This is a genomic window from Kangiella marina, from assembly GCF_039541235.1.
GTDB lineage: Bacteria > Pseudomonadota > Gammaproteobacteria > Enterobacterales > Kangiellaceae > Kangiella > Kangiella marina.
In genome coordinates this window covers 1-57,470 of the sequence record NZ_BAABFV010000002.1, presented here as the reverse complement: position 1 = coordinate 57,470, position 57,470 = coordinate 1, and the positions used below count along the sequence as shown (strand labels likewise).

Annotated in this window: 63 protein-coding genes, 5 tRNA genes and 1 rRNA gene (1 of these 69 running past the window's edge); 6 read left to right on the top strand and 63 right to left on the bottom strand. The window is 45.2% G+C overall.

The window, feature by feature from the left end; all coding sequences use genetic code 11:
- The 5 genes from ABD943_RS08370 to ABD943_RS08350 all read right to left on the bottom strand — a co-directional run.
- Positions 1-386, bottom strand: partial view of a riboflavin synthase gene (locus ABD943_RS08370; RefSeq protein WP_345292742.1) — the 5' portion only. The gene continues 217 nt to the left of window position 1, outside the view; 386 of the gene's 603 nt are visible here — the first part of the coding sequence; it begins with the start codon at positions 384-386; its stop codon lies off the left edge, out of view.
- Between the two features lie 3 nt (positions 387-389).
- Complete coding sequence (gene ribD, locus ABD943_RS08365; protein ID WP_345292741.1) at positions 390-1,508, bottom strand: bifunctional diaminohydroxyphosphoribosylaminopyrimidine deaminase/5-amino-6-(5-phosphoribosylamino)uracil reductase RibD; 1,119 nt, start codon at positions 1,506-1,508, stop codon at positions 390-392.
- Positions 1,509-1,560: 52 nt separating this feature from the next.
- Complete coding sequence (nrdR, locus tag ABD943_RS08360) at positions 1,561-2,031, bottom strand: transcriptional regulator NrdR (RefSeq protein WP_345292740.1); 471 nt, start codon at positions 2,029-2,031, stop codon at positions 1,561-1,563.
- A 24-nt stretch (positions 2,032-2,055) separates the two neighbouring features.
- Entirely contained in the window at positions 2,056-3,306 is a 1,251-nt protein-coding gene (gene glyA, locus ABD943_RS08355; protein ID WP_345292739.1) for a serine hydroxymethyltransferase, read from the bottom strand.
- Between the two features lie 143 nt (positions 3,307-3,449).
- Complete coding sequence (locus tag ABD943_RS08350; RefSeq protein WP_345293361.1) at positions 3,450-4,049, bottom strand: transglycosylase SLT domain-containing protein; 600 nt, start codon at positions 4,047-4,049, stop codon at positions 3,450-3,452.
- Positions 4,050-4,240: 191 nt separating this feature from the next.
- Here ABD943_RS08350 and ABD943_RS08345 point away from each other — a divergent pair, with 191 nt between their 5' ends.
- The gene (locus ABD943_RS08345; protein WP_345292738.1) at positions 4,241-4,807 is read left to right on the top strand and encodes a response regulator; all 567 of its coding nucleotides are present in this window, start codon (positions 4,241-4,243) and stop codon (positions 4,805-4,807) included.
- Between the two features lie 22 nt (positions 4,808-4,829).
- Here ABD943_RS08345 and ABD943_RS08340 read toward each other — a convergent pair whose 3' ends face one another.
- Positions 4,830-5,768: a cation diffusion facilitator family transporter gene (locus ABD943_RS08340; protein ID WP_345292737.1), complete on the bottom strand. Its 939-nt coding sequence runs from the start codon at positions 5,766-5,768 to the stop codon at positions 4,830-4,832.
- Positions 5,769-5,857: 89 nt separating this feature from the next.
- Between ABD943_RS08340 and ABD943_RS08335 the strand changes: the two genes are divergently transcribed.
- A complete protein-coding gene (locus tag ABD943_RS08335) occupies positions 5,858-6,226 on the top strand; it encodes a YkvA family protein (protein ID WP_345292736.1) in 369 nt (122 codons plus the stop codon).
- A 34-nt stretch (positions 6,227-6,260) separates the two neighbouring features.
- Positions 6,261-6,908, top strand: a complete 648-nt coding sequence (locus tag ABD943_RS08330) for a class I SAM-dependent methyltransferase (protein WP_345292735.1) — start codon at positions 6,261-6,263, stop codon at positions 6,906-6,908.
- Between the two features lie 37 nt (positions 6,909-6,945).
- On the opposite strand, the gene rplQ is transcribed toward ABD943_RS08330, so the two are convergent.
- From rplQ to rpsJ, 28 genes are all read right to left on the bottom strand, one after another.
- Complete coding sequence (gene rplQ, locus ABD943_RS08325; RefSeq protein ID WP_345292734.1) at positions 6,946-7,350, bottom strand: 50S ribosomal protein L17; 405 nt, start codon at positions 7,348-7,350, stop codon at positions 6,946-6,948.
- Positions 7,351-7,544: 194 nt separating this feature from the next.
- Positions 7,545-8,525 carry a DNA-directed RNA polymerase subunit alpha gene (locus ABD943_RS08320; protein ID WP_345292733.1) on the bottom strand — a complete coding sequence of 327 codons (981 nt, stop codon included), beginning with the start codon at positions 8,523-8,525 and terminating at the stop codon, positions 7,545-7,547.
- Between the two features lie 24 nt (positions 8,526-8,549).
- The gene (rpsD, locus tag ABD943_RS08315; RefSeq protein WP_345292732.1) at positions 8,550-9,170 is read right to left on the bottom strand and encodes a 30S ribosomal protein S4; all 621 of its coding nucleotides are present in this window, start codon (positions 9,168-9,170) and stop codon (positions 8,550-8,552) included.
- 18 nt (positions 9,171-9,188) lie between these two features.
- Positions 9,189-9,581, bottom strand: a complete 393-nt coding sequence (gene rpsK / locus ABD943_RS08310) for a 30S ribosomal protein S11 (RefSeq protein WP_046561860.1) — start codon at positions 9,579-9,581, stop codon at positions 9,189-9,191.
- A gap of 14 nt (positions 9,582-9,595) precedes the next feature.
- Positions 9,596-9,952 carry a 30S ribosomal protein S13 gene (gene rpsM, locus ABD943_RS08305; RefSeq protein ID WP_046561861.1) on the bottom strand — a complete coding sequence of 119 codons (357 nt, stop codon included), beginning with the start codon at positions 9,950-9,952 and terminating at the stop codon, positions 9,596-9,598.
- An 87-nt stretch (positions 9,953-10,039) separates the two neighbouring features.
- Positions 10,040-10,153: a 50S ribosomal protein L36 gene (gene rpmJ, locus ABD943_RS08300; RefSeq protein WP_046561862.1), complete on the bottom strand. Its 114-nt coding sequence runs from the start codon at positions 10,151-10,153 to the stop codon at positions 10,040-10,042.
- Between the two features lie 17 nt (positions 10,154-10,170).
- Positions 10,171-11,502 (bottom strand): preprotein translocase subunit SecY, encoded by a 1,332-nt coding sequence (gene secY, locus ABD943_RS08295; RefSeq protein ID WP_345292731.1) that lies wholly within the window; start codon positions 11,500-11,502, stop codon positions 10,171-10,173.
- On the bottom strand, positions 11,502-11,939 hold the full coding sequence (gene rplO, locus ABD943_RS08290; RefSeq protein ID WP_345292730.1) for a 50S ribosomal protein L15: 438 nt from the start codon (positions 11,937-11,939) through the stop codon (positions 11,502-11,504). The genes secY and rplO overlap by 1 nt, the downstream gene beginning before the upstream one ends.
- Positions 11,940-11,943: 4 nt before the next feature.
- Positions 11,944-12,126 carry a 50S ribosomal protein L30 gene (gene rpmD / locus ABD943_RS08285; RefSeq protein ID WP_046561865.1) on the bottom strand — a complete coding sequence of 61 codons (183 nt, stop codon included), beginning with the start codon at positions 12,124-12,126 and terminating at the stop codon, positions 11,944-11,946.
- Positions 12,127-12,130: 4 nt separating this feature from the next.
- A complete protein-coding gene (gene rpsE, locus ABD943_RS08280; RefSeq protein WP_046561866.1) occupies positions 12,131-12,634 on the bottom strand; it encodes a 30S ribosomal protein S5 in 504 nt (167 codons plus the stop codon).
- Between the two features lie 10 nt (positions 12,635-12,644).
- On the bottom strand, positions 12,645-12,998 hold the full coding sequence (gene rplR / locus ABD943_RS08275; RefSeq protein ID WP_345292729.1) for a 50S ribosomal protein L18: 354 nt from the start codon (positions 12,996-12,998) through the stop codon (positions 12,645-12,647).
- 12 nt (positions 12,999-13,010) lie between these two features.
- Positions 13,011-13,541, bottom strand: a complete 531-nt coding sequence (gene rplF, locus ABD943_RS08270; protein WP_345292728.1) for a 50S ribosomal protein L6 — start codon at positions 13,539-13,541, stop codon at positions 13,011-13,013.
- Positions 13,542-13,554: 13 nt separating this feature from the next.
- A complete protein-coding gene (gene rpsH, locus ABD943_RS08265; protein ID WP_345292727.1) occupies positions 13,555-13,947 on the bottom strand; it encodes a 30S ribosomal protein S8 in 393 nt (130 codons plus the stop codon).
- A gap of 18 nt (positions 13,948-13,965) precedes the next feature.
- Entirely contained in the window at positions 13,966-14,271 is a 306-nt protein-coding gene (gene rpsN, locus ABD943_RS08260; protein ID WP_046561870.1) for a 30S ribosomal protein S14, read from the bottom strand.
- 10 nt (positions 14,272-14,281) lie between these two features.
- Positions 14,282-14,821 carry a 50S ribosomal protein L5 gene (rplE, locus tag ABD943_RS08255; protein WP_345293360.1) on the bottom strand — a complete coding sequence of 180 codons (540 nt, stop codon included), beginning with the start codon at positions 14,819-14,821 and terminating at the stop codon, positions 14,282-14,284.
- Positions 14,822-14,845: 24 nt separating this feature from the next.
- Positions 14,846-15,163 (bottom strand): 50S ribosomal protein L24, encoded by a 318-nt coding sequence (gene rplX, locus ABD943_RS08250; RefSeq protein ID WP_345292726.1) that lies wholly within the window; start codon positions 15,161-15,163, stop codon positions 14,846-14,848.
- 14 nt (positions 15,164-15,177) lie between these two features.
- Complete coding sequence (rplN, locus tag ABD943_RS08245; RefSeq protein WP_046561873.1) at positions 15,178-15,546, bottom strand: 50S ribosomal protein L14; 369 nt, start codon at positions 15,544-15,546, stop codon at positions 15,178-15,180.
- Positions 15,547-15,656: 110 nt separating this feature from the next.
- Entirely contained in the window at positions 15,657-15,914 is a 258-nt protein-coding gene (gene rpsQ / locus ABD943_RS08240; protein ID WP_345292725.1) for a 30S ribosomal protein S17, read from the bottom strand.
- On the bottom strand, positions 15,914-16,105 hold the full coding sequence (gene rpmC / locus ABD943_RS08235; protein ID WP_046561875.1) for a 50S ribosomal protein L29: 192 nt from the start codon (positions 16,103-16,105) through the stop codon (positions 15,914-15,916). The genes rpsQ and rpmC overlap by 1 nt, the downstream gene beginning before the upstream one ends.
- Entirely contained in the window at positions 16,105-16,512 is a 408-nt protein-coding gene (gene rplP, locus ABD943_RS08230; RefSeq protein WP_345292724.1) for a 50S ribosomal protein L16, read from the bottom strand. The genes rpmC and rplP overlap by 1 nt, the downstream gene beginning before the upstream one ends.
- Positions 16,513-16,523: 11 nt before the next feature.
- Entirely contained in the window at positions 16,524-17,225 is a 702-nt protein-coding gene (gene rpsC / locus ABD943_RS08225; protein WP_345292723.1) for a 30S ribosomal protein S3, read from the bottom strand.
- A gap of 9 nt (positions 17,226-17,234) precedes the next feature.
- Positions 17,235-17,567, bottom strand: a complete 333-nt coding sequence (gene rplV, locus ABD943_RS08220) for a 50S ribosomal protein L22 (RefSeq protein WP_046561878.1) — start codon at positions 17,565-17,567, stop codon at positions 17,235-17,237.
- A 15-nt stretch (positions 17,568-17,582) separates the two neighbouring features.
- A complete protein-coding gene (gene rpsS, locus ABD943_RS08215; RefSeq protein WP_345292722.1) occupies positions 17,583-17,861 on the bottom strand; it encodes a 30S ribosomal protein S19 in 279 nt (92 codons plus the stop codon).
- Positions 17,862-17,872: 11 nt separating this feature from the next.
- Positions 17,873-18,700 carry a 50S ribosomal protein L2 gene (gene rplB / locus ABD943_RS08210; protein WP_345292721.1) on the bottom strand — a complete coding sequence of 276 codons (828 nt, stop codon included), beginning with the start codon at positions 18,698-18,700 and terminating at the stop codon, positions 17,873-17,875.
- A gap of 14 nt (positions 18,701-18,714) precedes the next feature.
- A complete protein-coding gene (rplW, locus tag ABD943_RS08205) occupies positions 18,715-19,011 on the bottom strand; it encodes a 50S ribosomal protein L23 (protein WP_046561881.1) in 297 nt (98 codons plus the stop codon).
- A complete protein-coding gene (gene rplD, locus ABD943_RS08200; RefSeq protein WP_345292720.1) occupies positions 19,008-19,610 on the bottom strand; it encodes a 50S ribosomal protein L4 in 603 nt (200 codons plus the stop codon). Before rplD ends, rplW begins: the two co-directional genes overlap by 4 nt.
- 17 nt (positions 19,611-19,627) lie before the next feature.
- Positions 19,628-20,260: a 50S ribosomal protein L3 gene (gene rplC / locus ABD943_RS08195; protein ID WP_345292719.1), complete on the bottom strand. Its 633-nt coding sequence runs from the start codon at positions 20,258-20,260 to the stop codon at positions 19,628-19,630.
- A 52-nt stretch (positions 20,261-20,312) separates the two neighbouring features.
- A complete protein-coding gene (gene rpsJ, locus ABD943_RS08190; RefSeq protein WP_046561884.1) occupies positions 20,313-20,624 on the bottom strand; it encodes a 30S ribosomal protein S10 in 312 nt (103 codons plus the stop codon).
- Between the two features lie 385 nt (positions 20,625-21,009).
- On the opposite strand from rpsJ, the gene ABD943_RS08185 reads away from it, so the two are divergent.
- Positions 21,010-21,510 (top strand): peptide-methionine (S)-S-oxide reductase, encoded by a 501-nt coding sequence (locus tag ABD943_RS08185; protein WP_345292718.1) that lies wholly within the window; start codon positions 21,010-21,012, stop codon positions 21,508-21,510.
- Here the strand turns inward: ABD943_RS08185 and ABD943_RS08180 are convergent.
- The 28 genes from ABD943_RS08180 to murB all read right to left on the bottom strand — a co-directional run bounded on the left by ABD943_RS08180 (position 21,507) and on the right by murB (position 53,294).
- Positions 21,507-21,788, bottom strand: coding sequence for a GNAT family N-acetyltransferase (locus ABD943_RS08180; protein ID WP_425559469.1), 282 nt, complete (start codon positions 21,786-21,788; stop codon positions 21,507-21,509). The two genes, ABD943_RS08185 and ABD943_RS08180, sit on opposite strands and share 4 nt — an antisense overlap.
- A gap of 27 nt (positions 21,789-21,815) precedes the next feature.
- Positions 21,816-22,097, bottom strand: a complete 282-nt coding sequence (locus ABD943_RS08175) for a DUF427 domain-containing protein (protein WP_345292717.1) — start codon at positions 22,095-22,097, stop codon at positions 21,816-21,818.
- A gap of 56 nt (positions 22,098-22,153) precedes the next feature.
- The gene (msrA, locus tag ABD943_RS08170; RefSeq protein WP_345292716.1) at positions 22,154-22,684 is read right to left on the bottom strand and encodes a peptide-methionine (S)-S-oxide reductase MsrA; all 531 of its coding nucleotides are present in this window, start codon (positions 22,682-22,684) and stop codon (positions 22,154-22,156) included.
- Positions 22,674-23,132 carry a peptide-methionine (R)-S-oxide reductase MsrB gene (gene msrB, locus ABD943_RS08165; protein WP_345292715.1) on the bottom strand — a complete coding sequence of 153 codons (459 nt, stop codon included), beginning with the start codon at positions 23,130-23,132 and terminating at the stop codon, positions 22,674-22,676. The genes msrA and msrB overlap by 11 nt, the downstream gene beginning before the upstream one ends.
- A gap of 170 nt (positions 23,133-23,302) precedes the next feature.
- A complete protein-coding gene (locus ABD943_RS08160) occupies positions 23,303-24,640 on the bottom strand; it encodes a DUF1501 domain-containing protein (protein WP_345292714.1) in 1,338 nt (445 codons plus the stop codon).
- A gap of 10 nt (positions 24,641-24,650) precedes the next feature.
- A complete protein-coding gene (locus tag ABD943_RS08155; protein WP_345292713.1) occupies positions 24,651-26,327 on the bottom strand; it encodes a DUF1800 domain-containing protein in 1,677 nt (558 codons plus the stop codon).
- Positions 26,328-26,493: 166 nt separating this feature from the next.
- Positions 26,494-30,327, bottom strand: a complete 3,834-nt coding sequence (locus ABD943_RS08150; protein ID WP_345292712.1) for a thrombospondin type 3 repeat-containing protein — start codon at positions 30,325-30,327, stop codon at positions 26,494-26,496.
- Positions 30,328-31,033: 706 nt separating this feature from the next.
- Positions 31,034-32,224 (bottom strand): elongation factor Tu, encoded by a 1,191-nt coding sequence (gene tuf / locus ABD943_RS08145; protein WP_345292705.1) that lies wholly within the window; start codon positions 32,222-32,224, stop codon positions 31,034-31,036.
- Between the two features lie 40 nt (positions 32,225-32,264).
- Complete coding sequence (gene fusA / locus ABD943_RS08140; protein WP_345292711.1) at positions 32,265-34,364, bottom strand: elongation factor G; 2,100 nt, start codon at positions 34,362-34,364, stop codon at positions 32,265-32,267.
- 15 nt (positions 34,365-34,379) lie between these two features.
- Complete coding sequence (gene rpsG, locus ABD943_RS08135) at positions 34,380-34,853, bottom strand: 30S ribosomal protein S7 (RefSeq protein ID WP_046561891.1); 474 nt, start codon at positions 34,851-34,853, stop codon at positions 34,380-34,382.
- A 278-nt stretch (positions 34,854-35,131) separates the two neighbouring features.
- On the bottom strand, positions 35,132-35,506 hold the full coding sequence (gene rpsL, locus ABD943_RS08130) for a 30S ribosomal protein S12 (RefSeq protein WP_046561892.1): 375 nt from the start codon (positions 35,504-35,506) through the stop codon (positions 35,132-35,134).
- 141 nt (positions 35,507-35,647) lie between these two features.
- Entirely contained in the window at positions 35,648-39,874 is a 4,227-nt protein-coding gene (rpoC, locus tag ABD943_RS08125) for a DNA-directed RNA polymerase subunit beta' (RefSeq protein ID WP_345292710.1), read from the bottom strand.
- Between the two features lie 101 nt (positions 39,875-39,975).
- A complete protein-coding gene (gene rpoB, locus ABD943_RS08120; RefSeq protein WP_345292709.1) occupies positions 39,976-44,043 on the bottom strand; it encodes a DNA-directed RNA polymerase subunit beta in 4,068 nt (1,355 codons plus the stop codon).
- A gap of 169 nt (positions 44,044-44,212) precedes the next feature.
- Positions 44,213-44,587, bottom strand: a complete 375-nt coding sequence (gene rplL, locus ABD943_RS08115; RefSeq protein ID WP_046561895.1) for a 50S ribosomal protein L7/L12 — start codon at positions 44,585-44,587, stop codon at positions 44,213-44,215.
- Positions 44,588-44,666: 79 nt separating this feature from the next.
- Entirely contained in the window at positions 44,667-45,197 is a 531-nt protein-coding gene (rplJ, locus tag ABD943_RS08110; RefSeq protein WP_046562447.1) for a 50S ribosomal protein L10, read from the bottom strand.
- 430 nt (positions 45,198-45,627) lie between these two features.
- Positions 45,628-46,323, bottom strand: coding sequence for a 50S ribosomal protein L1 (gene rplA, locus ABD943_RS08105; RefSeq protein ID WP_345292708.1), 696 nt, complete (start codon positions 46,321-46,323; stop codon positions 45,628-45,630).
- Positions 46,324-46,327: 4 nt separating this feature from the next.
- A complete protein-coding gene (gene rplK / locus ABD943_RS08100; RefSeq protein WP_223671322.1) occupies positions 46,328-46,756 on the bottom strand; it encodes a 50S ribosomal protein L11 in 429 nt (142 codons plus the stop codon).
- A 130-nt stretch (positions 46,757-46,886) separates the two neighbouring features.
- On the bottom strand, positions 46,887-47,420 hold the full coding sequence (nusG, locus tag ABD943_RS08095) for a transcription termination/antitermination protein NusG (RefSeq protein ID WP_345292707.1): 534 nt from the start codon (positions 47,418-47,420) through the stop codon (positions 46,887-46,889).
- A gap of 10 nt (positions 47,421-47,430) precedes the next feature.
- The gene (gene secE / locus ABD943_RS08090; RefSeq protein WP_345292706.1) at positions 47,431-47,802 is read right to left on the bottom strand and encodes a preprotein translocase subunit SecE; all 372 of its coding nucleotides are present in this window, start codon (positions 47,800-47,802) and stop codon (positions 47,431-47,433) included.
- 77 nt (positions 47,803-47,879) lie between these two features.
- Positions 47,880-47,955, bottom strand: a tRNA-Trp gene (locus tag ABD943_RS08085).
- A 389-nt stretch (positions 47,956-48,344) separates the two neighbouring features.
- A complete protein-coding gene (gene tuf / locus ABD943_RS08080; RefSeq protein ID WP_345292705.1) occupies positions 48,345-49,535 on the bottom strand; it encodes an elongation factor Tu in 1,191 nt (396 codons plus the stop codon).
- Between the two features lie 160 nt (positions 49,536-49,695).
- A tRNA-Thr gene (locus ABD943_RS08075) sits at positions 49,696-49,771 on the bottom strand.
- Positions 49,772-49,775: 4 nt separating this feature from the next.
- A tRNA-Gly gene (locus ABD943_RS08070) sits at positions 49,776-49,849 on the bottom strand.
- 166 nt (positions 49,850-50,015) lie between these two features.
- Positions 50,016-50,099: transfer RNA gene (locus tag ABD943_RS08065), tRNA-Tyr, on the bottom strand.
- A 159-nt stretch (positions 50,100-50,258) separates the two neighbouring features.
- Positions 50,259-50,334 (bottom strand) — tRNA-Thr (locus ABD943_RS08060).
- Between the two features lie 145 nt (positions 50,335-50,479).
- Positions 50,480-51,292: a type III pantothenate kinase gene (locus tag ABD943_RS08055; RefSeq protein ID WP_345292704.1), complete on the bottom strand. Its 813-nt coding sequence runs from the start codon at positions 51,290-51,292 to the stop codon at positions 50,480-50,482.
- Positions 51,292-52,263 carry a bifunctional biotin--[acetyl-CoA-carboxylase] ligase/biotin operon repressor BirA gene (birA, locus tag ABD943_RS08050; RefSeq protein ID WP_345292703.1) on the bottom strand — a complete coding sequence of 324 codons (972 nt, stop codon included), beginning with the start codon at positions 52,261-52,263 and terminating at the stop codon, positions 51,292-51,294. Before birA ends, ABD943_RS08055 begins: the two co-directional genes overlap by 1 nt.
- 17 nt (positions 52,264-52,280) lie before the next feature.
- Positions 52,281-53,294, bottom strand: coding sequence for a UDP-N-acetylmuramate dehydrogenase (gene murB / locus ABD943_RS08045; protein WP_345292702.1), 1,014 nt, complete (start codon positions 53,292-53,294; stop codon positions 52,281-52,283).
- A gap of 171 nt (positions 53,295-53,465) precedes the next feature.
- Between murB and ABD943_RS08040 the strand changes: the two genes are divergently transcribed.
- Positions 53,466-54,764, top strand: coding sequence for a metal-dependent hydrolase family protein (locus ABD943_RS08040; RefSeq protein WP_345292701.1), 1,299 nt, complete (start codon positions 53,466-53,468; stop codon positions 54,762-54,764).
- A gap of 256 nt (positions 54,765-55,020) precedes the next feature.
- Complete coding sequence (locus ABD943_RS08035; RefSeq protein WP_345292700.1) at positions 55,021-56,811, top strand: DEAD/DEAH box helicase; 1,791 nt, start codon at positions 55,021-55,023, stop codon at positions 56,809-56,811.
- Between the two features lie 537 nt (positions 56,812-57,348).
- Here the strand turns inward: ABD943_RS08035 and rrf are convergent.
- A 5S ribosomal RNA gene (rrf, locus tag ABD943_RS08030) occupies positions 57,349-57,464 on the bottom strand.
- Positions 57,465-57,470 lie beyond the last annotated feature (6 nt).

The following is a 57,470-nucleotide window of genomic DNA, read 5'->3' as shown; positions in this document are numbered from 1 at the left end:
ACCTCTTTCGGTGCTTTTATCTTGTATTGGATCGAGCGTGCGGCTTCTTCAATTGACACCACCTCGCCAATCGCATCAACGTGACCACTGACCATGTGGCCGCCAAAACGAGTCGTTGGCAGCATCGCTTTTTCAAAGTTGACCGGATCCTTTTGCTGATAATTTTTCATACAGGTCACGTCAATCGTTTCCACCGAAACATCAGCTGCAAAGCCCTGAGATAACTTTTCAATTACCGTTAAACAAACCCCATTACAGGCAATACTGTCGCCAAGCTCAACATCCGTCAAATCAAGCTTGCCAGTATTAAATACATAACGCGCGTCGCCACCTTTTGCTTCAATACTTTCGATAAAGCCAGTCGCTTCAATAATTCCAGTAAACACAGTCTAGTCCACTCGGTTGTAAGTTAATTGTAAATCCTGCCCAATCTGTCGAACGTCCTTCAACTCTAACTCTATCGCCTGACTCATCTGCTCAAACGGTAAGTGAGCCATCGCTCGCGCGGCACTGCCTAGTAGTTTTGGTGCCATGAAAACCTGTAGCTCATCGACCAAGCCTTTTGCTAAAAAAGCGCCCAGTAATTCGCTTCCTGCTTCAATCAAAACGTCATTAACACCAGATTCAGCCAACTGTCGCAAGAGCGCCTCAAGATCCGCATAACCTGCATCATTGGCTTTTACCTGCTGCACTAGGACCTTGTTGTTAAAAGTGTCATCACGCTTAGATGCTGAAACCAACCAACACTGTCCCTGACCTTGGAAAATTTTAGCGTTAGGCGTCACTTGATGCTTTGAGTCCACCACGACTCGTATTGGCTGCTCGAAATAAGGATCACCTAACATGGTCGTATCACGAACATTCATCGAGGGGTTATCATATAATACTGTGCCAGAACCCGTTATCACGGCACCACTTTGTGCGCGTAACCGCTGCACCTGAGCGCGAGCTTCCGGCCCCGTGATCCACTGACTTTCACCACTCGCCATGGCGGTTCTACCATCAACACTCACGGCAATCTTAGCTGTCACTCTGGGTAAGCCCGCGTTCATGCGCTTCACAAACCCCGGATTTAATGCCAGCGCCTCCGATTCCATCAAGCCGCACTCAACCGTCACTCCAGACTCCCGTAACATCTCAATGCCTCTACCTGAGACTTGTGGGTTAGGATCGGTCATGGCGCAAATCACTTTGCTTACGCCAGCCTCAATCAGTCCCTGCGCACATGGCGGCGTTTTGCCGACATGCGAGCACGGCTCTAAAGTGACGTAAGCAGTCGCCCCTTGAGGATCATGCCCATTTGTTTTGGCGTTTTGAATGGCATTGACTTCAGCGTGAGCGAGACCCGGCTTTTGATGCCAACCTTCGCCAATAACTTGAGTGTGACCGTTAACCGTCTTCACCAGCACACACCCTACTCGCGGGTTTGAACGCGTCGTATACCAACCATGCCGAGCCAGTTTAATGGCTAGTGACATAAAGTTGGAATCTTGTGCTGAAAAAGACATATCAGGTATGGAGTACCCTTTGAAAAATGTGAATAGTGGTTAGCGAGCCGCGTTAAGTCGACGACTCATTGCTATCACTTTGTAGCTTATCAATTTCCTCGCGAAACGCCTGAACATCCTGAAAGCGGCGATATACCGAAGCAAAGCGCACATAAGCCACATCGTCTAACGCGCGCAATGCTTTCATGATTTCTTCTCCGACAACGCTTGCTGAAACTTCACGCTCACCCAGCGCTCGAAGATTGGAAAGGATTTTATTAATAGCGGCTTCTAAGTCCTCAACACTTACCGGACGCTTTTCCACAGCTTTGGCCAAACCTGTACGCATTTTCAGCTCATCAAAAGGCTCGCGAGTGCCATCCGACTTAATGATTTTTGGCATCACCAATTCTGCGCTTTCAAAAGTTGTGTAGCGTTCGCCACACGATAAACATTCGCGGCGGCGGCGAACCTGACTGCCGTCAGCAACTAATCGTGAATCAATCACTTTGGTGTCTGGGTTAGCACAGAATGGGCAATACATGGCCGTTAATCCTTCCTAATGTTATTACTTATAAACCGGGAATCGCTTGGTTAATTCCTGCACTTTGGCTTTAACGTCGCTGATAACCTGCTCATTATTGATATCGTCAAGAATATCACAAATCCAACTCGCGAGCTCAGTCACCTCGGCTTCTTTGAAACCGCGAGTAGTGACTGCTGGAGTACCTAGACGAAGTCCACTGGTGACAAATGGCGAGCGCGGCTCGTTCGGCACCGTATTTTTATTGACCGTGATGTTGGCTTTACCTAAAGCAGCTTCAGCGTCTTTACCGGTAATGTCTTTGCTGATGAGGTCAACAAGGAATAAGTGGTTTTCCGTACCGCCAGACACAATATCGACTCCACGCTCAACAAACACTTTCGTCATTGCTTGTGCATTGGCTTTAACCTGCTTTTGCATCGCTTTGAATTCATCACTTAATGCTTCCTTGAAAGCAACCGCTTTCGCTGCGATCACGTGCATTAACGGACCACCCTGGCCTCCCGGGAATACCGCAGAATTCAACTTCTTCTCTAGCTCTGGGTTAGCCTGCGCTAAGATCACGCCACCACGTGGGCCAGCTAACGTTTTGTGCGTTGTCGAGGTCACGACATGCGCGTGTGGCACTGGGTTTGGGTATTCGCCAGCAGCAATCAAGCCCGCAACGTGCGCCATATCGACAAATAAGTAAGCACCTACTTTGTCTGCGATTGCGCGGAACTTTGACCAGTCCACCGTACGCGAGTAAGCAGAAAATCCAGCAACGAGCATTTTCGGCTGGTGCTCGACGGCTAAACGCTCAACTTCGTCGTAATCAATGTAACCGTTTTCATCAACACCGTACTCAACTGAGTTATATATTTTGCCAGAGAAGCTCACTTTAGAACCGTGCGTTAAGTGACCACCGTCTGATAGACTCATGCCTAAAATGGTATCGCCGGGCTTAATGAGCGCCATGTAAACAGCAGCGTTTGCTTGCGAACCTGAGTGTGGCTGGACATTGGCATAATCAGCACCGAACAATGCTTTAACACGCTCAATCGCCAACTTTTCGGCAACATCAACATACTCACAGCCACCGTAATAACGCTTATCTGGGTAACCTTCGGCATACTTATTCGTTAATACCGAACCTTGCGCTTCCATCACACGTTTGCTGGTATAGTTTTCGGATGCAATAAGCTCAATATGCTCTTCCTGACGCTTTTCTTCGGCATCAATCGAAGCCATCAATTCTGGGTCAAAATCTCTTAGAGACGTCGTGTTACCCAACATACCTAAATTCCTCTGAAGTTCGTTTCAAAAATTGGGCTCATTCTAACCGATTCTAGGGTGAAATGCGCCATAAATAGTAGCAATATCTAGCCACTTCACACCCCTGATATAACCGAAAACAATAAGTAGCTGTTACAAGTAAGCTAGAACCAACCGCGAATACTGTCATCGAGCTGTGGACGGCATTGCTTGTACTGTCGAGCATACTCAAGCGAACGACGTTTGACCTTATCAGCAACCCTAACTAACCAAGCTTTATTGCGATAAGTTCCGCGCTTATAGCCTCCCCAACCATCATGGTAAGCCAAATATTGCGCTTTAGCATCCCACTTTGAAATACCGAGTTTTTTATGAGAATTAAAGGTATACCAACCAATAAAATGAATGGCATCATCAAATTCATCACGCTTGGCATTCCAGTTGCCGGTCGAGCGGATGTAAGTTTCCCAAGTGCTCTCCAGCGCCTGAGCATAACCATAGGCATCAGAAGGCCTACCCACAGGAATAAACCCTAAGAACCACTCCATATCTGGGCGAATCGTGCGATTAAACTTTGACTCTTGATGCATAATAGCCAACTGAACATGGATCGGAGTCCCCCACTCTTCTTGTGAGTCCAGTGCAGCCTGATACCAGTCTTCATCTCCGAGCACACTACACAAATCGTTGACATTACTTGGCCTGTGAGTCGCACAAGCACTCAACAAGACTACAGTTGTCAGTATTATTAACACTTTCTTTATCAAAACCGTATCCTTTCACAATTTATCATCAGTTTTTGACGAGAAATGAATTTATCATCGCTCAATCAATGCTAAAATGCCCGAAAATTAGCGCTTTATCCTATGCTTTTTAATGCCAATTGGAAATGAGCCTCTCGACACTTGACTATTTTTTACGACAACCACAAGGTTGCAATTTTTACAGTTAATTTATGAGCACAATTTTATTAGTCGACGATAAAACTACTATCTTAGCCGGTACTGCAGAAATCCTTGAGCAGGCGGGCTATAAATATGATTACGTGACAGACTACAAAACAGCGCTTAACTTCCTTCGTCTGTCGCGACCGACGATTCAAATTGTCGTTGTCACACTCAATAATTCACTAGGCTACCCAATGATGCGCAAACTGCAAGCGTTAATGTCAGATCGTGCAGCCATCATGGTTTATTCCGAAGACAAAGACAACGCTATTTCTGCTTGGGTAAAAAAGCACAACTTTCCGTTTTTTTACAAACACCCGACCGAAGAGCCACAACTGTTTAATCGAATTAAGCGGACGCTATTCAGTAAAGGCCAATTTTTTACTCATCAACAATTGGTAAAACTTGTCGAAGTATTAAGCCAATATACAAGCGAAGCCGAAGATCTCGTCAAATCAACAGCTCCTCAGTCAAAAAGTCTTCAGGAACTACAGCATAAATTAGCACGAAAACTTGAAGGCATAGAAAATCAGAAGCAATTTTTAGCGGCTGTGCAACGAAAACACTCTGCTTAACTTCTAATAAACTTCACATATTCTATTTAATTGCAGTATCAACACAAGCCACTGCCTCTGTATTTTCGACGCAGTTACTGCGCTCGATCTGGATAGTAGCGTGGATTAAGCCGTGTTTAACTCTTAACACCTCTAACATGACGTCAATCATATCATCGCCCTTAAAGTCCTCTTGAATCAGAGCATGGAAGGTCATTAAAGGTTCCTGTTCGCTGATACTCCATAAGTGCATGTGGTGAATATCCAAAACCCCTTCAATTTGCAACAAATCGTGACGAATTTGTTGGTTATCCAGTTCTTGAGGTTTTCCTTCCAGCAAAATATGCGAAGAATCCTTGATGACATGGTAAGCACTTCTCAGAATCAATACGGACACAAAAATCGAGAGCAACGGATCGACCCACAGTATGCCCCATTGCCAGATAATCAGCGCTGCAATGATAGCTCCCACTGAGCCGAGCAAATCACCTAGCACATGCAGCAAAGCGCTTCTGACATTGATATTCGAGTCGCTAGCGCTATGCAAAATCTTGAAAACGACGAGATTAACCAAAAGACCAAGCACAGCCACGATCAGCATGGTTGTACTTTGGATAGGGTTTGGTTGATAAAACCTCTGAATACTTTCCCACACAATCCATGCCGTTAGCAGTATCAGGAAAATACCGTTAGTATAAGCCGCCAATACCTGTAAACGACCATAACCAAAGGTGCGCTTGCTGTCCGCGGGTTTAGCACTCAGCGTCATGGCATAGAAAGCCAACAATAAAGCCGCAGCATCTGTAAGCATATGTCCAGCATCAGCCAGTAATGCCAATGATCCCGAAACAAGTCCGCCAATGACCTCGACCAACATAAAACTGGCCGTTAAGATGACCGCCCAAAGCATGCGCTTGCGGCTCGTTACTGGATGCTCGTGCTTCTCATCATCATTGGCGTGAGAATGACCGTGATGGTGCATAGAACTCCTCGCTGAAAAATAAGTCTTAACTATATCAGTCAAACACTTACCATGTAAAAAGTCAGTGTATCAACCCCAAAGGTTAGATTATGCCAACATCGTCTTTTACTACAGACAATGCCAAACAAGATGCTAAAGTCTACTATTCTGAAGATAGCTTTTGGAGAAAATTAAAGCGCTCAGCTAAACAGATAGGGACAGACGCGCTGGAAAAGTTACTAACGCTTTATTATTGCTTTCGTGATCCAGCGACACCAGCCAAGGAAAAAGCCATCATCCTTGGCGCCTTGGGCTACTTTATCATGCCGTTTGACGCTATCCCTGACTTATTACCCATGGGCTGGACTGATGATATCGCTGTGATAGCACTCGCATTCTCCAAGGTTGTTAAGGCGATTAATGATTCGCATATCGAAAAAGCCAAGCTGCAACTTAACAAATTGTTCAACAAAGCCTAAACTGTAGTGCAAATCGTTAATCAACTGTACCCGCATGCCATTACTTCAAGAGTTACCTGAAAAACATATTTTCCAGGCCTACGGCATTTTGCTCCTAGAAAATAATCACCGCTTTGTAAAAAAACTCAAGCAGCATTACACGCCTTCTATCCACGGCCACAAAACTTGGAATAGCAGTTTTTTATTGATGGATTACTTTCTCCATAACGAAACACTCGAGTATGAACAGACCATCATGGAGCTGGGTTGCGGTTGGGGGCCGGCCAGTATTTTCTGTGCACAGCATGCTACAGCCAAGGTTACCGGCGTGGATCGTGACGATGAAGTGTTTCCCTTTCTTGAAGTCCAGTCGGCGTTAAATGAGGTCGAGGTAAAAACCCAAAAAGCGAGTTTTGAAAAGTTAACCAAAAAGGACTTAGCTGATTACGACATGTTAATAGGCGCGGATATTTGCTTTTGGGATAAGCTGACCAAAATCCACTTTAACTTGATCAAAAGGGCATTTCAGGCGGGAGTACGAGAAGTCGTGATTGCCGATCCAGGCCGTGAGCCCTTCTACGAGTTGGCCGAACTTTGCTTAGACTACTTTGACGATTGCGAGCTCATCGACTGGTATTCTACGGAACCTGAACACTTCGAGGGTGACATTCTACATATCACAAATACAAAAAAGCCTGCTTAAAGCAGGCTTTTTTGACTTTTAATATCTAAACTAAAGACTACTCTTCAGTTTCTTCGATATCTAAATCGTCTTCTTCTTCAACGATTGGGCGATCAACCAATTCAACGTATGCCATAGGAGCATTATCGCCAGGACGGTTGCCACACTTCAAGATGCGCAGGTAACCACCTGGACGCTCTTGGTAACGAACACCTAGCTCGCTGAATAGTTTTGCTACGGCTTCGTTGCTACGAATACGTGCAAATGCTAAACGACGGTTAGCTACTGTGTCATTTTTCGCTAAAGTAATTAAAGGCTCAGCGACACGACGTAGTTCTTTTGCTTTTGGCAAAGTCGTACGAATAAGTTCATGCTCGATCAATGACGCAGTCATGTTACGGAACATAGCCTTACGGTGTGAGCTGTTACGGTTTAATTTACGACCTGATTTTTGATGACGCATATTGAGTTCCTCACTCTATTTAATTCCAGCCTGCTGTAGTACTGGAAAAACGATAAATTTAAATCAGCTTCTTATTCAAAATTTTGGATTAAGTCAAAACTTTCAACAATGACTAACTTAGTAAAAAAGCGCAAGGAACATCCTTGCGCTTAATTTTTTACAGAAAACTTAGCTTCTTAAAGTTTCCTTAGTGATTACTCACCAAGAATGCTTGATGGAGGCCAGTTTTCTAGACGCATACCTAATGACAAACCACGTGAAGCAAGAACGTCTTTGATTTCAGTCAATGACTTCTTACCAAGGTTTGGAGTTTTAAGTAACTCAACTTCGGTACGCTGGACCAAGTCACCAATATAATGGATATTCTCAGTTTTCAAACAGTTAGCAGAACGTACTGTTAGTTCCAAATCATCAACCGGACGCAATAGAATCGGATCAATTTCTGGCTCTTCTTTCTCAGGCTCAGCTTGTTTTTCATCTTTCAAGTCAACAAACGCTGCCAATTGCTGTTGAAGAATCGTCGCACTGCGGCGAATCGCTTCTTCTGGGTCAATCGTACCGTTCGTTTCAAGATCAAGAACTAGCTTGTCTAAGTTTGTACGCTGCTCTACACGCGCAGATTCTACGGTGTAAGATACTTTCTTCATTGGGCTGAAAGAAGAATCGACTTGTAAAACACCAATCGGCTTATCTTCGCCTTCTGGTAATTTACGCGTGTTTGATGCTTCATAACCACGACCAAGTAAAATCTTGATACGCATGGTTAAAGCGCCACCTTTATTCAAGGTAGCGATGTAGTGATCTTTGTTCACTACTTCAGCACCAGATACTTCTTCAATGTCAGCAGCAGTCACGACGCCTTCGCCTTTCTTCTGTAAAGTAAGAGTCACCTCTTCTTTATCTTCCAGGCGAACTGCCAACCCTTTTAAGTTCAAAAGGATATCGATTACGTCTTCTTGAACACCCTCAATTGCTGAGTATTCGTGAAGCACGCCGTCGATTTCTACTTCTGTCACTGCGGCACCCGGCATTGAAGACAATAAGATGCGACGCAATGAGTTACCCAAAGGGTGTCCAAAACCACGCTCAAAAGGTTCCAAGATAACTCGAGCTTTAGTGCCCTCGTCTGATTCGACCTTAATTTGACGCGGAGTCAGAAATTCAGTTGCTGACATACTATCCCTCTCAAGGATTAAAAATTACTTAGAGTAAAGCTCTACAATTAGGTTTTCGTTGATGCTAGCGTCCAATTCAGTACGCTCAGGAAGACGCTTATACGTACCTTCCATTTTAGTTGCATCGACTTCAATCCACTCAGGCTTATCACGCTGTGCTGCTAGCTCAAGAGCTGCAACGATACGCGCTTGCTTCTGTGATTTTTCACGAACAGAAATCACGTCTTCTGCTTTAACTGAGTAAGAAGGAATGTTCACCGACTCACCGTTAACCATGATTGCTTTGTGGCTAACAAGTTGACGAGCTTCGCCACGAGTAGAAGCGTAACCCATACGATAAACTACGTTGTCTAAGCGTGACTCTAGTAATTGCAACAAGTTAGAACCAGTCGCGCCTTTAAGACGGTCAGCTTCTTTGTAGTAATTACGGAATTGACGCTCAAGAACACCGTAGATACGACGAACTTTTTGCTTTTCACGAAGCTGCAAACCATAGTCAGAAAGACGGCTACGACGCGCGCCATGCTGTCCTGGAACAACTTCAATTTTACATTTGGTCTCAATTGCACGAACGCCTGATTTGTGTCCAAGATCGACACCTTCACGACGTGACAATTTAAGTTTAGGACCTAGATATCTAGCCATTTTAAACTCCCGTTATTGTTACACACGACGCTTTTTAGGCGGGCGACAACCATTGTGTGGAATCGGTGTCACGTCAGTAATGTTGGTGACTTTAAAGCCAGCAGCGTTAAGTGCGCGAACCGCTGATTCACGACCTGGTCCAGGACCCTTAACAAATACTTCAACATTCTTCATGCCCATCTCTTTTACTACTTGAGCAGCGCGATCAGCAGCTACCTGTGCAGCGAAAGGAGTAGACTTACGTGAACCACGGAAGCCAGAACCACCAGATGTTGCCCATGCAAGAGCATTACCTTGACGGTCTGTGATCGTAATGATGGTGTTGTTAAACGACGCATGGATATGCGCCATACCATCAACTACGGTCTTTTTAACTTTTTTCTTACTACTAGTACGAGGTGTTTTAGCCATTATGTTCCACCAAACTATTTCTTAATCGGTTTGCGAGGACCTTTACGGGTGCGAGCATTTGTCTTCGTACGTTGACCACGCAATGGTAGGTTACGACGATGACGAATACCTCGGAAACAACCCAAGTCCATCAAACGTTTAATATTCATGTTGATTTCGCGACGCAAATCACCTTCAACGGTAAACTTGCTCACCTCGTTTCGTAGATTCTCAATTTGGTCTTCGTTCAAATCTTTGATCTTTGCAGTAGGTTCAACCCCTGCATCAGCACAGATAATCTGTGCACGAGGACGACCGATACCATAGATAGCGGTCAATGCGACATCAGCATGCTTATGTACCGGAATGTTAATACCAGCTATACGAGCCATTTAACAATATCTCCTAAATTAAATAAGCAGGCGTGAAAGGGCGGCTATTTTAGCCACATCACGCCTAAAAATCAAACAATTATCGAATTAACCTTGACGCTGTTTATGGCGTGGGTCAACACAGATAACGCGAACACTGCCGTGACGACGAATCACTTTGCAGTTACGGCACATTTTCTTAACAGAAGCACGAACTTTCATTTGTTACTCCAACATGCTTAGCGACGAACACGACCGGATGGGCCATGCTTTTTAAGATTTGCCTTTTTCAATACCGAGTCATATTGCTGCGACATTAAGTGCGCTTGTACTTGAGACATGAAGTCCATAGCAACAACTACAATAATCAATAATGACGTACCACCGAAGTAGAACGGATATTCAAATAGCAAAATCAAGAACTCTGGTAACAAACATACAGCGGTCATGTAAAGCGCACCCCAGAACGTAAGTCTGGTCGTAACTTTATCAAGGTAGCTAGCCGTTTGTTGGCCAGGACGAATACCTGGAATAAATGCTCCGGACTTCTTCAGGTTATCAGCAGTATCGCGAGGATTCTGCGTTAACGCTGTATAGAAGAAAGCGAAGAAGATAATACCCGTTGCATATAGCAACATATATACAGGGTTACCAGGCTGTAAATTCTGAGCTAAAGTGCTTAACCAACTCACTTCACCGGCATTACCAAACCAAGACAACAAAGTGCCTGGGAATAGAACGATGCTCGATGCGAAAATCGCAGGAATTACACCCGCCATATTCAACTTCATTGGTAGGAAGCTGCTTTGAGCTGCAAAAACTTTATTACCTTGTTGGCGTTTCGCGTAGTTAATCGTGATACGACGTTGAGCCGTTTCAAACCATACGATGAAGTAAATCACTGCCAATGCGAACACGGCGAAAACTAGGATACCTAGCACATCACGCTGACCGTCATAAGCTTGTGAGAACACTTGCTTAATCGCTTGTGGGAAACCAGCAACGATACCCACCAAGATAATAATTGAGATACCGTTACCGATACCTCGTTCCGTAATTTGCTCACCTAACCACATCAGGAACATAGTACCTGTTACCAATGTAGCGATAGCGACAAAGTAGAACGAAAAGTTAGGATTCTCAACCAGATTCGGAATCATCGTTGGTAATTGAGTAGCCATACCAAACGCTTGAACAGTCGCTAATGCCACTGTTAAATAACGAGTGTACTGATTGATTTTGCGGCGACCACTCTCGCCTTCCTTCTTGATCTCTTTTAATCGAGGATCAACATAACTCAAGATCTGCATAATGATCGATGCCGAGATATACGGCATGATACCTAAAGCTAGAACCGAAGCACGCTCCATCGCACCGCCAGAGAAGACATTGAACAAAGAAAAAATCGTATCTGAATTCAAAAAGTCTTTTAGTGCGTCTGGATCTACACCTGGTACAGGTATAAACGAACCAAGACGGAAGACTACAATAGCAATGAGCACAAACAACAAACGTTGTTTGAGCTCATTCAAACCACCGCTTTTAGCTAATTGCTGTGGTGATAATGCCATTATGCTTCAACCTTACCGCCGGCTGCTTCGATAGCTTTTTGCGCACCTTTAGTGACGCGAACGCCACCAGTAACAGTGACTGCATGCTCGATTTCGCCTGACAAGATAATTTTAGCGCTTTCGATGCTGTTACCGATAATGCCTGCTTTTTTCAAAGTCAGCATATCAACAACTTCACCGTCTACTTTTGAAAGTTCATTTAAACGAACTTCAGCAGATACCAAAGCTTTACGCGAGTTAAAGCCGAATTTTGGTAAACGCTGTTTCAAAGGCATCTGACCACCTTCGAAACCAATCTTGTTGAAACCGCCTGAACGTGACTTCTGACCTTTATGACCACGACCTGCAGTCTTGCCGTCAGTAGAACCGATACCACGGCCTACACGTTTGCGATCCTTTTTACTACCAGGAGCTGGCATCAATGTATTTAAACGCATGATTTTACTCCTCAACACTAACCATGTAGTAAACTTTGTTTACCATACCGCGAGTTGATGCTGTATCTTCAACTTCAACAGTATGACCAATGCGACGCAAACCTAGACCGCGCAAACAAGCCTTGTGAGCTTCTAAGCGGCTAATGCTAGAACGCGTCTGCGTTACTTTCATCATTTTCTTTGCCATCGTCTTAGTCCAAAATCTCTTCTACTGATTTACCACGCTTGGCAGCCATAGCTTCTGGCGAAGTCATTTGGGTCAAACCATTAATCGTTGCACGAACGATGTTAATTGGGTTTGTAGAACCAACACTTTTTGCCAATACGTTTTGGATACCTAGCACCTCAAAAACAGCACGCATCGCACCACCGGCAATGATACCAGTACCTTCTGATGCTGGCTGCATGTACACTTTTGATGCGCCATGACGGGCATTTAATGCATGTTGTAAAGTGTGTCCGTCTTTTAGTTCGACTTGGATCATGTTACGACGAGCTTGTTCCATAGCCTTTTGAATTGCTACTGGAACCTCTTTCGATTTACCACGACCGAAACCCACTTTACCCTTACCGTCGCCGACAACAGTTAAAGCTGTGAAACCGAAAATACGACCACCTTTAACTACTTTAGCAACGCGGTTTACGTTGACTAACTTTTCAACTAAACCTTCTTGGTTATTCATATCTTTTGCCATGCTTCACACCTTAGAACTGTAAGCCTTTTTCACGAGCGGCGTCAGCTAATGCTGCCACGCGTCCGTGATATTTGAATCCACTGCGGTCGAAAGCAACTTGCTTTACACCCGCCTCGATAGCGCGCTCAGCAACTAGCGTACCTACGTGCTTAGCAGCATCTAGGTTACCCGTGTACTTTACGTCACCACGAACGGCCTTTTCCACAGTCGAAGCACTTGCGATTACATTACCGTTCTCACCGCTGATTACTTGCGCGTAAATGTGGCGAGGGGTTCTATTCACAACTAGGCGCGTTACACCCAGCTCCTGCATTTTTGAGCGACTTTTAGTCGCACGACGCAAACGTTGAATTTTCTTTTTCATGACCCTGCCCTACTATTTCTTCTTGGCTTCTTTGCGAACAATGTACTCGTCAACATAACGAACACCTTTGCCTTTGTATGGCTCTGGTGGACGATAGCTACGGATGTTTGCCGCAACCTGACCGACGACCTGCTTGCTAGCACCCTTAACGATAAGATCCGTTTGTGAAGGAGCTTCAATTGTTACGCCTTCAGGGATCTCAAACTCGATTGGGTGAGAAAAACCCAGGGTTAAGTTAAGCGTCTTACCTTGTACCTGTGCACGATAACCAACACCGATAAGTTTCAATTTCTTTTCGAAACCATCAGTAACACCCGTTACCATGTTGTTAACTAGTGCGCGGTAAGTACCTGCCATTGCCCAGCTTTTTGAAACGCCTGTTGGGGCGAATGAAACTGCACCGTCTTCGATCGTAATTTCTACGTCGTCGTGCATTCTTTCTTCAAGCTGACCTTTTGAACCTTTTACACTGATCACGCCATCTTTGATGTTCACTTCAACACCTGAAGGGATAGATACAGTGGCTTTTGCTACACGTGACATCTTTAACTCTCCCTTACGATACAGTGCAGATGATCTCGCCACCATGACCCGCTTTACGCGCGGCACGGTCAGTCATCACACCTTTTGAAGTTGAAATAACTGCGATACCTAATCCGCCGATGACTTTAGGAAGTTCATCAACTTTTTTATAGATACGCAAACCTGGGCGGCTAACACGCTTCAACTCATCAATTACCGGACGACCTTGGTAGTATTTCAACTCAACCGTCATTGATGGGATAGCGCCTTCATCAACGCTGTAGCTACTGATGAAACCTTCATCAACTAATACTTCAGCGATTGCTTTCTTAATTTTAGAAGCAGGAATTTTGACATTTTTCTTCGCAGCAGTCTGGCCGTTACGAATACGAGTCAACATATCTGCTATAGGATCTTGCATACTCATAAGTGATTCTCCAACAGCTTACCAGCTAGCTTTAACTAAACCAGGCACGTCACCTTTCATCGCATGTTCACGCAACTTGTTGCGGCACATACCGAATTTACGAAGGTATCCGTGTGGACGTCCAGTAACACGACAACGATTGCGTTGACGTACAGGATTTGCATTACGTGGTAGCTTTTGCAGTTTCACCTGAGCTTCCCAAACTTCTTCTTCAGAAGACTCTGGGTTGTTGATGATTGCTTTAAGCTCTGCGCGTTTTGCAGCGTACTTTTCTACAGTTTTTGCACGCTTTAACTCACGCTCTATCATAGATTTCTTAGCCATAGCGTGCCTCTTATGATTTCAATGGGAAGTTGAACGCACTTAATAATGCGCGGCCTTCTTCATTGCTGTTTGCCGTAGTGGTAATAGTAATATCCATACCACGAACCTTATCGACCTTGTCATAATCAATTTCAGGGAAAATGATTTGCTCTTTGATACCTACAGAGTAGTTACCACGGCCGTCGAAAGATTTAGGATTCAAACCACGGAAATCACGAATACGTGGAACCGCAATTGAGATAAATCTTTCTAAGAATTCCCACATACGCTCGCCACGAAGAGTCACTTTACAGCCAATTGGGTAGCCATCACGAATTTTAAAGCCCGCAACTGATTTACGTGCTTTAGTGATGATAGGCTTTTGGCCTGAGATTGCAGTCATATCACTTACTGCGTGCTCAAGGATCTTCTTATCCGCAAGAGCTTCACCCAGACCCATGTTTAATGTGATCTTGGTAATGCGTGGGACTTGCATAACTGATTTGTACTCAAACTTCTCTTGAAGCTCCTGTACAACAGTATCTTTGTAAAAGTTGTGCAGTTTCGCCATCATTTATTACCTAAATGTTAACTGTTAAATCGCTTCGCCAGTTTTCTTGAAGAAGCGCGTTTTCTTACCATCTTCAACTTTAAAGCCAACACGGTCAGCTTTACCTGTCGAAGCATTGTAGATTGCTATATTAGAAACTTCTAAAGCTGCTTCTTTCTCGATGATTCCACCTTCATTGATAGAACCGTCAGGATTTTGGCTAGGCTTAGTGTGCTTCTTAATAATGTTTACGCCACTCACAATCACGCGACCATCAGTAAGAACGCGGTCAACATTACCACGCTTACCTTTGTCTTTGCCCGCGATTACGATGACTTCGTCGCCGCTCTTAATCTTTTGCATGATTATCGTCTCTCTTAAAGTACTTCTGGTGCCAAAGACACGATCTTCATGAACTTGTCACCACGTAATTCACGTGTCACAGGTCCAAAGATACGAGTACCAATCGGCTGTAGGTTACTGTTCAGAATAACTGCTGCGTTGCCGTCAAACTTGATCAAAGATCCGTCTGGGCGACGTACACCTTTACGGGTACGAACTACAACTGCGTTTAGAACGTCACCTTTCTTTACCTTACCGCGTGGGATCGCTTCTTTTACGCTCACCTTGATGATGTCACCAATATTGGCGTAACGACGATGCGAACCACCCAGTACCTTAATACACATTACACGACGCGCACCTGAATTATCGGCTACGTCTAGTACTGATTGCATCTGGATCATGGTTTTCTCCGCTTAATCCCGCGCTAAAAGGCGCAGGAGTATACCATTAAATTAGTAAAAATCCTAACCCCGAGGTGAAATTAATCACTTCAGGGTTAACTATGGTTCAATTAGCGAGCGCTCTCGACTATCTCAACTAGCTTAAAAGACTTAGTTTTTGATAGAGGACGACACTCAGCAATTCTCACCACATCACCTAATTTGCACTCGTTAGCTTCGTCATGAGCGTGAATCTTCGTTGAACGCTTGATGAACTTCCCATATAAAGGATGCTTCACGTGACGCTCAACCAAAACTGTAATGGACTTATCCATTTTATCGCTTACGACTTTGCCCTGTAATGTGCGTTGAATTGTATCAGTGCTCATTATGAACCTGCCTTTTGGTTGATAATGGTTTTAACACGGGCGATGTCACGACGAACTTCACGCAACTTGTGTGTTTCTGTCACTTGGCCCGTAGCCTTTTCCATACGTAACTTGAATTGATCTTGCAAAAGCTCGTTCAAAGTTACGTTGAGCTCTTCAACGCTCTTATCTTTCAATTCTGTCGCTTTCATTAGATCACCGTCCGCTTAACAAAGGTCGTTTTGAAAGGTAGTTTTGCTGCCGCTAAAGCAAACGCTTCACGCGCTAAATCTTCAGAGATACCTTCTACTTCATATAACATACGACCTGGTTGAACCTGAGCAACCCAATATTCAACACTACCTTTACCTTTACCCATACGTACTTCTAAAGGCTTTTTAGTGATTGGTTTGTCAGGGAATACACGAATGTAAACTTTACCCGCACGCTTCATGTGACGAGTCATTGCACGACGAGCTGCCTCAATTTGACGCGCAGTCATACGACCACGACCCGTCGCTTTTAAACCGTACTCACCAAAGCTCACGTTATGAGCTTGTGAACCACGGTTACGCAGTTTGTGCTGCTTACGATATTTCGTTCTTTTTGGCAATAACATAATACTTACCCCTACTTCTTCGCTTTAGGAGCAGGTTTTCTACGGCGAGGTTTCTTCTCTTCTTTCGGCTCTTCAATCTCTTGACCTGGAAGAACTTCACCTTTGAAAATCCATACTTTAATGCCGATGATACCGTAAGTAGTATTCGCTTCAGATGTTGCGTAATCGATGTTCGCACGTAGCGTATGCAAAGGCACACGACCTTCACGGTACCACTCTGTACGAGCAATCTCAGCACCACCTAAACGACCACTTACTTCAATCTTGATACCTTGAGCACCAAGACGCATAGCATTTTGAACGGCACGCTTCATCGCACGACGGAACATCACACGACGCTCGAGTTGTTGTGCAACATTGTCACCAACCAATTGAGCATCTAGCTCTGGCTTGCGAACTTGCTCAACAGAAACTTGCGCAGATACGCCTGCCATAGCAGCGATCTTGCCACGCAATTTCTCAATATCTTCACCTTTTTTACCGATAACGATACCAGGACGCGCAGTGTGAATAGTCACACGAATCGCTTTTGCTGGACGCTCGATCTCGATGCGAGATACTGAAGCATGCTTCAATTCTTTTAACAACCAGTTACGGATGTTGATATCACTTTCCAAGTTATCCGCAAAATCGCCGCGCTCAGCATACCAAGTTGCAGTATGCTTTTTTACGATACCTAAGCGGATACCGGTAGGATGAACTTTTTGACCCATTACCTTCTCCTAGTTATCCGATACTTTAACGGTGACGTGACTATTACGCTTTAAAATGCGGTCGCCACGACCTTTCGCGCGCGGACGCATACGCTTTGCAGTCGCCGCTTCATCAACGAAGATAGTTGAAACTTTCAACTCGTCGATATCAGCGCCTTCATTATGCTCAGCATTTGCAATCGCAGACTCAAGAACCTTCTTGATTAGACGAGCCGCTTTCTTTGGGCTGAATTCAAGAGTGTTCAACGCTTTTTCTACTGGTAAGCCACGAATCTGATCGGCAACAAGACGCATTTTTTGTGCCGAGATGGCGGCGTTACGCAATTTAGCTGCTACTTCCATCTTCCACTCCTCGCCTTATCGCTTCTTGGCTTTCTTATCAACATCATGACCATGATAGGTACGAGTTAATACAAACTCACCTAACTTGTGGCCAACCATGTCTTCAGAGATGAAGACTGGGACGTGTTGACGACCATTGTGAACGGCAATCGTCAATCCAACCATTTCAGGGAATACGGTTGAGCGACGAGACCATGTTTTAATTGGTTTCTTAGAACCAGAGGCCGCAGCTTCTTCAACCTTCTTCAATAAGTGAAGGTCAATGAATGGGCCTTTCTTTAACGAACGTGCCACTGTGCTATCCTCTATCGTTTATTACGGCGACGGACAATTAGCTTGTCTGTGCGCTTGTTGCTACGAGTTTTCTTACCTTTAGTAGGCGTACCCCATGGAGACACAGGATGACGACCACCAGAGGTACGTCCTTCACCACCACCATGTGGGTGGTCAACTGGGTTCATAGCGACACCACGAACCGTTGGGCGAACACCGCGCCAGCGTGTGGCACCAGCTTTACCCAAGCTACGTAGCATGTGCTCTGAGTTACCTACTTGACCGATAGTCGCGCGACCTTCAGACAACACTTTACGTGTTTCGCCTGAACGTAAACGCAAGGTCACATAGTTGCCTTCACGTGCAACGATCTGAGCATAAGCACCCGCACTACGAGCTATTTGCGCACCCTTGCCAGGCTTAAGTTCGATGTTATGAACCGTCGTACCCACAGGGATGTTACGCATTGGCAAGGCATTACCGACACGAATCGGAGCGCGCTCGCCTGAAACGATAGAATCACCAGCATTTAAGTTACGTGGAGCGATGATGTAACGACGCTCACCGTCTGCATAGCAGATAAGTGCAATGTGTGCACTACGGTTTGGATCGTACTCAAGGCGCTCAACTTTACCAGCGATGTCGTCTTTATTACGTTTGAAGTCAATAACACGGTAATGTTGCTTATGACCGCCACCAACGTGACGAGTCGTAATGCGACCGTTGTTATTACGACCACCATTTCTTGATTTCTTCTCTAATAAAGCTGCATGAGGTTTACCCTTATGCAGGTCAGAATTCACCACTTTAACAACAAAGCGGCGTCCTGGAGAAGTTGGTTTAGCTTTTACAATTGCCATTACTAATCTCCTTGTTACTCGCCGCCAACGAAGTCAAGGTCTTGACCTGGCTTCAATGAGACGTAAGCTTTTTTCCAGTTTGGACGACGGCCTTCTTGTAGACCAAAACGCTTACGTTTACCTTTCATGTTCAAAGTACGAACTGAATCGACTTCAACTTCAAACAAAGTTTCTACAGCTTTTTTGATTTCACGCTTGTTAGCGTCTTTAGCTACTTTGAAAACGAATTGGTTATCGTTTTCAGCCAAAATCGTCGCTTTTTCAGAAACGTGAGGCGCTAGAAGAACTTTTAAGAGTCTCTCTTGGTTCATCCCAACATCTCCTCTACTTTCTTAACAGCCGCGACAGTCATCACAACCTTGTCAAAACCGATTAGGCTGACAGGGTCGATAGCTTGAACGTCACGAACGTCAACTTTGTGTAAGTTACGAGACGCTAAGAATAGGTTTTCGTTAACTTCTTCAGTCACGATCAACGCTTCTTTAGCATCCAGTTCTTTCAACTTGCTCACCAACTCTTTAGTTTTTGGAGCTGAAACAGCAAATTCTTCCACTACAATCAAACGCTCTTGACGAACCAATTCACTAAGAATGCTTTGGATCGCACCGCGGTACATCTTACGGTTAACTTTTTGAGTGTAGTCTTGTGGTTGCGCAGCGAAAGTTACACCACCTTTGCGCCATAATGGGCTACGGATAGTACCTGCACGGGCACGACCTGTACCTTTTTGACGCCATGGCTTTTTACCACCACCGCTTACAGCGCTACGGTTCTTCTGTGCTCGAGTTCCGGCACGAGCAGCTGCCATATAAGCAACTACTACTTGGTGAACTAATGACTCGTTAAATTCACGGCCAAAAGCTACTTCAGAAACCTTTATTGCGCCGCCAGATGTCAAACTAAGTTCCATAGTCAACTCCTCTTGGCCTAGGCTTTCTCAGCAGGATGTACAATCACATCACCGCCAGTAGCGCCTGGGACGGCACCTTTGATTAATAACAAATTGCGCTCAACGTCAACACGTACAACTTCTAGAGTTTGTACAGTTACACGCTCAGCACCCATGTGGCCAGACATTTTCTTGCCTTTAAATACGCGACCTGGAGTTTGGTTTTGACCAATAGAACCAGGAGCACGGTGCGCTAATGAGTTACCGTGCGTAGTATCTTGACCACGGAAGTTCCAACGCTTAATTACGCCAGCGTAACCTTTACCTTTAGAGGTACCTGTTACGTCGACTTTTTGACCTTCTTCGAAAACTTCAACTTTGACTTCACCGCCAATTTCAAAACCTTCTAAAGAGTCCACACGGAACTCCCACAAACCACGACCAGCTTCAACTTTAGCTTTCTTAAAATGTCCAGCTTCTGCTTTACTGATACGGTTTGCCTTACGGCTTCCTGTAGTCACTTGAACCGCTTCATAACCGTCAACATCAGCTGTTTTAAGCTGAGTGATGCGATTTGGGTCGGCTTCTACTACGGTAACCGGGATAGACACGCCGTCTTCAGTGAAGACACGAGTCATTCCTCGTTTTATACCTACTATTCCGATAGCCATGTTTTAAACCTCAACCGAAATGGTTATAACCTTGCTACTGATGTCACTAGTCTTAAGTAAGACTAATTTGAACATCAACACCAGCTGCCAAATCCAACTTCATCAAAGCATCAACTGTTTTTTCTGTTGGCTCGATGATGTCCACTAAACGCTTGTGCGTACGAATTTCATACTGATCACGCGCATCTTTATTCACATGTGGTGAAGTCAAGATGGTGAAGCGCTCTTTACGCGTTGGTAAAGGAATCGGACCTTTAACCTGTGCACCAGTACGCTTAGCGGTGTTTACGATCTCTGAAGTCGAAATATCAATCAACTTGTGATCAAACGCTTTCAATCTGATTCGAATACGTTGCTTTGCCATTGCAAAGAACTCCACTATATTAATTAAAAGAACATAAAAAACCGCTCCACCCTACTACTCGTGAGGGGTGCGGTTACCAAACTTGTTTCAGACTCAAATCGAGCCTGTTGTTAGCAAAATCAATCACTTACTTTACATAAAAGTCTGAAATTGCTTCGCAAGAACAACCCTAATAGTGGCCGTTACGCCTACAAAGGGACGCGAATTATAGGGGATCGGAAAAGGTATTGCAAGCCACAATCCCAATTAATTTAAGGTGTTATTGGGTGCCCGCTATGGTCACAGCTTGCTGCATCGAATTGTCACCCAGTGTAATATTTTTCGAAGCCTAGACTCTATTGTACTATGCATTACTTAACCCTAACCCCTTAGAACAGGCATTTGAATGGATACTGAATTGACTCAAATCGGTTTTGGCGGTGGTTGCCATTGGTGCACCGAAGCGGTTTTTGACGTTTTAGAAGGTGTTGATAAGGTTCAACAGGGTTGGATTGCAGCCGAGGGTACGAACTCCAGTTACTCAGAAGCGGTGCTGGTTCGTTTTGATCCAACACGTATTCCACTTAAAGACTTGATCCACATCCACTTACTGACTCACAGCAGTAGCTCCATGCACCGCTTTCGAAAGAAATACCGTAGCGCCATTTATACTTTTAGCGATCACCAAGCTTTTGAAGCCAAACGGTGCTTAGTCCAGCTGTCCAAAGATAATAACGCCCACTATGTCACTCAGGTGCTCCCTTTTCGGTCGTTTAAGCTCAATCAAGAAAAGTACCAGCAATACTATCTAAAGCATGCCGATAAACCTTTCTGCAAAACTTACATCAACCCAAAGCTTGCCAAGCTGCGTCAACAATATGCACGCTACCTTAAGAGTTCTGCTTAACTTGCTTTTAAGTGCGCCCAGTCTTTATGGGTTTCCATATAATGCTTGATGTATGAACACTCTGGCACCACTTTAAAGCCTTCTTGTTCAATCGCGTGTAACACCGCTTCCATCATAATACCGCCATAACCTTTACCGCGTAAGGCTTCAGGCACTTCCGAATAATCAAGGTGTAAGACCATGCCTTTTTGGGTATAGGTCACTTTGGCTTCATAGCCTTGATCCAACACCACGGTAAACACCTTTTCCATCGGATGGTGAATTGCTTGATAGGTCACTAACGCCTCCTCAGTTTTCGATTGCTTTTAGTCCTCTACCTCTACCCCTCGCCAAAAAGCCACATAACCTTTTATTGGTTCCGCTTTTTTTAACGGCTCAGGATAGTACCAGGCAGCTTCATGATTCGTCTGCCCAGCTACCGTTATATCATAATAATGCGCTTCGCCCTTCCACGAACACTGACTCTTATGATCCGCTGGCGAAAAGTACTCGGACTTTAACGCTTCGGGCGGGAAGTAGTGATTATTCTCGACAATCACAGTATCACTCGACTCAGCAATAACAACGTTGTTCCAAATGGCTTTCATGGATACTCCTTATCTAGTGTTACAGGCCATGCCACAATACCTTGGCGGTGACCTATTTATGACGCTTTTAATTTATCGGCGTGCTTTTGACGCAATTTACTTAACTTCGGATTAATCACTGCCATGCAATACGGCTGCATCTTGTTGTTGGCGTAATAATCCTGATGATGTCCCTCTGCAGGATAAAAGGTGTCTTCCGCCACCAACTCGGTCGCTAAAGGGTCATCAAACAAAGGCGCCATCTCATTCATCACCGCTTCAGCAGTTTCTCGCTGTGCTTCGCTGTGATACATGATCATCGAGCGATACTGAGTGCCGATATCGGCTCCTTGCCCATCAACCTGTGTGGGATCATGAGACGTCAAAAAAACTTCCACCAAATCACGGTAACTGATCACCTCGTCATCAAAGGTCACCTGCACCACCTCGGCATGTCCACTGGCGCCTGAACACACCTCACGATACGTTGGGTACTCCGTTTTTCCAGCCGTGTAACCAGATACGACGGATTCAACGCCCTTTAATTCTTGCATCACTGCCTCGACACACCAAAAGCAGCCCCCACCAAAAGTCGCTTTAAGACTCATCTGAATGGTCCTCCAGTTTCTGTAATGACACTGAGTTAACACAAAACCTCAGCCCGCTTGGCGCTGGTCCATCCGGAAAAACATGCCCAAGATGTCCACCGCAAACATTGCAGCTGACTTCTACTCGTGTCATGCCATAACTTCGGTCTTGATTATAGCGTACCACACCAGGCTTCACAGGTTCTCCAAAACTCGGCCAACCTGTACCCGACTCAAACTTATGGGATGAATCAAATAAAGGTTCGCCGCAGCTGGCGCAACCATAAACACCCGGTTCAAAAACATTGCAATGCTCACCACTAAAAGCACGCTCTGTGCCTTTTTGGCGCATTACTCGATACTCTTCTGCGGACAGCAGTTTTTGCCACTCGGCTGCGGTTTTACCAACCACACGAGGAGGCTCTGGGTTGCCATCATTCACCAGCGAGATAACATCACGCCAATTCATACTGTAGCACCTCCGAGAATACGGTGAGAATTAAAAAGAAGGGATGTGAAACTGTAACCCCACAATCATTAGAGTCTAAAACAGGTGCGAATGTTACACCCCGACAAAAGCTCCTAGAAAAAAGCCCCTATCAAAGGGGCTAAAGACTAACACAGGTTTTGAGAGACTAGCTAAAGCATAAAATCTACCGCATTGGCATTAAACGCCGAGAGATTTGGCATAACGCTGGCTAGCTCTGTGTCGGTTAAGCCAAACCAACGCAAGGGGCTGACCATAAACTGCTCGACCGAGGTGGTTGGAATGATCCGCCCGTCATTGTTAGCATCATCAGGCCCATCAATTTCAAGGCTCGGCACTTGGCCATAAATATCACCACCGCGTACCGCGCCTCCCATCACAAGCTGATGGTTACCCCAAGCATGGTCAGTTCCGTCACCATTACTGGTCAGAGTACGACCAAACTCAGAACTGGTGAAGCTAGTCACGTTATTCTGTACGCCAAGCTCTGTCGTAACGTCATAAAAGTAATTCATGCTTTCACTGAGCTCAGTGAACAATTCCTGTTGACGATTGATGTGTCCGTCATGGGTATCAAAACCGCCCATGCCAACGTAAAACACCTGTCGCTCCATACCGAGAGATTCTCTAATGGCGATGATCTTCGCCACCATTTCCAGCTTCGTAGCCAGACTACTTTCAGGCTTAACCGTCGTAAACTCAGGAACATTATCGATCTGGGCGCCGACTCGCTCAACCAGGTCCATAGTGCGAGACTGCAAGCCTTTAAACTCATCGGCAAACGGATTGCTGTAATCGGTGTTCAACAACGCTTTAAAAGCTGCACGACGATCTTGAGTCCAATTCTTATCAGGCGCTACATAACCGTATTGGTCAAAGCCATTTCTGCCAATCGATAGATCCAAGTTAAGCTGACTGCTCAGCCAGTTGGTACGCCCATCAATCGCAATCCCCGTCAATAAAGGGTCTTGATTGTTAGCCACCGCTAAGTCCATCACGCGCCCCCCCAATCCTGACTTTTGTACTTGTGGGTCAACGTAGCGCCATTGGTCTTGCTGATCATTGTGTGAAAACAGTTGATCGGGCAACGCCTTGCTGTGATCAAGAAATTGCTGACGAGTGAGCGGCTCAACCAGATTACCCACGTTGGCCATCACCGCTAGTTTACCGTTATTAAACAACCCATGAAGTTCGGCTAACTGAGGGTGGAAACCAAAGCTGCTACCGCCATAAGACAGAGGTGATGCAGACAATAAGTCACCTCTTGCTATCGCCATATTCTGGCGTGAGGCTGCGTACTCGTTATAGTCGAAATCACTGGTCGGCACTACCATGTTAAAACCATCATTCCCGCCGAGTAAGAAAATACAGACCAATGCCTTGTAGTCACCTGTCGGGATATTCAACGCATGCGCAGACTGGCTAATGTTCATTAAGCCTGAGGTTGCAATTGCCGCAGAGCCGAGTTTGATAAAATCACGTCTTTTCATGTCCAGGCTCCTATCGTTGAACAGCGAATTCTGGGGAAGTAATGACTAGAGCAATGGCTTCGATGGCTTTCCGCTCAGGGTCATCAGCATTAATCGAAGCTAAGTAATCACTCAAGACTGTTCGCATATGCTCAGTCATGGTGCCCGCCAAAAGTAAGGTGTCGAGATGATCAATTAACGCTTCATCACTCGATGCCGCTAAATCACGCTCCCTGTTGTAATTAACGATGATATCTTTGGCATCAGGCGAGGTTCTCTCGAAATTATTCATTGTCACCGAGCGCCAGTGCAGATGGTTTGTCATCTTAGCCATAGTTCCTTCCGTATGGATTTCAAACTCAGGCGCATTGATGTCTGCGTCTTTTAATGCCCCGGCAGGCTGATAGTTCGGTGAAAAGAAGTTAAAAACGCTTGGTGACTTTAACGGACCTTGCGCAAAATCATTATCGACCCATCGAAACTCGAAAGTGCCCGTACCAGTATTGGCATTAAAGGCTCGCCAAAAAGCGGTTAACTTCAAGATTGGTTCTTTCAATTTACCGAACGGTTTGCCATGACTCACTTCTCCCGTGACCGCTTCATCATCCAATAAGATCGCTTTAATCACGGTCTTCATATCGCCACGAACACCACTCCCATTATTGTTGAAAGCAGTCGCTACGCGCTCAACATAATCCGGCGATGGGTTGCTTGTGACCAATTTTTTTATGAGTTGCTTGGCCACAAAAGGCGCGACGTTAGGATGGTTAAAAATATGATCCAGCGCTTGGCTGAGATCTTGTTCAGGAGTTTGTCCCGCTGGAATGATGCCACCATTGATAATCTGCTTTTCACCTTCGGCATGAAATTCTGGAAAAGCCTTCATTGAGCTAATGAGATCGCGATTGTCACCCCACCACCAAAATGTTTCGGCATTTTGCCAGGTCCAGCCTGTAAAGACATGAGCCAAGCCCTCAATATCATCTTGATCATAGGTCGGAATCGTATTGCCATTAGCATCTAGCTTGGGAGTGCCATCCAAATTCAGCTCGACCAAGCCCACGCTGAACAACTGCATTAACTCTCTAGCATAGTTTTCATCAGGACGTATATTTCGCTCAAGATCCGGCTTACGATTGCGAAGCATACTCAGGTACTCGCCCATCACCGGACTGAGCGTAACGTCCTGCATCAAGTCACGGTAATTTCCAAAGCTGTGTTCGAGGAGAATGTCATAATAGTTAGAAAGTGACTTATTACCGTGCTCTCCACTTGAGCTGACGCCGTACTGACTGATGACCCAAATCTCGCTAAGTGCAAAAGCCACTCTTTGGCGTAACTGGTCTTCGGCCTTCAAAGTTCGATGCCACCAGGCATCCATGTACAAACTCCAGGTGTTGTCTGGGTCATAATTAAATCGGTTGTAATACGCGATATGACGAGAAATTCCGAGCGACATCTGCCAATCTATCCAGTCCTCATAACCCATATCCACTACTCGATTGATAGAGTTCGTGGTGGCGCCAAAAGTCGCTTGCTGCAAGAAGCGTGACGCCTTACCTGAAGTAGGTGGCTCTAAATAGGCTGGCGGATTTTCTCCAGAGGATGGCGGTGGCGGCGCGGTTTCTTCACTGTCGGAACCGCCACTACAGGCAGCTACAAGCAAACTTAAACCAACTATAAATGGCAGGTAGTGTTTTTGCTTCATTATTAGTATGACTCTCTCCAAGTGTCGCAGATTGTCATAATAAAGCCGTTAACATGTAAAATCTTTCGACACAGTCACATAAGATCCTGACCTGTTTCTCATTCTTTATCTATAAAAAAACCCACCTATAGTAAGGTGGGTTTGACTACCATCCATCATTCAGATCTTAAAAGTACCCACCAAACTGTATCGTTACAAAGTAAGCATCTCTATCAAATCGCTCAAACTCAGTTTTAAAAAATAAAGAATCGCTTAGATCCCACTTCAGCCCTAGGCCTAGAGCTAACTGAACTGTCGTTTCATCATTGTAGCGAGGGGTTATATCAGAGCCATCGACTATAACCCTGTTGCTCACATCATTCTTAATCGTGGATACACCAAATTTACCATACAAGCTGACACGATCATCCCTAAAGGTTAGAGCCCTATAGTCGAACATCAGGCCATAGGCTTTATAATCAATACCCGTTTTCTGAGAGATGCTGCTATCTTGGTTGCTCAATTCAGCAGTCCCCAAGTCATTATAACTTAAGCTCCATGCTAAGCTCTCGTTTAGGTCAGCCCCCAAAGTCACTTTATAACCAGAGTCTTCATCATCCGATGTACTCCAGCCAAAAGAACTCCCCTCTGGGTCAATATGACTAAAGCCATAGCCTATCCCCGCATTCCAATTCCAGCCAGTCTGCTCTTTATTTACAGCTTGTGCAGGGAAAAATGGAACTAGTACCGCCACGACTATTAGTCCTAACGATCGAGTCCCCGCCCTCTTCATCAAAGTGGCCTTCCTGTAAAGTAAAGTCAGTGCCAATAAAGTTATCAGTAAGTAGGTCAAACTGCCACCTCCTGAGACTGCCGTACTTAACTCACCATTATTATCATCACAGACATCACCTATGCCATCGTCGTCTGAGTCTCTTTGGTTAGGATTACTTATAGCTGGACAATTATCTTCTTCATCATTAATACCATCGCCGTCACCATCACTCCCATTACCATTTCCTGGTTCGGAGCTATCATCACAAGCATCACCGGTCCCATCGCCATCTAAGTCTTCTTGCCCGGGGTTGCTCATTAGAGGGCAGTTATCAGTTGAGTCATCAATATTATCGTTATCATCGTCGTTATCACAGACGTCACCCTCACCATCGCTATCGGTATCTACCTGCTCTGAATTACTAATAGCGGGACAGTTATCCACAGAGTCCTCGGTGCCGTCATTATCGCTGTCGCTATCGCAGGCGTCTCCAACTCCGTCTTCATCAATATCACTTTGGTTTGAATTTGAAGTTGCAGGACAGTTATCGACACCGTCATCAACCCCATCTCCATCGCTATCAGTATTGCTATCACAAGCATCACCGACTCCATCACCGTCGGAATCTTCTTGATTAGGGTTTACAGTCAAAGGACAGTTATCTAACTCATCACTAATAGTATCTTCATCATCATCACTATCACAAACGTCGCCCTCATTATCACCATCAGTATCCGTTTGCAGAGCATTACCGTCTATCGGACAATTATCGGCACCATCATCAATACCATCATTATCATCATCGGCATCGCAAACATCACCACTTCCATCGCCATCAAGATCTTCCTGACCTGGATTTGGAGTTGCGGGACAATTGTCTTGCTCATCGTCGATGCCATCATTATCAGCATCATTGTTAACGTCACAAGCATCTCCCAAGCCATCACCATCAGAATCCTCCTGCCCCGGATTACTGCTTAACGGACAATTATCAACACCATCATCCACGCTGTCGTTGTCATCGTCCGCATCACAATCATTACCACTTCCATCCCCATCGGTATCAAGTTGGTCTGGGTTATTAGTTGCAGGACAATTATCGACTCCGTCATCGACTCCGTCACCATCATCGTCACTATCACAGACATCACCCACATTATCACCATCCAAATCTTCTTGATCTGGATTAAAGGTCGCCGGGCAGTTATCAATACCGTCTTCTATTCCATCACCGTCAGAGTCAGTGTTAGTGTCGCAGGCATCGCCAATCCCATCGCTGTCTGAATCGCTCTGCCCCGGGTTGCTAGTAACAGGACAGTTGTCGGTACCATCGTCTACACCATCACCATCATCATCAGAGTCGCAAACATCACCCAGTCCATCGCCGTCCAAATCTTCTTGGCTTGGGTTACTGATTAAAGGGCAGTTATCAGAACTGTCATTCGTACCGTCGCCGTCATCATCAGCATCACACGCATCTCCAGCACCATCAGCGTCAAGATCATTTTGATCTGAGTTACTGGTCAATGGACAGTTATCTGCACCATCGTCAACACCATCACCATCATCATCTGAATCACAAATATCACCATCGCCGTCAGCATCTAAGTCTTCTTGCCCTGGATTACTGATTAGCGGACAGTTATCAACATTATTGTCAATGCCATCATTGTCATTATCTGAATCACAGGCATCCCCAATACCGTCACCATCGCTATCTTGCTGGTTAGAGTTGCTGTTTAATGGGCAGTTATCCGCGGTATCGTCGACACCATCACCATCATCATCGTTATCACAGGCATCACCAATACCATTCCCATCGGTATCAAGCTGATCGTCATTGGCTATTAAAGGGCAATTATCAACGCCATCATCAACACCATCACCATCATCATCACTATCACAGACGTCACCAAAGCCATCACTATCCAAGTCTTCCTGTCCGGGGTTAGCTATTGACGGACAGTTATCTGCGCCATCGTTAATACCGTCTCCATCACTATCAGTATTCTCATCACAAACATCACCAATACCATCCCCATCGGTATCTTCTTGGCTTGGATTACTCATTAACGGACAATTATCAACATCATCACTTACACCGTCATCGTCATCATCGGTATCACAGACATCACCAGCACCATCGCCATCAGTGTCTACTTGATCGGCATTACTAATGAGTGGGCAGTTATCAAGACTGTTATCAATCCCATCGTTATCATTATCTGAGTCACATGCGTCACCAATACCATCCCCATCCGTATCTTCTTGTAGCGGGTTGTTTATGACTGGACAATTATCAATATCATCATTGATCCCATCATCATCATTATCTTGATCACAAGCATCACCAACCCCATCGCCATCAACATCTCCCTGCCCAGGGTTTGGAGTTAATGGACAATTATCGACAGCATCATCAATGCCGTCTCCATCATCATCGGTTATTGTTGTTGCAACACAAGCAGAGTACACATCAATTTGATTTAATACGCTCGCCAAGGCACCAACCGTAATCCTAACTTGGTTGAAGTCTAATGTGGCATCAAAAGACACTAATGCTTCATTTCCACCAGCGAGTAAACGCAGAGCTAGCAAACTTCCACCGCTAAAACTTTCTTGCGGAGTATCATTCAATAATGTTGTTACGCTGATAGAATCGAGCAAGGTCAAATCAAGAAGTGAACCTGGATTTTCTACAATAAAACCTACCGTGTTATCACCGGTGTAAGTTTGAGCGGTATCCTCAACTTGTAGAAAAGCACTACCGGTTAAACCCACTGGAATAGAAATCCTAGCGGTATTTGTCAAATCGACATCAATAACATTAGACTCTCCGGTGACACTACACAGTAAACACGTTAAGTCAGTATCTCCGCTTGTCACCGCAGCGTCAGGTAGAAGAATGGGCTGGTATCGTTGGCCAGCGGCACAAGTAACAATGTCGGGGTCACACGCGTTTCCGATACCATCGCTATCACTATCTTCCTGCCCCGGATTGGATATTAACTTACAATTATCACTCCCATCCGTGACACCGTCACCATCATCATCACTGTCACAGGCGTCACCATCACCGTCAGAATTTGTATCTTCTTGGTTAGGGTTATAGGTTGCAGGACAATTATCGACAGTATTATCAACACCATCAGCATCCATATCAGCAGCCAGTACTGGCAATGACATGAACATAATAGCTATCATTACGCACAAATGCGTTATCAGGGTTTTCATTGAACCATTCATTCCATCCTCCTTCAGCGCCACCATTAGTGCGCAATGCTCAATTTCCGAACTTCAGTAGGTGAGGTTTTATAGAAACACTTGAGAATAGATGGTAGTGGTCATCCGAGTTACTCCGCTTTGTAAAGAGTTCGCCATTATATTCTTTGCCAACACTTAGACTCTTCACCGGTAATAGATGTCCAATAGCACCTTTCAGAGCATTTATCTCTAGGCGACTTCCAATAACCTCGCTCTCCAGTAGTAGCTATTGATTCAATCCTTTGTAATATAAATCTTTTTTTCTACTAAAAAAATACCACTAGGACTTTGAGTAAGTAAAGACCTAATCCATCGTCAATCCACGTATACATCAACAGTAATGATGACCAAAAGTAATTTCTTTTTATTATGATTCAACAATAATTCCAACATCACTGATGCATTTTTGAATTGATATTTATTTTTAAAGCCCATGATTTAGCTTTTTGATTTGGTGCATCAAAGATACACAAAAAGTCTAATCTGCATTAATGACTGTTTCCGGTAACTCTAAAAGGGGAAGCTCAAACGAAACATTTTGTTACAAAATGCAATATCATAAGTGGCTTGATAGGAAATGAGTAACCATACCGGGGTTGCATAAGTAAAAGAATCTTAACAAAAAAAAGGGCCGCATCTGCGACCCTTTTTAATAGCTTTTCAGCTTGTGATGTAACTAAATCCAAAATTACTCGTGGATTTTAGAAACAACGCCCGCACCTACTGTACGGCCACCTTCACGAATCGCGAAGCGTAAACCTTCGTCCATCGCAATCGGCGCAATCAAAGTAACGTCCATCTTGATGTTATCACCAGGCATAACCATCTCTACGCCTTCTGGTAATTCACAAGCACCCGTTACGTCTGTTGTACGGAAGTAGAACTGTGGACGATAGCCTTTGAAGAATGGCGTGTGACGACCACCTTCATCTTTCGACAATACGTACACTTCTGCTTCAAAACGTGTGTGAGGAGTGATAGTACCTGTGTGTGCCAATACTTGACCACGCTCAACTTCGTCACGCTTCGTACCACGTAGTAGAACACCAACGTTGTCACCTGCTTCACCTTGGTCAAGCAACTTACGGAACATCTCTACGCCCGTAACCGTTGTCTTCGTCGTATCTTTGATACCAACGATTTCAATCTCTTCACCAACTTTAACAACACCGCTTTCAACACGGCCTGTCACTACCGTACCACGACCTGAAATCGAGAATACGTCTTCAATCGGTAACAAGAATGGCTTGTCAATCGCACGCTCTGGCTCTGGAATGTAAGTATCTAGAGCTTCACCTAAAGCAACAATCGCTTCTTTACCCAAAGCACCTTGGTCGCCTTCTAGTGCTTTCAACGCTGAACCACGGATGATTGGCGTGTCGTCACCTGGGAATTCGTACTGATCTAGAAGTTCACGAACTTCCATTTCAACCAACTCTAGTAACTCTTCGTCATCAACCATGTCGCATTTGTTCAAGAACACAACAATCTTCGGGACACCTACCTGACGTGATAACAAGATGTGCTCACGTGTTTGTGGCATCGGGCCGTCTGCTGCTGAACATACCAAAATCGCGCCGTCCATCTGTGCAGCACCTGTGATCATGTTTTTAACATAGTCAGCGTGGCCTGGGCAGTCTACGTGGGCGTAGTGACGTGCTGGTGTTTCGTACTCAACGTGTGATGTCGCGATGGTAATACCACGCTCACGCTCTTCTGGAGCGTTATCAATATCAGCAAATGCTTGTGCCGCACCGCCGTATACGTCTGCTAGTACTGTACAAATCGCCGCCGTTAAAGTCGTTTTACCGTGGTCAACGTGACCAATAGTACCAACGTTTACGTGCGGCTTATTACGTTCAAATTTTTCTTTAGCCATTTTTCAATTCCTCTAATTCTCTGGAACTATAAATTTAAAATTAAGAATTCTTACTAATCACTTCTTCAGCGATGTTCGTTGGAGCTTCAGCATAATGTGCGAATTCCATCGTAAAGCTTGCGCGACCTTGTGACAAACTACGTACGTCTGTCGCGTAACCAAACATCTCAGAAAGTGGTACTTCAGCGTCAATCACCTTACCCGTTGAGTTTTCACCCATACCTTTAACAAGTCCACGACGACGATTAAGGTCACCCATAACGTCCCCCATGTACTCTTCAGGAGTTACAACTTCAACTTTCATCATTGGCTCAAGCAATGCTGGATTCGCCGAAGAAGCTGCATTCTTAACCGCTAAGCTACCTGCGATTTTAAACGCCATTTCATTCGAGTCAACATCGTGGTAAGAACCATCATAAAGCGTTGCTTTAACGTCTAATACTGGGTAACCAGCAATAATACCGTTTTCAAGCTGCTCTTCGATACCTTTTTGTACAGCACCGATATATTCTTTCGGTACCACACCACCAACGATTTCGTTTACGAATTCAAAGCCAGAGCCTGCTTCTTGAGGCTCAAGTTTAACCCAAACGTGACCATACTGACCGCGACCACCTGATTGACGTACGAATTTACCTTCGACTTCAACCGTGTTACGGATAGATTCACGATAAGCTACCTGAGGCGCACCAATGTTCGCTTCAACTTTGAACTCACGCTTCATACGATCAACAAGAATATCCAAGTGTAGCTCGCCCATACCAGAAATAATGGTTTGGCCTGACTCTTCGTCAGTTTGTACACGGAATGATGGATCTTCCTGCGCCAACTTACCTAACGCAATACCCATTTTCTCTTGGTCAGCTTTAGTTTTTGGCTCAACCGCAACCGCGATTACTGGCTCTGGGAACTCCATACGCTCTAGGATAATTTTGCTATCTAGGGCACATAAAGTATCACCGGTTGTTACGTCTTTAAGACCAACACCAGCAGCGATATCGCCTGCGCGAACTTCTTTAATCTCTTCACGGCTGTTTGAGTGCATCTGTACGATACGACCGATACGCTCTTTCTTGTCTTTTACAGAGTTATAAACGTGGTCACCAGAGTTAATAACACCCGAGTAAACACGGAAGAAGGTTAACGTACCCACGAATGGGTCAGTCGCGATTTTGAACGCCAACGCCGAAAATGGTGCGTTATCGTCAGCTTCACGCGTTTCAATTTCTTCGCCATCAAGGTCAACAGTACCTTGAATCGCTTTAACTTCTACTGGAGAAGGCATGTACTCGATTGTTGCATCAAGAACGGCTTGAACACCTTTGTTCTTAAATGCAGAGCCACCGAAGACAGGAATGATTTCGTTAGCTAGCGTACGCTGACGAATACCTTTCTTGATTTCTTCTTCTGTAAGCTCACCACCTTCAAGATACTTTTCCATCATCTCTTCAGAAGCTTCAGCGGCCGCTTCAACCATATACTCACGCATTTCCGCACACTTATCAGCGATATCTGCAGGAATGTCTTCATAAGTAAAAGTTAAGCCGTTGTCTTCTTCGTTCCAGATGATTGCTTTGTTCTTAACTAAGTCAACAACACCTTTGAACTCGTCTTCAGCACCAATCGTCATTTGCATTGGAACGGCAGTCGCGCCCAAACGCTCACGAAGTTGCGAAACAACCATCTCAAAGTCAGCACCAGCACGGTCCATCTTATTAACGAAAACCATACGAGGAACTTCGTATTTGTTCGCTTGACGCCATACTGTTTCAGTTTGTGGTTGTACACCTGATGAACCACACAAGACAACTACCGCACCATCAAGTACACGTAGTGAACGCTCTACTTCAATCGTAAAGTCAACGTGTCCAGGGGTGTCGATGATGTTGATACGGTGCTCTTCGAATTGAGCATCCATACCACGCCAGAATGTTGTAGTCGCAGCCGAAGTAATGGTAATACCACGCTCCTGCTCCTGCTCCATCCAATCCATCGTCGCGGCGCCATCATGTACTTCACCAATCTTATGTGAAAGACCAGTGTAGAAAAGAATACGCTCAGTTGTTGTCGTTTTACCGGCATCAACGTGCGCACAGATACCAATGTTGCGGTATCGTTTAATTGGGGTTTTACGTGCCACAATAAACTCCTTGGATTACCAACGGAAATGCGAGAAAGCTTTGTTAGCTTCAGCCATACGGTGAACGTCTTCACGTTTCTTAACAGCTGAACCACGGCTTTCGATAGCATCAAGAATTTCACCAGCTAGACGCTCACGCATAGATTTTTCACTACGCTTACGAGCAGCGTCAGTCAACCAGCGCATGGCTAGTGCAGTCTGACGAGCAGGACGAACTTCTACTGGCACTTGGTATGTTGAACCACCAACACGGCGAGACTTAACTTCCACCATTGGGCGGATGTGTTCTAGGCCTTTCTCAAACATTTCTAATGGTTCTTCACCTGACTTCTTCTCAGAAATGATGTCTAGCGCGCCATAAACGATTTTTTCTGCAACAGACTTTTTACCGTCAAGCATTAATACGTTGATGAACTTCGCCAACAATTCACTTCCGAATTTAGGATCAGGAAGGATCTCGCGTTTTGCGATTATACGTCTTCTTGGCATGTTAAATTATCCTCATGCATGTGTAACTTCAGGACAATCCAGAATAAGCTGTTACGACACTTATCTGGCCTTACTCACATAGTGAAATAGCCGATCGGACGATCAGCTACTAGACTATTCTCTAATTGTAGAGCCTTAATATTTAAATTTTATTAAGGCCTCGCCCTGACTAGATTAAAAATTTCTAGTGCAAGGCACTTGAGTTTTTGTGCTGTGAAATTGGCGAGTAGCCAATGAATTGCAGTAACAAAAACTCAATTAACGCCGCAATAGGGATTTTATCCCTTAGGACGTTTAGCGCCGTATTTTGAACGACCTTGCTTACGATCTTTAACGCCAGCTAAGTCTAAAGTACCGCGTACACAGTGGTAACGTACACCTGGCAAATCTTTTACACGACCGCCACGGATTAATACAACACTGTGCTCTTGAAGGTTGTGACCTTCACCACCAATGTATGAAGATACTTCATAACCGTTAGTCAAACGAACACGAGCAACTTTACGCAAAGCTGAGTTCGGTTTCTTAGGCGTAGTGGTATAAACACGCGTACAAACACCACGTTTTTGTGGACAAGCTTCCAATGCAGGAACGTTTGTCTTTTTAACCTGCTTAACGCGAGGTTTTCTTACAAGCTGATTAATAGTAGCCATTAATTCATTCTCTATATCTGGTTCACGCTTTACACAGCGCGCCTTTTTAAGGACATAGTACCTTTGGGCGCGCTATTCTAAAGAGGTCCTAATTGGTTGTCAAGCCTGCTCAATCTTTAAGCATGAGCAGACTCGAGTACTTTAAGCCTCGCTATCTTCCATTGAGCTAAGTTCTTCAGAAAGAGCTTGCTCAACGTCATCTGCTGATGGACCTACAACATCTTCAATTTGTAGTTCCGCAGCACGTTTGCGACGACGTTCTTCATGGTAAGTCAGCCCCGTACCTGCTGGAATCAGACGTCCCACGATGACGTTTTCTTTCAGACCATTCAAGTCATCCATCTTACCGCTAACAGCCGCTTCGGTAAGTACACGAGTCGTTTCCTGGAATGATGCCGCCGAGATAAACGATTCTGTTGCCAATGAAGCTTTGGTAATACCCATTAGAACTCGTTCAAATTCAATTGGATCTTTACCTTCTTCTAACAACTTGTCGTTTGCTTCAAGTACTCTGATAACTTCCATTTGATCACCTTTTAGGAAGCGAGAGTCACCTGGATTTGTAACGATACACTTACGCAACATTTGGCGAATGACAACTTCAATATGCTTATCGTTAATACCCACACCTTGTAGACGATAAACTTCTTGAACTTCATTTACGATGTAACGCGCAAGTTCCGTGATCCCTTTTAAGCGTAGAATATCGTGTGGATTATCTGCACCGTCAGATACAACCTCACCCTTCTCAACTTTCTCACCTTCAAAGATGTTCAGCTGACGCCACTTAGGAATCAATTCTTCATAGGTATCATCGCTGTCATGAGGAGTAATCACGAGTCGACGCTTACCTTTTGTTTCTTTACCAAAGCTCACAGTACCTGAGATTTCAGCAAGGATTGCTGGCTCTTTCGGTTTACGAGCTTCAAACAGGTCAGCTACGCGAGGAAGACCACCCGTAATATCTTTTGTCTTCGAACTTTCTTGAGGAATACGAGCAATCGCATCACCAATACTTACATCCGAACCATCTTCCAAACTGACGATGGCGTTAGCTGGCAAGAAGTAAACCGCCGGCATATCCGTACCCGGGATACACAACTCTTTACCTTTTGCGTCTAACAACTTAATCGCTGGTTTAACGTCAGAAGATTTGCTACCTGAACGTTGCTTGTTCTCAGTAATAACGATTGAGCTCAAACCTGTTAGCTCGTCCGTTTGACGCTCGATGTTGACACCTTCAACCATGTCAACAAACTGAATCTTACCGTCTAGCTCAGTAATAATTGGGTGAGTGTGCGGATCCCAGTTAGCAACAATGTCGCCACCTTTCGCTTCTTCACCTTCTTTCTTCGCTAATACAGCACCGTAAGGAAGCTTATAACGCTCACGCTCACGACCAAACTCATCAACAACATTCAACTCTGATGAGCGCGATACGATAACTTGCTTGCCATCTTTACGGTCAACCGTTTTCGCATTTTTCAGACGAAGTGTACCGTCGTTTTTGATCTGTACGTTGTTGTCTGCAGATGCACGAGATGCCGCACCACCAATGTGGAAGGTACGCATCGTAAGCTGTGTACCCGGCTCACCAATCGACTGAGCAGCGATAACACCCACCGACTCGCCATGGTTAATGATATGACCACGAGCCAAGTCACGACCATAACACGCAGCACAAACACCGTTACGAGTTTGACAAGTAATTACCGAGCGAACTTTTACTTCATCGACAGAATTCTGCTCAAGAATATCTACCCATTTTTCATCAAGTAACGTGCCTGCTTCAGCAAGAATGTCGTCACTACCAGGAACATAAACATGCTCAGCAACAACACGACCAAGCACTCGCTCACGTAGAGGCTCTACAACGTCACCACCTTCAATTAGCGGTGTCATGTATAGACCATTTTCAGTACCACAGTCTTCGGTTGTGATAACCATATCTTGTGCAACGTCAACCAAACGACGAGTTAGATAACCCGAGTTAGCTGTTTTCAATGCGGTATCGGCCAAACCTTTACGCGCACCGTGCGTCGAAATAAAGTACTGAGATACGTCTAGGCCTTCACGGAAGTTTGCCGTAATTGGCATCTCAATGATCGAGCCGTCCGGTTTCGCCATCAGACCACGCATACCCGCTAGCTGACGAATCTGTGCAGCACTACCACGAGCGCCCGAGTCCGCCATCATAAAGATCGAGTTAAACGATGGTTGCGTAACAACTTCACCCTCGCTGTTCTCAATATCGTCGGAACCAATATGGTCCATCATCGCTTTCGCAACTTTTTCGTTGGTATGCGACCAGATATCAACAACTTTGTTATAACGCTCACCCTGAGTTACTAAACCAGAGTTAAACTGGTCTTGAATCTCTGCAACTTCAGCTTCCGCTGACTCAATGATGCCTGCTTTAACGTCTGGAATCGCCATGTCTTCGATACCTACCGAAGTACCTGAGCGAGTCGCATACGAGAAGCCGGTATACATTAATTGGTCAGCAAAAATAACAGTCGCTTTTAGGCCACGCTCACGGTAACACGTGTTAACCATGCGCGAGATAGCTTTCTTAGTCATTGCTTGGTTCACTAGCTCGAAGCTAATACCTTCAGGAACAATGCCCCAAAGCAGTGAGCGCCCCACTGTTGTTTCAACCAAATCTAATGACTCTGTACGATTACCTTCTTCATCGAAGTGAACCATTGGTAGACGTACTTTCACTTTGGCGTGTAGATCAACGGCACCGTTCGCGTAAGCACGCTGAACTTCATCCGCATCAACAAACACCATGCCTTCACCTTTCGCGTTAATACGATCACGCGTCAAGTAATACAAGCCAAGTACCACGTCCTGCGTAGGAACGATAATTGGCTCACCGTTTGCTGGTGAAAGGATGTTATTAGTCGACATCATTAACGCACGAGACTCTAACTGAGCTTCGATAGTCAATGGAACGTGGACCGCCATTTGGTCGCCATCGAAGTCAGCGTTGTATGCCGTACAAACTAACGGGTGAAGCTGAATCGCTTTACCTTCAATCAATACAGGCTCGAACGCCTGAATACCTAAACGGTGAAGTGTTGGTGCACGGTTAAGAAGTACCGGATGCTCACGAATCACTTCTTCCAAGATGTCCCAAACGATAGGCTCTTCACGCTCAACCATTTTCTTAGCTGCTTTAATCGTTGTCGCTAGACCACGAAGTTCAAGCTTGCTATAGATAAATGGCTTGAATAGCTCCAACGCCATCTTCTTCGGAAGACCACACTGGTGTAATTTCAGTGTTGGACCAACTACGATCACCGAACGACCAGAGTAGTCAACACGCTTACCAAGAAGGTTCTGACGGAAACGACCTTGCTTACCTTTGATCATGTCTGCCAAAGATTTCAATGGACGCTTGTTAGAGCCTGTAATGGCACGACCACGACGACCGTTATCCAATAACGCATCAACAGACTCCTGCAACATACGCTTTTCGTTGCGCACGATGATATCAGGAGCGTTAAGGTCTAATAGACGCTTCAAACGGTTGTTACGGTTAATCACACGGCGGTATAAATCGTTCAAATCAGAGGTTGCGAAACGACCACCATCAAGCGGTACTAACGGACGCAAATCTGGCGGAAGAACTGGCAACACCTTCATAATCATCCATTGAGGATCGTTACCCGACTCAAGGAATGCTTCTAGTAATTTTAGGCGCTTGCTTAATTTTTTAAGCTTAGTCTCAGAGTTCGTTGATGGAATTTCTTCTTCACGAATTCTGTGTGCTTCTTCTTTTAAATCAATATGATCAAGAAGTTCGCTAACTGCCTCCGCACCCATTTTAGCTTCGAAGTCATCACCAAATTCTTCCAACGCGTCAAGATAGCCTTCTTCGCTTAATAGCTGGCCAGTCTCAAGAGTTGTCATACCTGGGTCAGTCACGACGAACGCTTCAAAATACAACACTCGCTCGATATCGCGCAGCGTCATATCCATCAACATACCGATACGGCTTGGCAGTGATTTCAGGAACCAAATGTGTGCAACAGGACACGCTAGGTCGATGTGACCCATACGCTCACGACGCACTTTGGTTAGCGTTACTTCAACACCACATTTCTCACAGATAATACCGCGGTGCTTTAAACGCTTATACTTACCACATAAACATTCGTAGTCTTTTACTGGGCCAAAGATTTTGGCACAGAATAAACCGTCACGTTCCGGTTTAAAGGTACGATAGTTAATGGTCTCAGGCTTTTTAACTTCGCCATAAGACCATGAGCGGATTTGATCCGGTGACGCCAATCCAATACGGATTGCATCAAACTCTTCGGACTGACTCTGCTGCTTAACTAAATTTAATAAGTCTTTCACAATCGTTCTCCTGCTGGAGTTAAAACCTTTATCCTAATAACTTCGGAGTGTTGCTATTTGCGCCACTCCGAAGCGATGGAGTCTCTTTCTTGGCTTTAAGCCTACTCGTCATGCTCGAGTTCAATGTTGATTGCAAGAGAGCGAATCTCTTTGGTCAATACATTGAACGACTCTGGCATGCCTGGCTCCATCTGATGATTACCATCAACGATATTTTTGTACATACGTGTACGACCGTTAACGTCATCCGACTTAACCGTAAGCATTTCTTGTAGCGTGTATGCTGCACCGTAAGCTTCAAGTGCCCAAACTTCCATCTCACCGAAACGCTGACCACCAAACTGAGCTTTACCACCCAGAGGCTGTTGAGTAACAAGGCTGTACGAACCTGTCGAACGGGCGTGCATCTTGTCGTCAACCAAGTGGTTCAATTTCAGCATGTACATATAACCGACGGTTACAGGACGCTCGAACTTGTCACCAGTACGACCATCGTATAACCAAGTTTGGCCTGTCTTTGGTAGTTCAGCTAAATCAAACATCGCGTGGATATCTGTCTCAGCAGCACCATCAAATACTGGCGTAGCCATCGGTACACCGTTACGCAAGTTGCCTGCCATATTCATCACTTCATCATCTGAAAGCTCTGATAGGTCGACCGCTTTATCGTCACGGTGGTTATAGACTTTATTTAAGAATGTCTTAACGGTTTTCGGTGCTTTACCAGTGTCTAAGAGCTCACCGATTTTCTCACCAACACCTTTCGCAGCCCAACCAAGGTGTGTTTCAAGTACCTGACCAATGTTCATACGCGATGGTACGCCCAGCGGGTTAAGTACGATATCAACAGGTACACCTTTGTCATCGTATGGCATGTCTTCCACAGGAACGATGTTAGAAATAACACCTTTGTTACCGTGACGTCCCGCCATTTTGTCGCCTGGTTGAATACGGCGTTTAACTGCTAAGTAAACTTTAACGATTTTTTGAACACCAGGTTGTAAATCATCACCTTGAGTGATTTTGATTTTCTGGATATCAAACTTCTTATCGTATTCTTTGCGTTGCTCGGCAAGATAGTTAGCAAGGTTTTCCAACGCTTGCTGCTTTTCTTCGACGCGCAGCTGTATATCTAAGTATTGCTTAGGTTCTAACTCGTCTAAATAATCAACAGTCACTTTACTGCCTTTCTTAAGCTTATTAGGACCTTTTTCTGCAACACAACCCGTGATTAAGTTACGTGCGCGCTGGTAGATGCTTTCCGCCAAAATACGGAACTCATCGTTGATGTCTTTCTTAGCGCGAGCAACTTCACTGTTTTCGATCTCTTTCGCACGAGCATCTTTCTCAACACCGTCACGAGTAAAGACTTGAACGTCAATTACCGTACCGTGAGTCGAAGTGCCAACGCGAAGCGACGTATCTTTTACGTCAGACGCTTTCTCACCGAAGATTGCTCTCAGAAGTTTCTCTTCCGGCGTTAATTGAGTTTCACCTTTAGGCGTCACTTTACCGACGAGAATATCACCCGGCTTAACTTCAGCACCGATGTAAACGATACCTGACTCGTCAAGCTTGCTAAGCGCGCTTTCACCAACGTTCGGGATATCCGAAGTAATTTCTTCAGGACCAAGCTTAGTATCACGAGAGATACAGGTTAGCTCTTGAATGTGGATACTCGTGAAGCGATCTTCTTGCACCACATTCTCAGAAATAAGGATCGAATCCTCAAAGTTGTAACCGTTCCAAGGCATGAATGCGACGCGCATGTTTTGACCAAGCGCCAACTCACCTAAGTCAGTTGAAGGGCCGTCAGCCAAGACATCGCCACGCTCAATAATATCGCCTTGCTTCACGATTGGACGTTGGTTAATACAGGTGTTCTGGTTCGAACGTGTGTACTTTGTGAAGTTGTAAATATCAACACCAGAGTCGTTATCACCCACTTCATCTTCATGAACGCGGATAACCACACGGCTAGCATCAACTTGATCAACCACACCGCCACGCTTAGCGGCAACAACGACACCAGAGTCAACCGCTACTGCACGCTCCATACCGGTACCAACTAACGGCTTTTCAGCGCGTAGTGTTGGAACAGCCTGACGTTGCATGTTCGAGCCCATCAATGCACGGTTCGCATCATCGTGCTCAAGGAATGGAATCATACTTGCCGCAACCGATACGATCTGTTGTGGCGAAACGTCCATATACTCAACTTGATCAGGCGTCGCTAACATGAACTCGCCTTGGTTACGAGAAGGTACTAGTTCATCGCTGAACTTGCCGTCTTTATCCAAGTTGGCGTTTGCCTGTGCGATGATGAATTTGCCTTCATCAATCGCCGACAAGTAATCGACGTCTGCTGTTGGCTTACCATCTTTAACACGGCGATACGGCGTTTCAAGGAAACCGTAATCATTGGTTCGTGCATAACATGCCAAAGAGTTGATCAAACCAATGTTTGGACCCTCTGGAGTTTCAATCGGACACACACGACCATAGTGAGTTGGGTGTACGTCACGAACCTCAAAGCCCGCACGCTCACGTGTCAAACCACCAGGACCTAACGCAGACACACGACGCTTATGCGTGATTTCTGACAATGGGTTGTTTTGATCCATAAACTGCGACAACTGGCTGGAGCCAAAGAACTCTTTAACAGCCGCTGACACAGGTTTAGCATTGATCAAATCTTGTGGCATCAAGTTTTCACTTTCTGCTTGAGATAAACGCTCTTTTACCGCACGCTCAACTCGCACAAGACCAACACGGAATTGGTTTTCCGCCATCTCACCGACACAACGGATACGACGGTTACCCAAGTGATCGATATCGTCAACCGTACCATTACCGTTACGGATATCGATTAATGTTTTCATGACATCAATGATGTCTTCATTTGATAATGTACCTTCACCTTCGATTTCATCGCGACCGACACGACGATTGAACTTCATACGTCCAACGCGTGATAGATCGTAACGTTCTTGGTTAAAGAATAAATTTTCAAACAAACCTTCTGCCGCTTCTTGCGTTGGTGGTTCACCAGGACGCATCATGCGGTAGATTTCAACTTTAGCTTCAAGTGCCGACTTACTTGGGTCGATACGCAGTGTATCTGACATGTAAGGACCATGATCCAAGTCATTGGTGTATAACGTTGGAAGGTCTGTCACTTTTGCTTCGATCAAAGCTTCTAGCAACTCTTCAGTGATTTCTGCGTTAGCTTCAGCAATCACTTCACCAGAATCTTTATCGATAATATCGGTCGCCAGTGCACGCCCGTAGATATATTCGGTCGGAACGTCTAGCTTCTTAGTACCTGCTTTTTCAAGCTGCTGAATATGACGTGGTGTAATACGACGCCCTTCTTCAACCACAACCTTACTCTTCGCTTTTATATCAAACGTTGCTGTTTCACCACGTAAACGAGACGGCACTAGCTCAAGCTGGATGCCACCATCTTTAGTGATGTAGAAGTTGTTGCGCTCGAAGAACATATCCAGCATATCTTGCGTCGAGTACTCTAGCGCACGCAGGATAATAGATGCTGGTAATTTACGGCGACGGTCGATTCGCACGTAGAGCATATCTTTCGGGTCGAACTCGAAGTCCAACCAAGAACCACGATAAGGAATGACACGAGCTTGATAAAGGAGCTTACCAGAGCTGTGTGTTTTACCACGGTCTGAGTCGAAGAATACACCTGGACTACGGTGTAACTGAGAAACGATCACTCGTTCTGTGCCATTAATGACAAAAGTACCATTCTCAGTCATTAACGGTAATTCACCCATGAACACTTCTTGCTCACGGATATCTTTAACCTTTTTCGTCTTAGAATCTTTATCGTAGATAACTAGACGGATTTTTACGCGCAACGGCGCAGAGTAAGTAATGCCACGAATCTGACATTCCTTAACGTTAAAAACTGGCTCGCCCATGGAGTAACTAACGTACTCAAGAGCTGCATTACCTGAATAGCTTTCGATAGGGAAAATCGATCTGAACGCAGAGTCCAAACCTGAATCATTATCGCCTTTTGGCTCAAGGAATTCACGGTATGAATCCAATTGAATTGCCAACAGATAAGGCACATCGAGAATCTTTGAACGTCGACCAAAATCCTTGCGGATTCGTTTTTTCTCAGTGTAAGAATATGCCATTTGGGTTCCTCGGCTCGCTAACTTTAACTCGTATCGTTTTGCCTCACTTGAGACAAAAAAGTGGCTGACGCCACGTACCGTTTTTTAACGGCAAAAAGGCCGGTGACAATGTCACCAGCCATTTTGGATCATTTGCTTTCGCTAATTGACACCAAGTAATAACGGGTTATTACTTAATTTCAACTTCTGCGCCAGCTTCTTCCAATTGCTTCTTAACGTCTTCAGCTTCGTCTTTCTCAACGCCTTCTTTAACAGCAACAGGAGCGCCTTCAACCATGTCTTTAGCTTCTTTCAAGCCAAGACCAGTGATGCCGCGGATAGCTTTAATTACAGCTACTTTGTTACCGCCGAAGCTTTTCATTACTACGTCAAATTCAGTCTGCTCAGCTGCAGCTGCTTCGCCGCCTGCTGCTGGACCAGCTACTGCAACTGCTGCAGCTGCTGATACGCCGAATTTTTCTTCCATTGCTTCAACAAGTTCAACAACGTCCATTACGCTCATTTCAGCAATAGCGTTTAAGATATCATCTTTAGATAGAGCCATTTTCAGTCTCCTGGGTATTTAATTTCAAAAATAAATAAAAAATTTAAACTACGATCTAACAGTATTCGTAGTGAAAATATTAAGCTGCTTCTTGCTTCTGATCGCGAACAGCTGCCACTGCACGTGTAACTTTGCTTGGTACTTCGTTGAAAGTACGAGCAAGTTTCGTGATAGGTGCAATCATCACGCTCATTAGCGACGCAAGCGCTTCGTCTCTTGTTGGTAGTGCAGCGATAGCGTCTAAACGCTCAGGACCGTGCATTTCACCAGCAATTGACAAACCAGTTACTTCCAGTAAGTCATTCTCTTTTGCAAAGTCTTTGAAAAGACGTGCAGCCGCACCCGGTGCGTCGATAGAGAATGCATAAACTAGAGGACCAGTTAGTGCATCTTGCATACAAGCGAACTCTGTATCTTCAACAGCGCGACGAGCTAACGTGTTACGAACAACACGTACATAAACGTTGCTTTCACGTGCTTTCACGCGAAGCGCAGTCATTTGCTCAACTGTTAAACCGCGGTACTCAGCAATAACGGCTGAAAGGGCAGTTTTTGCTACTTCGTTTACCTCAGTAACAATAGCCTTTTTGCCTTCTAGTCCAAGTGCCACTAGTTCACCTCCGATTGTTTCAAACCTCGCCGAAGCTTGGCTTGAGTTACAGTTTTGATAAGGCAAGCCTTATCCTTTGAGTCACGGTGAACGATTCCACTATAAAAGTTTCATCAGGTCTCACCGTCTGCGTAGGCTTACTGTCTTCATAGTCATAAAGTCAGCTGGATTAAACCAACTCATCGTTGTCCTTCCGTTCTTTACCAAAGTATCGCTACCAAAGTAAGTGTTAGAAGCTGACGACTCGCCAGTACCTACGGTCTTTGACGGTTCCCTGAATTGCTTTTAAAACCCAGGAAACCCAAAGCCCTTTCTTTTGAGTGATAAAACACGAGTGCTTTTTATCCTCAAAAGTTGGTTTAGATAATTTATTAAAACTATTAAACCGAATTCTTACTAATCAGTCTTTCAATATTTCTCTGTAAGAGAATTAGTCTTTAAGAGAGATTGAAGACTTATCAACAGTCAAACCAGGACCCATTGTTGAAGAAAGAGAAATTTTCTTCAAATAAGTACCTTTAGACGATGCTGGTTTCGCTTTTTTAAGAGCCATAAGAAGAGAGGTTAAGTTCTCCTCTAACTGAGCTGCGCCAAAGCTTACTTTACCGATAGCTGCATGAACGATACCGTTCTTATCAGCACGGTACTGAACCTGACCTGCTTTTGCATTTTTAACAGCCGTCGCAACGTCTGGAGTTACCGTACCCACTTTCGGGTTAGGCATCAGGCCTTTAGGACCTAAGATTTGACCAAGTTGACCAACCACACGCATCGCGTCTGGGCTAGCGATAACTACGTCAAAATCCATGTTGCCTTTCTTAACTTCTTCAGCTAAGTCTTCCATACCAACGATATCTGCGCCGGCTTCTTTTGCCGCGTCAGCGTTAGTAGTGAATACTGCAACGCGAACGTCTTTACCAGTACCGTTTGGAAGAACTGTAGCGCCGCGAACTACTTGGTCAGATTTGCGAGCATCAATACCAAGGTTGACAGCAACTTCTAAGCTCTCATCAAATTTCACGCTAGAAATCTCTTTCAATAACTCAATCGCTTCTACCGCAGAAAATAATGTGCGCTCACCAACTTTCTCATTGATTGCGCGAATACGTTTACTTTGCTTAGCCATCGTCTTACACCTCCGCATCAACGCCCATAGAGCGCGCTGTGCCTGCAATTGTACGAACCGCAGCATCCATATCGGCTGCTGTTAGATCTGGTTCTTTCATCTTGGCAATTTCTTCTAATTGCTCACGAGTGATCTTGCCCACTTTCTTAGTGTTAGGCGTACCACTACCAGACTTAACCCCGATTGCTTTTAGGATTAATACTGCCGCAGGAGGAGTTTTAGTAACGAACGTGAAACTACGATCGTTATAAACTGTGATGACCACTGGAATTGGAAGACCTTTCTCGACCTTCTCTGTTTCAGCGTTAAACGCTTTACAGAATTCCATGATGTTCACACCGTGTTGACCTAGAGCAGGACCAACTGGTGGACTTGGGTTTGCCATTCCGGCACCAACTTGTAGCTTAATATAAGCTTCGACTTTCTTAGCCATGTTTCACCTCAATATGGGTACAAACGCTATTACTAGCTCCCCGTTTCGCAAAGACAAAAAAGCGCTCCCCAGACTTAGCCCACCCAAAGGGTAAACCAAACAGAGATCGCTTTATGTTTAAATTTGTTGCCTAGCCTTTTTCGACTTGGCTAAATTCCAATTCTACAGGAGTTGAGCGTCCAAAGATAGACACTGACACCTGTAAACGGCTCTTTTCGTAGTTTACTGACTCTACGACGCCATTAAAGTCTGCGAAAGGCCCGTCTGTTACACGTACCATTTCACCGGCTTCAAACAATACTTTTGGTTTCGGCTTATCATTACCATCTTCAAGACGGTTAAGAATAGCATCAGCTTCTTTCTTAGAAATTGGTGCCGGTCTGTCAGATGTGCCGCCGATAAAGCCCATAACACGTGGTGTGTTGCGTACCACCTGCCAGGTTTCTTCATTCATGTCCATTTCAACGAGGACATAGCCTGGGAAGAACTTGCGCTCACTTTTACGCTTTTGTCCCGCTCGCATTTCTACGACTTCTTCAGTCGGAACCAGCACTTCACCAAAGCTTTCTTGCAGACCAGCTAGCTCAATACGCTCCTGAAGCAAGTTTTTGACTTTGTTTTCATAGCCTGAAAAGGCCTGAACCACGTACCAGCGTAATGCCATGCGATGACTCCTAACCTAAGATTGGCTGTATTATAAAGCTATTAATCAACCAGTCCAACAACCACAAGAACGCACCCAAAATGATGATCATGATAATGACCACAATAGTCATACGGGTTGTTTCATTGGTTTTTGGCCAAATAACTTTACGTAATTCTGTACGAGCGCCCTTAACGAACTGCCAGAAAGACTTACCTTTAGCAGTCATCATAGCTACAGCGATAGCGATAACAACCGCCGCAATAACAATACCAGCACGGATCAAGATTGACTCTTCAACCAGGACGTTAAATGCATAAATACCACCGAATAGGATGGCGAATGCAACGATCCACTTTATAGAATCAAGTTTTGATGGTTCTGTATTTGCTTGTGCACTCATGGAATAAACCTTTATCAACAGCCACTTAACTTACTTTTAACTGCTTCAACCATGAAACAGTTACCTTCGAAAAGAAGTGGCAGGCCAGGAGGGACTCGAACCCCCAACTTTCGGTTTTGGAGACCGACGCTCTACCAATTGAACTACTGGCCTTTAAACTGATTGTCTAAAATAAGGCCGTGAATTATACAATGTCTCTGTTGAATTGCAATTCTTTCTTGGCAATTTCTCTAAAGAAAGTCTTTCAAACATAAATTGTATAAAAAACGGTATGTTAGGCCATAAACTTTATGTAAAAAGCTCATGGTTTGACTGAGAAACCACGTTTCTTGGCCTTTCATAAAAAAGGGTCGCATCTGCGACCCTTTTTAATAGCTTTTCAGCTTGTGATGTAACTAAATCCAAAATTACTCGTGGATTTTAGAAACGACCGACAAGGATGTCGGAAGTGCAGGGTTGAGCTGGGAGCAATACCCTGCCAACGCCTGCGAGCGGAGCTCGCCTATCCCAGAGTCGGGACAAAAAACTCCTAATATCTAAGCTTACTCGTGAATCTTAGAAACAACGCCCGCACCTACTGTACGGCCACCTTCACGAATCGCGAAGCGTAAACCTTCGTCCATCGCAATCGGTGCAATCAAAGTAACGTCCATCTTGATGTTATCACCAGGCATAACCATCTCTACGCCTTCTGGTAATTCACAAGCACCCGTTACGTCGGTTGTACGGAAGTAGAACTGTGGACGGTAGCCTTTGAAGAATGGCGTATGACGACCACCTTCATCTTTCGACAATACGTACACTTCTGCTTCGAAACGTGTGTGAGGAGTGATAGTACCTGTGTGTGCCAATACTTGACCACGCTCAACTTCGTCACGCTTCGTACCACGTAGTAGTACACCAACGTTATCGCCTGCTTCACCTTGGTCAAGCAGCTTACGGAACATCTCTACGCCCGTTACTGTCGTCTTCGTGGTATCTTTGATACCGACGATTTCAATCTCTTCACCAACTTTAACAACACCGCTCTCAACACGGCCTGTCACTACCGTACCACGACCTGAAATCGAGAATACGTCTTCAATCGGTAACAAGAATGGCTTGTCAATCGCACGCTCTGGCTCTGGAATGTAAGTATCTAGAGCTTCACCTAAAGCAACAATCGCTTCTTTACCCAAAGCACCTTGGTCGCCTTCTAGTGCTTTCAACGCTGAACCACGGATGATTGGCGTGTCGTCACCTGGGAATTCGTACTGATCTAGAAGTTCACGAACTTCCATTTCAACCAATTCTAGTAACTCTTCGTCATCAACCATGTCGCATTTGTTCAAGAACACAACAATCTTCGGGACACCTACCTGACGTGACAACAAGATGTGCTCACGTGTTTGTGGCATCGGGCCGTCTGCTGCTGAACATACCAAAATCGCACCGTCCATCTGTGCAGCACCTGTGATCATGTTTTTAACATAGTCAGCGTGGCCTGGGCAGTCTACGTGGGCGTAGTGACGTGCTGGTGTTTCGTACTCAACGTGTGATGTCGCGATGGTAATACCACGCTCACGCTCTTCTGGAGCGTTATCAATATCAGCAAATGCTTGTGCCGCACCGCCGTATACGTCTGCTAGTACTGTACAAATCGCCGCCGTTAAAGTCGTTTTACCGTGGTCAACGTGACCAATAGTACCAACGTTTACGTGCGGCTTATTACGTTCAAATTTTTCTTTAGCCATTTTAAGCCTCCCGGAAATTCCGCGTTTTAAGTTCCAATATTAAAACGGGTGTCACCGGGTTGTACGTCTAAAGAATCAGGCGTACTAGTACCCTCGCACCCTAAATTTTGCCCAACTTGTTGGATTGATAAAGAATCAAGCCTGCAAGAACGACAAAGCCTGGTGCCGATAAGCAGATTTGAACTGCTGACCTCTCCCTTACCAAGGGAGTGCTCTACCTACTGAGCTATATCGGCAATTTGGAGCGGGTAGCGGGAATCGAACCCGCATCATCAGCTTGGAAGGCTGAGGTTCTACCGTTGAACTATACCCGCGCTCAACTGATTACCGTTACTATTATGCTAACTAGTAAACTCAAGTAAGTTTACACTTGCACCAAGAACGATATTAGCTTGATTAACCTATAGTGTAACCAAGCTTTCATCCAGCCAATTTTCTTCACTTTTCAGTGACTTAGGCTAGAGGCAGGATGAAATAATTTGGTGGAGGGGGGAGGATTCGAACCTCCGAAGCTTTCGCGTCAGATTTACAGTCTGATCCCTTTGGCCGCTCGGGAACCCCTCCAAGATTTGAACATCATCGTTGCTCAAAGCGAGCGCGCATAATGCCAATTTGCTGGAGAAAATGCAAGTATTTATCTTAGCAATGAGTCTTAATAAAGAACCTTCATTAGAACCGATACTTACATTTAAAAAGGGCTGCTTACGCAACCCTTTAAAATAATGGTGCCGACTGCCGGAATCGAACTGGCGACCTACTGATTACAAGTCAGTTGCTCTACCTACTGAGCTAAGTCGGCGTTACTTAATGACGCTTTATTTAACTAGCCTTGGGCTATGTCGTTAAGTGGGCGGAATTTTAGCGATCTGATTTAGCTTTGGCAATGCTTTTTTTAACTTTTTTTGGGGATATGGTCATTTTTTTTACTTCTGTCGCTAAATTGTTTAATTATTCAACGAAAACCAATGGCTTAAGCCTTCAATAACCAAATTCGGCTGATACTCAACCCGACAAGCAAGCGGCATATCCTCAACCACCCGCTGCAAGCACTCAGTAACAAACGGCCCATCACCGCCGGTAACCAATACAGACAGTTGTTTACCCGAGGACTCATTGACGACGTCCTTCATCACCTGATAGCAATACCCTTTTATCATAGTCTCAGCGCCCAGTGCCACCGCTGCCGAGGTGTTCTCACCAAGCAACTCACCCTTGGCCGTCGAATCATGCTTTGCGCTCCAGGCAATGCCGCCGGTTTGACCAAGCAAACTCTGTTGCAGCATTCGCCCACCCGGAATAATATGCCCGCCTTGATGTTGTCCCTTGTGATTGACCCAGTCAGTCGTGATCGCTGTGCCGGCGTCAATGACTATAAACTCCCTCGTCACTCGCTCACTAACCGCAATCATCGCCAGCCATCGATCCACCCCCAGCGCTTGCGGCGTGTCATAGCAATTACTCAAGGTTACGGATGATGTAGAAACATAGGACTCACCGGACTCAGCAAACTCAGGCCAAATACCAAGAACCTCATGGCATAAAGCCCCAAACCATTCTTTACGCGCCTGACCAGCCACGCTGCTGACTAAGACTCGACCAATTCCTTTCGCCTGAAAAGGCGCTAGCAAACCTTTCCAACTAGCCGTATCGAAGTCTTGATTCTCCCAACTTCCTGAATCAACAGCTTTAATATCTCCAAGCGCTTCCGTAAGTAGGTACTTACATCGGCTATTCCCCTGATCAATCAGCAGAAACATTAATGTACTCCTTCTCGAAATCGCAAGCTCACCTCACCTGCATAAATCGGCTTAATGCCTTTGCCGGTTTGTAACAACAAGGCACCATTATTATCCACGCCAGCACCAACGCCATTAATCACCTCCTCGCCTTGCACAATGGCGATCTTTTTATTGAAGCACTCATCAACATCACGCCAATGCTCAATGAAGGATTCAAAGCCTCCTTCCGCAAACTGCTTCAAATGGCTTTGCAGTTGCTCAATGACGTCGATTAAAAGCTGTTGCCGGCTGATGTCTTTTTTCAGCTCTTGTAGATTAATCCATTCCTGCTCGATTCCTCCTGCCGCAGAGCTTGCCATGTGCACATTCATTCCTACACCTATAATGACATTCAAGCCCCCCACCATGTCACCTGAAAGCTCTACTAATATTCCACCCAGCTTACGACCTTGGAAACGAATATCATTTGGCCACTTAACTTCTACTCCACTAACGCCAAAACGCTCAAGTGCGCTAACAATCGCTAACCCAACAACCAGGCTGAGTCCGCCCAACTGCTGCACCGGCAACTGGGTTTTCCAACCCAACGACCAGTAAAGGTTACTCGCCAGCGGCGACACCCACTGTCGGCCACGGCGACCACGTCCTGCGGACTGATATTCAGCAACGACAAGTTTGTTATGCTCAAAACCATCACCTTTTAGCGCTTCATTGGTTGAGTCAGTAATCAGTCTCAGCTCCATCTTCGACAGTTGCAAAGCTTGCTTCAAAGCTTGCTCATCCAGTAACTCCACCGGATATTCCAAACAATACCCGCGACCTGTCACGGACTCGATTCCAAGCCCAAATTCTTGCAGCTGCTGAATAAGCTTCCAAACGTAGGCTCGGCTAACTTCCAGCTTCTCTGCAATCGCTTGCCCAGAATAAAAGCCACCTTTTGATAAAATATTTATGATTTCAATCAGTTGCTGTTCTTTTTGTGATGCCATAAATACGCCACGCTGCCTTAAAAAATATCTTGCTCACCAATGATCCAAACTTCTGGCTCTAAACGAACCTCAAATTTAGCCAGTACCGTATCCCGCACGTGTCCAGCCAGTTGCACAATATCACGACCACTGGCATCGCCATGATTCACCAACACTAATGCTTGCTGCTGATGGACACCAGCATCACCTTGGCGATAACCTTTGAGTCCACACTGATCGATCAACCAACCGGCGGCAAGTTTCATATGAGAATCGTCCACCGGGTAAGCCACAACCTCAGGATAGTTTGTTTGTAGCCTTTTAAACGCTTTCTTACTAATAACGGGGTTTTTAAAAAATGAACCCGCATTACCCAATTTTTGGGGATCAGGAAGCTTACTTTGACGGATCCGAATCACTTCGTTACTGACATCAGCCGGCGTTAACTCGTCGCAACGGTCTTTTAACGCGGACAACGGCCCATAAGTAAGCACTAACTCTGGTTTCTTCCTCAACCTCAAGGTAACAGACGTAATCATGTATTGCCCACGATGGCGTTGCTTAAACACGCTGTCACGATAAGCAAACTCACACGCTTCATGCTCAAAAACTCGCTTTTCACCACTGAATAAGTCGACCGCATTCAGTGATACAAAAAGCTGCTCCAGCTCAACCCCATAAGCTCCAATATTCTGTATCGGCGCGGCGCCAACGTTACCGGGAATCAAAGATAAATTTTCCAAACCAGCATAGCCCTTATCGATGGAATCCAGCACCAAATCGTGCCAGTTCACTCCTGCACCTGCGGTCACTAGTACCTCATCGCCACTCTCTTGATAATCGACCCCTTGAATATCCGCCTTTAAAAACGTTAGCGGAACATGCCCCAGTAATAGCAGGTTACTGCCGCCGCCAAGCACAAAGAACTCTTTAGGGGGAATGGGCATTCCCGCTAACCAATCCTGAATTTCTTGCTCAGAAGTAAAGCGGAATAAATTGTCACACGTGGCTTCCACACCAAATGTATTAAACGCGGCTAATGATTGCGCCATACGGCCAAATCCTAGAACAATTATTACTGTTGGGCATTGTAGCAGAAGCTTCTCGAAATACTATTTGCTTTAGCCTAGTGACTCCTCTAAAAAAATATCACTCTGGATTTGCTACCGACACGCTTTACCGTTAGATTAAGCAATCTATGATAACAATGAATCGAGGTAGATATGACCATACCCTCATCACTTAAGCTTGTAGCAATCCTAAGTTTAATCACTGCGCCCCATTTACTGAGCGCAGCTCCAGCCCAAACGACGAGCACCTGGCTGCATTGCGGTAATGTGATCGATACCGCGGAAGGCGAGATGCTCAACCAGCGCTTTATTGAAGTGACGGGTAACACCATAAGCGCAGTTGAGACTAAGCGTCCAACTGGCGTTAAGTTGATCGATTTAAGTGATAAGACATGCCTACCTGGCTTGATGGATATGCACGTTCACTTAGACGGTGAAATGAATCCAAAGTCCTACATTGACGGCTTTACCTTAAATCCGGCGGACTTGGCCTTTAGAGCTCAAGACTTTGGTATGAAGACTCTAATGGCAGGCTTTACCACCGTTAGAAACCCTGGCGACTCCTACAATGTGACGATTTCTTTGCGCAATGCGATTAATCAGGGCATTGTTAATGGCCCACGGATTTACTCTGCCGGAAAGTCTCTTGCCACAACAGGTGGCCATGCCGATCCGACCAATGGCACCAATGCAGATTTAATGGGTGATCCGGGTCCTAAAGAAGGCGTCGTTAACAGCGTTGAAGGGGCTCGCAAAGCGGTTCGTCAACGTTACAAAGACGGTGCTGACTTTATTAAGATCACAGCAACCGGCGGCGTACTTAGCCTGGCTAAAAGTGGACAAAACCCCCAGTTCACCGAAGAAGAGCTTCGCTCAGTAGTAGAAACCGCTAATGATTACAACATGCATGTTGCCGCGCACGCTCATGGTGAAGAAGGTATGCTTAGGGCCGTTAACGCCGGTATCACCAGTATCGAACATGGTACTTACATGTCAGACAAAGTGATGAAGGCGATGAAAAAGAAAGGTACTTATTATGTACCGACTATTATTGCCGGTAAGTTTGTCGCCGAAAAAGCTGAGATTGATGGTTTCTTTCCTGAGATTGTCCGTCCCAAAGCTCGCGCTGTAGGCCCTAAAATTCAGCAAACATTTGCTAAAGCTTATGATTATGGCGTCAAAATAGCGTTTGGAACCGATAGCGGTGTGTCTGCTCATGGCGATAACGCAAAAGAATTCCAATATATGGTAGAAGCTGGTATGCCAGCGATGGAAGCGATTCAAAGCGCCACAGTAACCACGGCTAATTTGTTAAAAAACAATACGATAGGCGTGATCAAAAAAGGCAACCTTGCTGATATTATCGCCGTTGATGGTAATCCAGTTGATAATATTACCCTACTTCAAGACGTCACTTTCGTGATGAAAGACGGCAAAGTTTACAAGCAGTAACGCTTAAAGGCAGGCTAGCCCCTGCCTTTTCTTTCTTATTATTTTCCCGTAAAGCCTAGCCTTGCCTAACAAAACTTATTAATAAAACTAACGCTTTTCTGCATTTACCTGTATAATCGCCGCCAATCGAAGCAATGGTCGCACGCACTTCCTTTCTTATATTCTGTGCAACGAGTTGTGGTTTTAGTTGGGTTTTATCAGTTGACCGACGCTTCGTTGAGCATTCTGCTCATCATGCATTATTAAGGTATTTCTGATGACATCTAAACATATTCCGACCAGCTTCTCTGAGCTGGAACTCGCCCCTGCTGTATTGAAAGCTATTCAAGAAGTAGGCTACGAACAACCATCTCCGATCCAACAAGCCAGTATTCCTGTTTTGTTGACCGGACGCGACATTATAGGCCAAGCCCAAACGGGTACCGGTAAAACGGCTGCTTTTGCATTGCCTTTGCTTTCTCAAATAGATACTGACGACAAAACAACACAGGTCTTGGTGCTAGCTCCGACTCGTGAGCTTGCTTTGCAGGTGGCCGAGGCGTGCCAAACTTATGCTAAGCACATGGAACGCTTCACGATTTTGCCTATTTATGGCGGCCAACGCTATGATACTCAGCTAAAGCAGTTGAAGCGTGGCGCGCAGGTGGTAGTCGGAACACCAGGCCGAGTCATGGATCATATTCGCCGTGGTACTCTAAAACTCAACAACCTTAAAGCATTGGTTTTAGACGAAGCTGACGAAATGCTTCGGATGGGCTTTATTGATGATGTTGAGTGGATCCTTGGACACACCCCAGATCAGAGACAGATTGCGCTTTTCTCTGCAACCATGCCGAATCAAATCAAAAAAGTTGCTCAAAAATACTTGAACGATCCTGAGCACATAAAGATTGAGACCAAAACCTCAACCGCTAAAACCATCAGCCAACGCTACTGGTTTGTCAGTGGTTTACACAAATTGGATGCACTGACGCGAATTCTTGAAACCGAAGAATTCGACGGCATGATTATCTTCGTCCGCACCAAAAGTGCGACCATGGAGCTTGCTGAAAAATTAAATGCTCGTGGTTTTAGAGCTGATGCATTAAATGGTGACATTCAGCAAAACACTCGTGAAAAAATTGTTGATAAGCTGAAAAGTGGCAAAATTGACGTATTATTAGCAACAGACGTTGCCGCCCGTGGTTTGGACGTTGAGCGTATCAGTCACGTTATTAACTACGACATTCCTTATGACACTGAATCCTACGTCCACCGTATCGGCAGAACAGGTCGTGCAGGGCGTGAAGGTAATGCTATTTTATTTGTCGCGCATCGTGAAAAGCGTATGCTGAAAGCAATCGAGCGCGCCACTAATCAACCGATCGAAGAAATGCATTTGCCGACAGTTGCCGATATCAACGAGCAACGTGTTGATCGCTTTGTACAAAAGATTAGCGATACGCTAGCAACAAGTGACCTAGACTTTTACTTGGACATCATCAACAAGTATGTGGAAAATAATGATCAGGATTGGCCACAGCTAGCAGCTGCATTGGCTAAAATGGCAGCTGGTGACGAACTATTACTTAAAGAGAAGCCTCGAAAAGAACGGCGCGAGCGTGATAGTCGCGATTGGGATGATGATCGAGATTCTCGTCGCAAGAACAAACGCGACCGTAAAGAACGCCCTCGTCGTGAAAATACTTTCTCTGCACAAGCGCAACCATTAGCCGATCATCCCGATGTGGAAATGGAACGTTATCGTATCGAGCTTGGACGTAATCATGACGTAAAAGTTGGCAGTATCGTTGGTGCTATCGCTAACGAAGCCGACATAGACAGTGAATACATCGGTCGTATCGACTTGTTTGACGAATTCACCACGGTCGACCTTCCAGCGGGTATGCCGAAAGAAGTTCAATCAATTCTTGCTAAAGCCCGAGTTGCCGGTAAACCCATGCAACTAGCACCGATTGGTAAGCAAGAAGGGGGCTCAGGAAAAGCTAGCTCTAAGTCAAAGGATAAGGGCAAGCCCAAAGCTAAAAAGCGTAAGCCTAAGTCTTAATAAAGTATGACTCTACTAAAAAGGCCTCATCAGAGGTCTTTTTTATTACTTGAAATAACGTCTAGCGGTCAGAAACAGTCAGCAACCAAACCATCTTAATTTCTAGCCGTCGGCTCCCTACCATCTAGGGTAATGTTACATCTCCATCTAAATACCATCCTGTCAGGCATCCAATCGCCTCTCCTTCCTATTTACCACGCGATACAATGATTCCAAATTACTATGAGCTACTTCAGCCTGAACATACTTTTATTAACTTTTGCTACAGACATAAACTCCCATGCAAAAAAACCAGTATTGTTCTAGGGCTTCGTTGTTAAGCGCTCACGTACCTTTTAGGGTATGCCGAGGGGCCGCTCCCTGGGCCTGGTACCTAAAGGTTTTCCTGCGGTCACATATGGCGAATAAGTCGTTAATGCCAGCGCAGTATATAGCGTTTGACGATGTTATCAATCGTCTATACATGGCAGCGACTTCAAATAAGTTCCACGCATAAAAAAAGCCCCAGCATTACTGCTAGGGCTTTCGTCGTTAAGCGCTTGGCGATGACCTACTCTCACATGGGGAAGCCCCACACTACCATCGGCGATGAGTCGTTTCACTTCTGAGTTCGGCAAGGGATCAGGTGGTTCCAACTCTCTATGGTCGCCAAGCAAAAA

Excerpts from the sequence above, each read along its gene's own strand:
- ribD (WP_345292741.1), bottom strand. The coding sequence starts at position 1,508 with ATGTCTTTTTCAGCACAAGATTCCAACTTTATGTCACTAGCCATTAAA.
- nrdR (WP_345292740.1), bottom strand. The coding sequence starts at position 2,031 with ATGTATTGCCCATTCTGTGCTAACCCAGACACCAAAGTGATTGATTCA.
- glyA (WP_345292739.1), bottom strand. The coding sequence starts at position 3,306 with ATGTTGGGTAACACGACGTCTCTAAGAGATTTTGACCCAGAATTGATG.
- ABD943_RS08345 (WP_345292738.1), top strand. The coding sequence starts at position 4,241 with ATGAGCACAATTTTATTAGTCGACGATAAAACTACTATCTTAGCCGGT.
- ABD943_RS08340 (WP_345292737.1), bottom strand. The coding sequence starts at position 5,768 with ATGCACCATCACGGTCATTCTCACGCCAATGATGATGAGAAGCACGAG.
- ABD943_RS08335 (WP_345292736.1), top strand. The coding sequence starts at position 5,858 with ATGCCAACATCGTCTTTTACTACAGACAATGCCAAACAAGATGCTAAA.
- ABD943_RS08330 (WP_345292735.1), top strand. The coding sequence starts at position 6,261 with ATGCCATTACTTCAAGAGTTACCTGAAAAACATATTTTCCAGGCCTAC.
- rplQ (WP_345292734.1), bottom strand. The coding sequence starts at position 7,350 with ATGCGTCATCAAAAATCAGGTCGTAAATTAAACCGTAACAGCTCACAC.
- ABD943_RS08320 (WP_345292733.1), bottom strand. The coding sequence starts at position 8,525 with ATGTCAGCAACTGAATTTCTGACTCCGCGTCAAATTAAGGTCGAATCA.
- rpsD (WP_345292732.1), bottom strand. The coding sequence starts at position 9,170 with ATGGCTAGATATCTAGGTCCTAAACTTAAATTGTCACGTCGTGAAGGT.
- rpsK (WP_046561860.1), bottom strand. The coding sequence starts at position 9,581 with ATGGCTAAAACACCTCGTACTAGTAGTAAGAAAAAAGTTAAAAAGACC.
- rpsM (WP_046561861.1), bottom strand. The coding sequence starts at position 9,952 with ATGGCTCGTATAGCTGGTATTAACATTCCGGTACATAAGCATGCTGAT.
- rpmJ (WP_046561862.1), bottom strand. The coding sequence starts at position 10,153 with ATGAAAGTTCGTGCTTCTGTTAAGAAAATGTGCCGTAACTGCAAAGTG.
- secY (WP_345292731.1), bottom strand. The coding sequence starts at position 11,502 with ATGGCATTATCACCACAGCAATTAGCTAAAAGCGGTGGTTTGAATGAG.
- rplO (WP_345292730.1), bottom strand. The coding sequence starts at position 11,939 with ATGCGTTTAAATACATTGATGCCAGCTCCTGGTAGTAAAAAGGATCGC.
- rpmD (WP_046561865.1), bottom strand. The coding sequence starts at position 12,126 with ATGGCAAAGAAAATGATGAAAGTAACGCAGACGCGTTCTAGCATTAGC.
- rpsE (WP_046561866.1), bottom strand. The coding sequence starts at position 12,634 with ATGGCAAAAGATATGAATAACCAAGAAGGTTTAGTTGAAAAGTTAGTC.
- rplR (WP_345292729.1), bottom strand. The coding sequence starts at position 12,998 with ATGAAAAAGAAAATTCAACGTTTGCGTCGTGCGACTAAAAGTCGCTCA.
- rplF (WP_345292728.1), bottom strand. The coding sequence starts at position 13,541 with ATGTCACGTGTAGCAAAAGCCACTGTATCTATCCCTTCAGGTGTTGAA.
- rpsH (WP_345292727.1), bottom strand. The coding sequence starts at position 13,947 with ATGAGTATGCAAGATCCTATAGCAGATATGTTGACTCGTATTCGTAAC.
- rpsN (WP_046561870.1), bottom strand. The coding sequence starts at position 14,271 with ATGGCTAAGAAATCTATGATAGAGCGTGAGTTAAAGCGTGCAAAAACT.
- rplE (WP_345293360.1), bottom strand. The coding sequence starts at position 14,821 with ATGGCGAAACTGCACAACTTTTACAAAGATACTGTTGTACAGGAGCTT.
- rplX (WP_345292726.1), bottom strand. The coding sequence starts at position 15,163 with ATGCAAAAGATTAAGAGCGGCGACGAAGTCATCGTAATCGCGGGCAAA.
- rplN (WP_046561873.1), bottom strand. The coding sequence starts at position 15,546 with ATGATCCAGATGCAATCAGTACTAGACGTAGCCGATAATTCAGGTGCG.
- rpsQ (WP_345292725.1), bottom strand. The coding sequence starts at position 15,914 with ATGAGCACTGATACAATTCAACGCACATTACAGGGCAAAGTCGTAAGC.
- rpmC (WP_046561875.1), bottom strand. The coding sequence starts at position 16,105 with ATGAAAGCGACAGAATTGAAAGATAAGAGCGTTGAAGAGCTCAACGTA.
- rplP (WP_345292724.1), bottom strand. The coding sequence starts at position 16,512 with ATGTTATTGCCAAAAAGAACGAAATATCGTAAGCAGCACAAACTGCGT.
- rpsC (WP_345292723.1), bottom strand. The coding sequence starts at position 17,225 with ATGGGTCAAAAAGTTCATCCTACCGGTATCCGCTTAGGTATCGTAAAA.
- rplV (WP_046561878.1), bottom strand. The coding sequence starts at position 17,567 with ATGGAAGTAGCAGCTAAATTGCGTAACGCCGCCATCTCGGCACAAAAA.
- rplB (WP_345292721.1), bottom strand. The coding sequence starts at position 18,700 with ATGGCAATTGTAAAAGCTAAACCAACTTCTCCAGGACGCCGCTTTGTT.
- rplW (WP_046561881.1), bottom strand. The coding sequence starts at position 19,011 with ATGAACCAAGAGAGACTCTTAAAAGTTCTTCTAGCGCCTCACGTTTCT.
- rplD (WP_345292720.1), bottom strand. The coding sequence starts at position 19,610 with ATGGAACTTAGTTTGACATCTGGCGGCGCAATAAAGGTTTCTGAAGTA.
- rplC (WP_345292719.1), bottom strand. The coding sequence starts at position 20,260 with ATGGCTATCGGAATAGTAGGTATAAAACGAGGAATGACTCGTGTCTTC.
- rpsJ (WP_046561884.1), bottom strand. The coding sequence starts at position 20,624 with ATGGCAAAGCAACGTATTCGAATCAGATTGAAAGCGTTTGATCACAAG.
- ABD943_RS08185 (WP_345292718.1), top strand. The coding sequence starts at position 21,010 with ATGGATACTGAATTGACTCAAATCGGTTTTGGCGGTGGTTGCCATTGG.
- ABD943_RS08175 (WP_345292717.1), bottom strand. The coding sequence starts at position 22,097 with ATGAAAGCCATTTGGAACAACGTTGTTATTGCTGAGTCGAGTGATACT.
- msrA (WP_345292716.1), bottom strand. The coding sequence starts at position 22,684 with ATGAGTCTTAAAGCGACTTTTGGTGGGGGCTGCTTTTGGTGTGTCGAG.
- msrB (WP_345292715.1), bottom strand. The coding sequence starts at position 23,132 with ATGAATTGGCGTGATGTTATCTCGCTGGTGAATGATGGCAACCCAGAG.
- ABD943_RS08160 (WP_345292714.1), bottom strand. The coding sequence starts at position 24,640 with ATGAAAAGACGTGATTTTATCAAACTCGGCTCTGCGGCAATTGCAACC.
- ABD943_RS08155 (WP_345292713.1), bottom strand. The coding sequence starts at position 26,327 with ATGAAGCAAAAACACTACCTGCCATTTATAGTTGGTTTAAGTTTGCTT.
- ABD943_RS08150 (WP_345292712.1), bottom strand. The coding sequence starts at position 30,327 with ATGAATGGTTCAATGAAAACCCTGATAACGCATTTGTGCGTAATGATA.
- tuf (WP_345292705.1), bottom strand. The coding sequence starts at position 32,224 with ATGGCTAAAGAAAAATTTGAACGTAATAAGCCGCACGTAAACGTTGGT.
- rpsG (WP_046561891.1), bottom strand. The coding sequence starts at position 34,853 with ATGCCAAGAAGACGTATAATCGCAAAACGCGAGATCCTTCCTGATCCT.
- rpsL (WP_046561892.1), bottom strand. The coding sequence starts at position 35,506 with ATGGCTACTATTAATCAGCTTGTAAGAAAACCTCGCGTTAAGCAGGTT.
- rpoB (WP_345292709.1), bottom strand. The coding sequence starts at position 44,043 with ATGGCATATTCTTACACTGAGAAAAAACGAATCCGCAAGGATTTTGGT.
- rplL (WP_046561895.1), bottom strand. The coding sequence starts at position 44,587 with ATGGCTCTATCTAAAGATGATATCTTAAACGCTATTGCTGAAATGAGC.
- rplA (WP_345292708.1), bottom strand. The coding sequence starts at position 46,323 with ATGGCTAAGCAAAGTAAACGTATTCGCGCAATCAATGAGAAAGTTGGT.
- rplK (WP_223671322.1), bottom strand. The coding sequence starts at position 46,756 with ATGGCTAAGAAAGTCGAAGCTTATATTAAGCTACAAGTTGGTGCCGGA.
- nusG (WP_345292707.1), bottom strand. The coding sequence starts at position 47,420 with ATGGCATTACGCTGGTACGTGGTTCAGGCCTTTTCAGGCTATGAAAAC.
- secE (WP_345292706.1), bottom strand. The coding sequence starts at position 47,802 with ATGAGTGCACAAGCAAATACAGAACCATCAAAACTTGATTCTATAAAG.
- tuf (WP_345292705.1), bottom strand. The coding sequence starts at position 49,535 with ATGGCTAAAGAAAAATTTGAACGTAATAAGCCGCACGTAAACGTTGGT.
- ABD943_RS08055 (WP_345292704.1), bottom strand. The coding sequence starts at position 51,292 with ATGTTTCTGCTGATTGATCAGGGGAATAGCCGATGTAAGTACCTACTT.
- birA (WP_345292703.1), bottom strand. The coding sequence starts at position 52,263 with ATGGCATCACAAAAAGAACAGCAACTGATTGAAATCATAAATATTTTA.
- murB (WP_345292702.1), bottom strand. The coding sequence starts at position 53,294 with ATGGCGCAATCATTAGCCGCGTTTAATACATTTGGTGTGGAAGCCACG.
- ABD943_RS08040 (WP_345292701.1), top strand. The coding sequence starts at position 53,466 with ATGACCATACCCTCATCACTTAAGCTTGTAGCAATCCTAAGTTTAATC.
- ABD943_RS08035 (WP_345292700.1), top strand. The coding sequence starts at position 55,021 with ATGACATCTAAACATATTCCGACCAGCTTCTCTGAGCTGGAACTCGCC.